Source organism: Mucilaginibacter sp. P25 (genome assembly GCF_050859465.1).
In the GTDB taxonomy this organism is placed as follows: domain Bacteria; phylum Bacteroidota; class Bacteroidia; order Sphingobacteriales; family Sphingobacteriaceae; genus Mucilaginibacter; species Mucilaginibacter gossypii.
Genome location: NZ_CP193937.1, coordinates 1,434,058 through 1,490,622, shown reverse-complemented (window position 1 = coordinate 1,490,622; position 56,565 = coordinate 1,434,058). Strand labels below are relative to the sequence as shown.

The window sequence follows — 56,565 nt, the reverse complement described above, 5'->3', positions numbered from 1 at the left end:
CAGATGCTGAGCATTTGCTTCTGAAGAAAGCAAGTAAGCAGTATCATCCGTTATTTCACTCGTTTTATAATCAACATGCAGGGCATCCAAAAAATCCGGATTGCAGTTTCCTGATCTGCATCTGCAGGATGTATGGTTAATGTTGTCATATATCAAATATACCCGTTTTTATTTCAACCGTCAAATCTGTCTAAAATACAACCCGATACAGCCCCTGCAAATAATGAGGCAAATCCGAAATCAAAATCCCTAATTCCGAAATTCTCTTACAACCCTTTCGTTATCGCTTCGTAAACCACATCCTGGATCCTCGGCCTGATATTAAGGCTGCCCAATTTACTGGCCACCGAGGGGTTCACCCTGTTTGACAGGAATACATATACCAGGTTATATTTAGGATCAACCCAGATACAGGTGCCTGTAAAACCGGTATGTCCAAAAGCCTGATCTGACGCCAGTTTTGAAGGATAGTGTCTTTCGGCTATCGGGTCCCAGCGGTCAAAACCCAGTCCGCGGCGGCTCACCGGCGATTGTTTGGAGGTGAACAGGTCAACAACCTCCGGCTTAAAATATTGGGCACCGCCATAACTCCCCTTGTTTAAAACCATCTGGTATAATATGGCCACATCATTGGCACTGCCAAATAAACCGGCATGCCCGGCAACGCCACCCAAAAGCGCTGCTGTTGGGTCATGTACATATCCATCCAGTAATGACATGCGGTACTCCTTATCATTTTCGGTAGGGATTATCCTGTCGGGCGTAAAGCGGTATAAGGGTAAGAAGCCTGCAGTTTGCATTCCCAGCGGAGTATAAAAATGCTGCTGTACATAAATGTTGAGCGGCACAGCAGTAATGTTTTCAACAACCTCCTGCATAAATAGCATGCTTACATCACTATATACGTACTGCCCCCTTGTTTTCAGCGGCGAATTCAGCATATCGGGCAGCATTACATCTTTATAATAGTCTTTGCGCAGGTAATAATGATCAGATACTTTTGTGGGGTAAGCAGCAGACGAATCGGTACTGTGATCAGTTGGCTTTACCTTTTCAAATGACTGGATATCGGGGATCAGGCCCGCCTGGTGCAACAGCACTTCGCGGATCCGGATGTCGTTTTTATTGCTTTTACGGGCAAGAGGGATATAATCGCCAAGAGTTTTCTCCAGGCTTAGTTTACCCTGGTCGGTAAGCTGCATGGTTTCCATAGTAGTTGCCGATACTTTGGTCATAGAAGCAAGGTCAAAAATATCGGTCAGCTTGTCTGGGATCACATTATCATAGGTGTGATAACCGTAAGCTTTATTAAATATCACCTTACCATCTTTAGCAACCAATACCACACAGCCGGGAGTGGCATGCTCGCGAATGGCTTCCTGCGCTATTTTATCAATACCCTGCAGGTTCGCTGCATTGATGCCGGCCTCTTCCGGTACGGTGTACTGAAGACGGGTTTTATCGGTAATAAAACCCATCCCGGTTTTATACACAGCGCTATAGTTTTTTGTTAATTTTTGCGAAATGCCTATGCCTCCAAATATGGCCTCGGCACTGTACATGGCCGATACTTGAGATACCCGCTCTGTCCAAACTATCGGGGCGGTAACCACATCAAGCTTGCTTAGTACTGAGCCGTTTCCAAAGGCAGCGACAATTACATTCTTATTTTTTTGGTTAGAGCTGATAAAGTCGATCAAATCCGGGTTACCCAGATCGGCATCATTTACCTGTACTATGATAGTGTTGTAAAACTTCAGATCGGAGGTAAGGTTGGCCAGCGTTTTATTACCTGAATAGGCTGCGCCATCAAACAGATCAACCTTGTTATATTTATTTAACAGGCTGTCAAAAACAGTAGCATACTGGTTACTAAAATGCACACTGGCAATTTTCAAATCCTCCAGCTTTTGCAGGGGGACTAAATAAGAGGCATTGTTAAGCAGCACGGTTGAGCTCCCAACCAATCTTTCTTCGGCAATGAAGGCCTGCCCTGTTAATGGCGGGTTTTGCGCGCAAGCGGTATTAAATAATGCAAACCCTAATAGTACTAAAGGAACACGGCCCCATTTATTTTTTATCATATACTTTAACTCCGTTTATATAGGTTTGGGTCACTTTGGTTGCCGGGATCTCGCTGCCTTTTACTTTCATAATATCTTTATCCAGTATCACAAAGTCGGCGTATTTACCGGGTTCAATGCTGCCTTTTTCTTTTTCTTCAAAATTGGCTTTGGCTGCCCAAATGGTCATTCCCTTTAATGCTTCAATCCGGGTCAGGGCGTTTTCAGGTTGAAAACCACCTTCCGGGAAACCTTTCAAATCTTTGCGCTCAACCGCTGCATAGAACGTATAAAGCGGATTAATGTTCTCAACCGGGAAATCGGTACCCAAAGGGATCCAGCCGTTTTGCTTTAACAATTGTTTATAGGCATAAGCCGTTTTAAGCCGTTCGGGGCCCAGTCTTTTACCGGCCCAGTACATATCCGATGTCGCGTGCGTAGGCTGTACCGATGGGACAATACTGTATTGGCCAAACATGTCCAGGTCTTGCGGCGATACTATCTGCGCATGCTCGATACGCCACCTCAGGTCGTTTTTGCCTTTTAAATTAGCCGCATAAATCTTAAGCATTACCCGCACTGCCGAATCGCCAATGGCATGGGTACACATCTGGAAACCGCGGGCCGCTATTTTTGGAGCTATTTCTTCAAAATGCTTTGGGTTACTCAACAAAAAGCCGCTCCATTTGGCCGAGTCGGCATAGGGTTTTAGCAGGCAGGCCCCTCTTGAACCGAGGGCACCATCGGCATAAACTTTAAAAGCCCTTACATTTAAACGGGGCGTTTTAATAATTCCCTTCTTAAACAGGTAGTCATAATTCTCCTGTCGGTCGGCCAGCATCACATACAGGCGCATTTTCAGGTCGCCTTTATTTTGCAGCTCGGCAATGGTGTTTACCATGGTATAAGGTAGCCCGCAATCATCAACTGTAGTTAAGCCAGCGGCAAAACAATTTTTCTGTGCCGATAGCAAGGCTGTATCTATAATAGCAGCCGTAGGTTCAGGGATTTTACGGGTAACTATACCTACCGCGTTGTCAACCAAAATACCGGTAAGTTTCCCGTTACTGGTTTCTATTTCGCCGCCATTAATGGTTTGCCCCGGTTTAACACCGGCAATGTTCAGTGCGGCCTGGTTAGCTATTGCGGCGTGCCCGTCTACACGGCTAAGGATCACCGGCCTCATCGGGAACAGCGAATCCAGCTTTGCCTTATCGGGGAAATGTTTATTTGTCCAGTCGTTTTGGTCCCAGCCATTACCAATGATCCAGCCATCGGTATTACGTTCGGAATAAGCTTTTACCGAGTCAATAATTTCGGGCCAGCTATGGGTGCCTACCAGGTTTACTTCCTGCAGGCCCATACCATATTCATAAAAATGGGCGTGGGCGTCAATAAAGCCGGGATAAACCGCGGCGCCTTGCGCGTCAACTACTTCGCGGGCGTTGTATTTTTGTTCAAGGGAATCGGCATTGCCTACTGCAAGTATCTTTCCTCCGCTTACTACAAATGCGCTTGCTGTTGTAAAATTGCTATCTACGGTGTAAACAACCGCGTTTTTTACCAGCATATCGGCATTGTATTCCTTTTGTTTGCAGGCTGCTGCCAGTAATAGCAGCGCGGGCAATAGTCTCTTCATAAAGTAATTGTATGTTTATTGTAATTGTATTAAACCACAAAAGTATATACAACTATCAAATCATAAAGTTATGCCTTCAAATATTTAATTTAGCATCGAAATAGAAATTGGAGGGAATTTTTTTAGATGTCAGACATTATTCAGCTTTTACCGGATGCCGTTGCCAACCAGATTGCCGCGGGCGAAGTAGTTCAGCGACCGGCTTCTGCGGTAAAGGAATTGGTTGAAAACGCTATTGACGCAGGTGCGGATAAGATACAGCTTATTATTAAAGATGCCGGTAAATCACTGATCCAGGTTATTGATAATGGCTGCGGCATGAGCCTTACCGACGCCCGCATGTGCTTTGAGCGTCATGCAACTTCAAAAATACGCAAGGCCGAAGATCTGTTCGCTATTCGTACCATGGGTTTCAGGGGCGAGGCCATGGCATCTATAGCGGCTATTGCCCAGGTAGAGCTGAAAACCCGCCGCCATGAAGACGAACTGGGCAGTTGTATAACTATTGAAGGCTCCGAAGTAATAAGCCAGGAACCATGTGCTGCCAACGCGGGCACATCGATATCCATAAAAAACCTGTTTTATAATACCCCTGCCCGCCGTAATTTTTTAAAGAGCAACCCGGTAGAGATGCGCCATATTATTGACGAGTTTCAACGGGTGGCCTTGGCACATCCCGAAATTTTTTCACCCTTCACCATGATAGCCAGGAAGTTTATCATTTGCCGGGCACCACACTTAAACAAAGAATAGTACACCTGTTTGGCAATAATTATAACCAGCGGCTGGTACCTGTTGAAGAAGATACAACCATTATTAAGCTGCGTGGATTTGTAGGGAAGCCCGAGTTTGCGCGCAAAACCCGTGGCGAACAGTTCTTTTTTGTAAACAATCGCTTCATCCGCGATTCGTACCTTAATCATGCTGTAACTACGGCGTTTGAAGAGCTATTGCCCGATGATTGTTTTCCGTTTTATGTGTTGTTCATCGATATCGACCCTTCAAAAATTGATATCAACGTACACCCAACCAAAACCGAGATCAAATACCAGGATGAAAAGGCTATTTATGCCATAATCCGGTCGGCAGTGAAGCGGTCATTGGGCAGATATAATATTACGCCCAGCCTGGATTTTGACCAGGAAAACAGTATCGAGCACCTGATAACCCCCAAGCCGTTTGAGGAGATCATCGCCCCTACTATTTCCTTTAATCCAAACTTTAACCCCTTTGCCGATAAAGCAGAAAAACCCAGGCAGGAGCATCCATTTTTAAGAGAGAGCGGGGGTTATAAAAAAGACCCTATTCCACAAAACTGGGATACTTTGTATGAGATCAGCAAAAAGGAAACCCTTTTTCAGCACGAGATCCACGAGGAAAAAACCATAGCGGTTGATGAGCAGGATGTAAGTAAACCAAGCGAGCGGCAACTGTTCCAGATCCATAACCGGTTTATTCTGTCGCAAATAAAATCGGGCTTTATGCTCATTAACCAGCAGGCCGCGCATGAGCGTATTTTGTACGAACGCTTTTTACAGCAGCTGCAAAATCATTCGGGGATGAGCCAGCAAAGCTTATTTCCGCAGTCGGTAACACTAAACGGTGCCGATTTTGAGTTATTGAAAGAGCTTTTGCCTGATATCCGGTCGCTGGGTTTTGATATCCGCGAATTTGGAAAAAACACCGTGGTCGTGGAGGGGATCCCGGCCGAACTGAACAACGTTGGCGAGCATGAGCTTTTAGAACATTTACTGGAAGGTTTTAAAAACAATATGGCCATCCTTAAATTAGATAAACGGGATAACCTGGCCCGGTCACTGGCCCGTAACGGCGCTATTAAATCAGGAACCAAGCTATCCCTGGAGGAAATGAACCAGCTTATCGACCAGCTTTTTGCCTGTGAATCACCTAACCAGGCATTGAATGGTAAGCCCGTAATCAGTACCTTTACGATGAACGAATTAATGGAACGATTTGAAAAATAGCCCCAGGCTAAATTATATATGAACGGATACAATCAATCGCCTTTTGCTAACCTTACACCTGTTGTTAAAAACCTGTTGATTATAAATATAATATGCTTTTTGCCATTTGTATTGTTTGGGCAATTTTATGAGGCCAAAATAGTACCATTGTTAGGCGGCTTTTATTTTAATTCGCCTTATTTCAAGCTATGGCAAATCATTACTTACATGTTCCTGCACGGGGGTGGGGCCATATTTTCTTCAACATGTTTGCCTTGTTTTCTTTTGGCCCTATTGTAGAATATGCTATCGGCTCAAAAAAGTTTTTTAACCTCTATTTTTTATGCGGAATAGGGGCAATACTGTTTCAAATTGCGGTACAGGCCATAGAGGTGCATGGTATAACCGGCAGCTTTACCATTGCCCATCCCTCACTTCAGTCATCATATGCAGAATATGGCGAAAATGCTGAAAAACTTATTGATATTTATGCGACACCGATTGTGGGGGCATCGGGAGCAATATTTGGTTTGCTGATTGCTTTTGGCATGCTGTTCCCAAATCTTGAACTGATGATATTGTTTATACCTGTGCCTATCAAGGCAAAATATATCATTCCTGTATATGTAGTGATAGAATTATTTTTAGGGGTAAAGCAATTTTCCGGAGATTCGGTGGCGCATTTTGCACACCTTGGCGGTGCGCTTATCGGGTTTTTATTAGTTAAAATTTGGCGATTACAACGGCCAAACAATTTTTATTAATAACAGTAGTTATCTTTGTAATACAGCTTTATTATGAGCACCCTTTGGCAAAATATCCACTACAAAATGCTGCGCTCCGGCAATAGGCTGAACCTGCTTATCGGCATTAATGTGATTGTTTTTTTAGCTATCAGGATACCGGCAGTAGTTGAACAATTGCTGACTCATTTTGATAACAGCTCCATTTTATTTTACGCCAATAAGTATCTGAATATGCCGGCGTACCTGCCCGATTTGCTGAAGCGTTTTTGGACGCCTTTAACCTATATGTTCATGCATGCAGGTATACTTCATATCCTGTTCAATATGCTTTGGCTTTATTGGATGGGGCAGATATTTGAAGAGTACCTTGGTAATAAACGTACTATAGGTTTATACTTAATGGGCGGCCTGGCCGGTGCTTTGTTATACCTGCTGGCCTTAAACCTGCTGCCTGCATTTACCAGTGCTAACGCTGCACAGAACAGTACTATTGTTGGTGCATCGGCCAGTGTTATGGCTATTGTTGTGGCAACAGCCACACTGTTGCCCAACTACACCATATCATTAATTTTATTTGGGCCGGTAAAATTAAAATGGCTGGTATTTGTAATCCTGGTTATTGATTTTTTGGGTATAGTTGGTGCAAACGCGGGCGGCGAAATTGCACACCTGGGTGGTGCTTTAATGGGGTTTGTGTATATTAAGCAATTACAAAAAGGCCATGATTGGGTGGGCGGAATAGCCGGGCTGTTTAAACGGAAACCCAGGTTAAAAGTGGTTTCAAATAATATGGGCAAAAACGCATCCGACTACCCGCGCCAGGAAGAAGTTGACCGTATTTTAGACAAAATATCGCAATCGGGCTATAATAGCTTAAGCAAACAGGAGCGGGAAATTTTATCGCGTGCAAGCAAACAGGAATAAATGATAAAAAAAGCAAAGTATTTTTAGCAGGGTGTTGTTATGGATAAACCTGTTTTTCTGTTTTGCTTTACTAATAGGATATTTAGCCCCCTCGGTTGATCCGCGCAAGTATTGGTTATTCGCTTTCTTCGGCCTTGCCTATCCTCCTATACTGCTGGTTAATATAATCATGATGCTGTATTGGCTGCTGCGCAAGCGCTGGCAGTTTTTATTTTCGCTGGTCAGTATTTTAATTGGCTGGGGAGTACTTAATAACAATATCGGGTTCAGATTTAAATCAAGTTTTTCGTTGCCCCCGGGCTCAACGTTGTACATGTCATGACGTACAACGTGCATAACTTTAAACATTTTGGCTTCAATAACGATATATCAACCAAGCATGAAATCCTGGAGATCATCAATAATGAGCAGCCGGATGTGATAGGGTTCCAGGAGTTTTATACCCGAAATAAAGGGCAGTATGAAACACGCGATTCGATCAACAAAATATTAGGCAGCAATAACTTTTACTTTGAACCCTTTAGTTTTAACAGCCGCGAAGCCATTGGCATGGCTATCTTTTCGAAATTCCCTATTCTATCAAGAGGGATGATCCGCCTTGCGGCCGACAGAACATCTGGCAACCAGTGCTTATATGCTGATATAAAAAAGGGGGATAAAATTTTCAGGTATTATAATATCCACCTGCAATCCATCAATTTTGACCCCGATGATTATAAATATATCGACAGCGTATCAAAAAAGGAAAAACCGACATTAAATCAACCAAGCGCCTGGGGAGCAAGCTTAAAATAGCTTTTATGAAAAGGGCCGAGCAGGTTTTTAAAGTAAAGGCGCATGCTGCCCAATGTCCATATCCTTATATTATAGCCGGTGATTTTAATGATACCCCATCGTCATTCGCGGTTAACCAAATGGCCAAAGGCTTAAACAATTCATTCCGCGAAAAGGGATCAGGCTTAGGGCGCACATATAACGGCGACTTTCCCAATTACCAGATAGATTACATTATGAGCAGCCCGCAATTCTCAGTTTTCAACTACAAGGTGATCGAGAAAAAACTTTCAGACCATTATCCTTTACGCAGCGATCTCGTACTGAATTAACATAGGTCATTGCTCTTCGTTTGTAAAAATAAACCTGAAAGCCGGCAGGCAGTAACTTAAAATTGAAAAAATCGTAAGTTTGCGCTCATGCAACAAAATTTGTTTGTTTACAACACTTTAACCCGTAAAAAAGAATTATTTAAGCCCATTAACACGCCGCATGTTGGCATGTATGTTTGCGGGCCTACTGTTTATAGTGATGTTCACTTAGGCAACTGCCGTACTTATATATCTTTCGACCTTATGTTCAGGTACCTTACAGCTATTGGCTACAAGGTGCGCTACGTGCGTAATGTGACCGATGCGGGCCACCTTGAAGGTGATGCCGGCGACGAGGGTGAAGACAAAATTGCAAAAAAGGCCAAGCTTGCACAGCTTGAGCCAATGGAGATAGTGCAAAAATACACCGTTGGCTTCAGGGATGTGATGAGGATCCTAAACAACCTGCCGCCAAGCATTGAGCCCACAGCTACCGGCCATATTATTGAGCAGATAGAAATGGTGAAGGAAATACTTGCCAGGGGCTATGCTTACGAGGTAGATGGTACCATTTATTTTGATGTTGAAAAATATAACAAAAGCCAGGATTATGGCATATTAAGCGGCCGTAATCTCGAAGATCTTTTAAATAATACCCGCACACTTGGCGGTCAGCAGGAAAAACATGGTAAGCTTGATTTTGCCCTGTGGATAAAAGCCAAACCCGAACACCTGATGAAATGGCCTTCGCCATGGGGTGTGGGCTTTCCGGGCTGGCACCTGGAATGCTCGGCCATGAGCCAGAAATACCTGGGCAGCCACTTTGACATTCATGGCGGCGGGATTGATCTTGTGCCAACGCACCATACCAATGAAATTGCCCAAAACGTAGCTTGCTGCGGTACCAACCCGGCTAATTACTGGGTGCATACCAATATGCTTACGGTAAACGGCCAAAAAATGTCGAAATCATTAGGTAACAGCTTTCTGCCGCATGAACTGTTCAGCGGTGAAAATTCGATACTAAATAAAGGCTACAGCCCCATGACGGTAAGGTTTTTCATGCTGCAGGCCCATTACCGTAGTACGCTTGATTTTGGCAACGAGGCTATGGAGGCATCCGAAAAAGGGTTTAAACGCCTTATAAACGCCTTCACCCTGCTTACCGATGGATTAAAAGCCTCTGCCACTACCGAAGTTGAAATAGCACCATTAATGGAGCGTTGCTATGCGGCTATGAACGATGATTTTAACAGCCCGGTTTTAATAGCCGAGCTTTTTGAAGCATCGCGCATTATCAATTCGGTATATGATGGTAAATTGAAAATTGATGCCGCTAACCTTGAACAGTTAACCGCGCTTATGAATTTATTTGTGGTTGATGTACTGGGTTTACAAAATGAGCAGGCGGCTAATGACGATCTGCCAAAGGTGTTAAACTTTATTGTCGATCTGCGCAGCGGTGCTAAAGCCAATAAGGATTATGCCACGTCGGATAAGATCCGTGATGGTTTATCACAGATAGGTTTCCAGCTAAAAGATAGTAAAGAAGGTACCACCTGGAGCAAAGCCTGATAACAGGCCATGATTTTAAAGTGAGTTGTAGTAGCTGAATAATTTAGCTAAGGCAGCATCGCTTTTGAAATTAACTTTGTTGGTTTTGATATACTCCTGCATTTTATCGCCCTTGTCGCTCATTGCTGCGAGGATGGTTTTTTGCGACGGCCGGACCCGGGTCATTTGGTTATTGGCAAAAAGGTAATAGCTGTTGGCCGTCATGAAGGTTTTGGTGGTTACCTGCGAAGCAAAACCCGTTGACTCAAGTACTTTTTTCTTGTAATAACGGAGCAGTTTTACCCTTCCGTCTCCCACTACCTGGTAAAAAGTTTTTGGGGTTTGATCATCCACAGCCGGGAAGCCGCTGCTAAAGTTCATATCCGTTTGGTCACTTTCTTCAAGCGCAATGCCTTTTACTGAAAAACCCTTCACCGGGTCAACAAAGGCCTGTACCGATGAATCCCGGGGGCTCTTAAATAAAAGTTCATCCGCGTAAATATTATAGTTCAATATTGCATTAGCTGTTTTGCCGTTAACGAAATAAACAGTGCCATTCAGCCAGTTATCAGTAAGGAGGGCGCTGCCTTGTATGCCATCATTGGTTTTAAGATAATATGGACGGCCGGTATAGTCAGAAAGATATTGCGCTTTTGCCTTTACACACAGCAATAAAAGTACAAATACGCAGTATAGCTTATACTTTTTCATTAAAGCAATTTATATTGATTTAAACAAAAACAGGTTAATTGGGTTATGAAGTTAAGTGTTTTTTTATTCAACTTCATTATTAAGTAAATTTAAATATTTACGCGTATTTTATATGATCAAACCCGCGCTCTGCAATTATTTGCCCATATCTTCGTTTCAGGATAAAACAAAAATAATGCAATTGTTAAATTATGCTATGCTGTATAATGCATTTTGACTATTGCGTTTCCGACTTAAAATTTATTACTAAATTGCTCCCTAAAACCCGAATATAAATATGAAGAAAATAATATTAGCTGCTACATTTATTGGTTATAGTGCTTTTGCCCTGGCGCAGGACGCTGTTAATGTAAACAAGGTAGTTAGTGTTGAACAAGCTTTTGATAAGTTAGTTGAACGTAAAGGAATAAAAGATGGTTTCCTGGCAGTTGCCGATCCAGATGGCATCATATTTAAGCCCGATGTAGTAAAGATTGTTGATTTTTATAGTAAGATTGATAAACAGGCCGGCAAGCTTAGCTGGCAGCCCAAATTTGCCCGGATCTCGGCCAATGGCGACCTGGCTTTCACCGCGGGCCCCTATGTATATCAAAACGGCAAAACTGATGATGATAAGGTGTTTGGCGATTACGTATCTATCTGGCGTACTAACGCCGATGGTAAATTAAAGTTACTCATCGACCTTGGTATCCAGCATCCTGAAGCTGAGGAAGAAGTTGTTACCGATTTTAAAGAGCCCGACCCGGCGCACCGTTCAGGCCCAAGTAAGGATCCATTCGGCGCCAAAAATGTTATTATTGGTACCGATAAAACATTTAATCATGGGTTAACATTGTCGGCTATGGCCAGCTATAAGGAGTTTTTAAGCCCCGAAGGCCGCTATTATTTCCCCGGCTTTCCGCCAATGACGGGAACCGATGTGGTGATGAAATTTATCAATAACGAAGCCATCAGCATCACTGCCGAAACTACCGATGGTGGCCGCGCCGCGAGTAATGACCTTGCTTATACCTATGGTCACGCCCGCATTACCAAAGGCAATGTTGTAGGCAACTACAATTATGTAAGGGTTTGGGAAATTGACAAAACAAAAAAATGGAATATCCTTCTTGAGATTTTCTCACCTATTGAGAATGAATAACCATTGTCTGAATCAGAATTTGCAGAATTTTAAAATTAACAGAATAAAAAAGGCCTTGTAAACTAAATTACAGGGCCTTTCTTTTGACATTCTAAAAATTCTTTAATTCTGCAAATTCTGATTCAGACAATCAAAACAACTGCTCAATAATATCAGCTGCTGATAAGCCTTCGGCTTCTGCATGATAGCTGCGCACTATACGGTGGCTTAAAATAGGTTTGGCCACTGCCTGTACATCTTCAATATCGGGCGAGTATTTACCGTTAAGTACCGCGTGGCATTTAGCACCTAATACTAAAAATTGCGATGCCCTTGGTCCTGCGCCCCAGCTTAGCAAACGGTTAATTTGTGGTGTGGCAAACTCGCTGTTTGGACGGGTTTTGGACACCAGTTTCACCGCGTACTCCATCACATTATCGGTAACCGGAATATTGCGCACCAGTTGCTGAAAATAGATGATCTGCTGGGCATTTAATATTTTATTTACTTCTGCTTTATTAGTACTGGTGGTGTTTTTAACAACCAGCAGTTCCTCTTTAAATGAAGGATAGCTGAGCGCTACGTTAAACATAAACCTGTCCAGCTGTGCTTCGGGCAGTGGATAAGTACCTTCCTGCTCAATAGGGTTTTGGGTAGCCAATACAAAAAAGGGCTGTGCAAGTTTGTGTGTTACGCCTGCTGCGGTAACCGCTTTTTCCTGCATGGCCTCAAGCAGGGCTGCCTGCGTTTTTGGCGGTGTACGGTTTATCTCATCGGCCAGGATAATGTTTGAAAAAACCGGGCCGTGGATAAATTTAAAATTGCGGTCCTCACCTAATATTTCAGAGCCAATGATGTCTGAAGGCATCAGGTCGGGCGTAAACTGGATCCTTTTAAAGTCAAGGTCAAGCACCTGCGATACCGTTTGCACCAGCAGGGTTTTTGCAAGCCCGGGCACACCAACCAATAAACAATGCCCGTTACTGAAAATAGAGATCAGCACAAATTTTATCACTTCATCTTGGCCTACTATTACTTTACCTATTTCGGCACGTATTTGCTGGTAGGCCTGTTTTAAAGCGTTTGCGGCTTCTACATCAGAGCTGTGTTGCATAAAATTATTTAGATGATGATTTGGTTTTGGTCTCCGGGATTACGGGCGATGGATTGGTATTTACCCATTTCTTCAACACATCATACGCCTGATATTCTTTATCAATTTTAATGAAAGTTTCCTTGCGCCGTTTTTCGAACCATTGAGATACCGTTCTGTTAACCTTATCATTATAGGCATACTCCTTAAGTTTAGGGAAATCCTGCTCTAAATTAGCTTTATGGGCATTTGTGGCCGATTTAAGCATCAATATTTTGTAGCTCTTTTTACCATCGGCGCCGGTAAACAGATCGGGTTTTGAAATGCTGCCGATTTTCATCGTATCGGTAATAAGCGCCACTTTAGGATCAAGTTTATCAGTAGGGATAAATGTTGAACGGCTTTGTACGTCTTCGGCATTGAGCATCATACCACCGTTGTATTTAGTGTCTTTATTGTCTGAGTAATAGGCTGCGGCGCTTGAAAAATCGACACCTACATTTTTGTCTTTTATAAGTAAGTTGTAAATACTATCGGCTTTTGCTTTCGCCCTATCCAAACTGGCCTGCGTAACAATGGGTGTAATGAGAATATGCCTTACGTGAACCTGTTCGCCGCGGCGCTCAATCACCTGTAAAAAGTGGAACCCAAAATCCGTTTCAAACACCGGGGAAATTTCACCGGCTTTTAACTTGAAGGCGTTTGCGGTAAATTCCTTCACAAAAGTAGTACGGTCGGCAAAACCAAGGTCGCCTCCTTCGGGCGCAGAACCCGGATCCTGCGAATAAAGCCTGGCCAGTGTACCAAAGTCTTCGCCTTTTTTACACGCTGCCTTAACTCTTCGGCCTTAGCTTTATAAAGGTCTTTTTCTTCTTTTGTTAACTTAGGCTGAAAAACAATCTCACCAACTTCAACTTCTTTATTAAATGAAGGCAAGCTGTCCTTAGGGATTCCATCGTAATATTTTTTAACATCCTGAGGGGTAACATTCAGCTTCTCGGTAATGTGCTGCTGCATTTTTTGAGCAACCATCTGCTCTTTCAGGTCGGGCCTGATCTCATCTTTGTACTGGATAACCGAACGGCCTAAAAATGCTTCCAGTTTTTCCTGCCCGCCCGCGCGCTGCGTCATTTCACGCATACGGCGGTCAACGTTGGCATCAACATCTTCTTCCTTTACTTCAATACTATCAATTGCGGCTTGCTGGGCAAGCAGTTTTTGGGTTAACAAAGTTTGTAAAATACGGGCTTTAACGGATGGATCAGGTTGGTTTCCCTGCACCAGGAAGTTAGCGTACGACAGTTCAATGTCTGATAGCAGTATCGGGCTGTTACCAACTACCGCTGCAATTTTATCAAGCGTTTTGCCGGATGTGGGGGCAATAACCGAATCGGCTTTAACCAGTTTTTTTGCTGCTGTATCTGATGCTACCTGTGCCTTTGCAAATGTTATTGTTAAAATAAAACTTAGTACTAATACTCCTAACTTTCTCATGTAACGCTGTTATACTAAATAAAACGGGATAGTTAACCCGTTAAAAACTACGAATTTCGGTAAAATTTATTAATTATAACCGAACAAATATTTTCTGCAAAACCAACCGGCTATAATTGTGCTAATATGCCTATAAAGCTTGAAACCGTTTAACTACTTTTGGTTAAAATTTGTTAAAGTGAAAGTTGAGAACCCCGCCGCGTTTCGTTTTTTGTTAGAGGATGAACTTTACCTGCTCAATGCAGATAAACTGTTATATGATAAAATTACTGAATCCGAACTTCCTGCGGCAGTACCACTATCTCCTGTAACTGAAAATGCCAAACCGGCGCCGGTAACCATTGTTCCATCTTTAACTCCTGAACCTCAGGTAGTAATAAAAACGCCGGTTGATGAATTTAAGTATTTGGGTAAAAACTTAAAGAACTTTTTGGTGCTAACATGGTATAAAAATGCCGGGTTTATAATGGCCGAACATTTAACCGCCCTTGAAAACATCTTGAAGCGTAAAGAACTTAACCCCGACGACGTGGCGATATTCAATCTGGCAAATTACAGTGAAACCAAATTCAGTCAGTTAAAAACATTTTTTAAACCAACCAAGGTACTTGTTTTGGGCGGGGATGCTCTGCCACAGGACATAAAGGTGCTTAAACCTAATAAACCGGTAACCTCAAACGGGATCACTGTGCTTTACAGTTATTCATTTGATGAAATGATGGATAATGTGGATTACAAAAAAACCTTTTGGGAGTTGGTTAAAACATTATAAATAAAACACGCCAATAAGATATATGCAGCAATTAGTTTTTGCTACCAATAACCGCCATAAGCTTGATGAGGTTTCGGCCAAGCTCAATGGCGCTATCCAATTACTAACCCTGAACGATATTGGTTGTCATGATGATATTGAGGAAACAGGTACAACTTTTAAAGCTAATGCTTCCATCAAAAGTCACCATGTGTATGCCGAATATAAGCTTAACTGCTTTGGCGATGACAGCGGGCTGGAAATTGACGCCCTGAACGGAGAGCCGGGCGTATACTCGGCCAGGTATGCTGGCGCCCATGGCAATCATGCAGCAAACATCAGTAAAGTGCTCGATAATTTGAAAGGCGAAACTAACCGTAAAGCTCGCTTTCGCACGGTAATTTCATTGATATGGAACGGCGAGGAGTATTTTTTGAAGGCACTGTTGAAGGTAGCATCCGGCAGGAGTTAAGCGGGAGCGGCGGTTTTGGTTACGACCCCATTTTTGAGCCCGAAGGATACGACATTACCTTTGCCGAGATGAGCATGGAAGAAAAAAATGCCATCAGTCACCGGGCAAAAGCTATGGAACGCTTGATCGCTTTTTTAAATAAAGCCGGTGAATGACCGCTTTAAAGCATCAGCCTCAATTTTAAGCTTAGCACTTTACCATACGGAAGTTTACCGGTTGTGAGGGTTTTTTCTGTTTGGTAAAACGTTAAACTAAGCTTATTCGATATTCGTGGCATAAACGAAACCTTGCCGGCATATCCCCCGTAAAATAGAGCTATAAGGAATAACCTATGAACATTATTAAGCAAATCGGTAAAATTTTATCGGAAAGGGATACTAACCCTAAGTTTATTAATAGCCTTAAAAAAGTGCGGGAAGCCGACCAGATTGCCGAATCAATCAGTAAAAGGCTAATTGAATTAGAAAAACGCGCCCGCCAGCAAGCGGTGAATTTATAATTACATACTTTGGCAGGATTTATGCTATTTATGCATAAAAATATACTGTCATGAAAAAGTTAATTCAGACCTCAATCGCAATCTTTTCACTTGTTTTGGTCATTTCGGCCTGCTCGTCAACCAAAAGCACAACTACGTCTAATGTATCGCGCGGTAAATTTGTTGGTACCTGGACCTGCAATAATGTAAGTTATGACGGCCTTGTACAAAATGCAGTACAGAGCGTATTTGATCAGGCTCCACCCGAAGCCTTTGTTGGCAGCACATGGAAGCTCACCAACAGCGGTAATGGTATCTACACTTTAACCAACGGAACATCGCAAACCATTTTCTGGTCGGTTTATAACGGTGGTACAACCGGTACCCAATTCCAGTTCAAAAAACTTTATGAAGGGGATAAAGCCAAAAACGTATCAGAAGGATATCGTTTGGATATTGCCAGTAACGATGGCTCAACCATGACCCTGAAATCGCCCGTTACTGTAGGCAACAGTACCGGATATATAGTTTATTCGTTTACTAAAAACCCTTAATTGAGGATAAATGTAAAAGGCGAAAGGTTAAAGGTTTCCTTTCCAGCTGATAAAACGAAAAAGGCGAAGTTCGGAATATCTCAAACTTCGCCTTTTTCATTTTCAGCGCGAGGCCAAACCTTTCACCTTTTACCTTTATCCTTTCACCTTCTTACTCGGCTGGTGCAAATTTTAAGCATACCGGGTTGCCAATATCAACTCTGATACCTGTTTGGGCAAGTTTGCCGGTGTTTTGATCTATTTTGAATACCCACATGTTATCGCTGTTCTGGTTAGCTACTATCAGGAAATTACCTGTTGGGTCGATAGCAAAATCGCGTGGGTTTTTGCCATAGGTGGACTGGCGCGCTACAAAAGTAAGCAAACCTGTTTCCTGGTTAACAGCATAAATATTGATCTCGTTGGTTTCCAAACGGTTTGAAGCATACAGAAAACGGCCATCGGGCGACAGGTGGATAGCTGCACCTGCAGTTTGGCCGGTAAAGCCATCTGGCAGCATGGTAATGGATTGTTTTTGTTTTAGCTTACCATTATTGTAATCAAACGCAATTACGTTCGATCCCATTTCGGTTACCAGGTAAACAGTCTTTTTATCGGCCGAAAATTCCAGGTGCCTTGGGCCTTCTCCTGCGGTAACACTTACAAAGGCTGGTGTAGCGGGTACAATACGGGGCTCTTTTGAAGGACGGTAGCGGTAAACATTTATTTTATCGGTGCCAAGGTCATTATACAATACATATTTTTCATCGGGTGTAAGGACCGCCATATGCGCGTGAGCAGATTCCTGCCTTTCCTTGTTTATGCTATGGCCATCATCATGTACCGTTTGAATTCCGTTAGCTATAGAACCATCTTTATTTAAAGGCATTACCGCAACGTTGCCGCTTGAGTAGTTAGCTATGATCAGGTTCTTTTGTGCTTTATCAACAGAGATGTGACATGGATCGGCGCCCAGTGTTGATTGCTTGTTGATAAAAGTCATTTTGCCTGTTTTGGGCTCAAATGAAAATGCGCTCACCTCGCCTTTAGGCAGTTCGTTAACCGCGTAAATAAATTTATTATTGGCGCTTAACGTTAAATACGACGGATTATTTACGCCATCAATTTCACTGAGATAAGCCAGTTTGCCGGTTTCGGCATAAAAACGGTATACCACAATACCTTTACTTTTGCCGGTGGTATAAGTACCAACCACCAGGTCGAAAGTTTTAGGCCCTGTTTTTTTATTTTGTGCAAATGTTAGCGCCGGTGAAAGCATAGCTATGATCAAAAGAAATTTCTTCATGGGTGATTATATAAGGTCTATTTAATTAATTCACAAATAGCAAAAATACTGACAATCATATAGCTTTAAGCTTTATGTATTCAGCTTAGCCTTACAATTATTGCTGTGCAAGATAACAAAATAGACAAAAAAATGCCCCGCTGTTTAACGGGGCGTTTTATTATTTCATCAGGTGTTTTAACTGGATCACCTCTTTTTCATCAAGGTAACGCCAGCGGCCACGCGGAAGATCCTTTTTGGTAAGGTTTGCATAAACCACCCTGTCCAGTTTTACCACTTCGTAGCCCAGGTGCTCAAACATACGGCGCACAATACGGTTTTTGCCGCTGTGGATCTGGATCCCAACTTCACGTTTTGATCCACCGGCTACATATGATACCGCGTCGGGCTTAATTACGCCATCTTCCAGCTCAAGGCCGAAAGTTAATTTATTCAGGTCGCCCTGGGTTAAGCTTTTGCTCAGTTCAACCTGGTATAATTTAGTAATGCTGTTACGCGGGTGCGATAGCTTATCGGCCAAATCACCATCGTTGGTCATTAATAATAAACCGGTGGTGTTACGGTCAAGACGGCCAACGGGGTAAATACGCTCGCGGCTTGCCTTTTCAACCAGGTGCATTACGGTACGGCGCTCCTGCGGATCATCTGTAGTTGTGATATAATCCTTTGGCTTATTTAACAATACATAAACCATTTTCTCGCGTTTCAGCGTTTCGCCGTTATATTTAATAGTATCCTTAAACGGATCAACTTTGGTACCTAATTCTGTTACCACTTCGCCGTTTACAGAAACTACGCCCGCGGTAATCAGTTCATCGGCCTTACGGCGTGAACAAATACCCGCGTTTGATATGTAACGGTTCAGGCGGATCAGCCCATCGTCTTCTGATTTTTTAGCTGGAGAATTTTTACGCCCGCGCATGGTTTTAGGGGCATCCTGTTGGTTTTCCCTGTCATGCGGTCTATGTGCCGGTCTTTCGCCAAATGGTGATTTCTCTTTAAAACCGCCTTCGCGTTTTTTGAAGCCGCCCTCGGTTCCTCTTGGTGCAAATTTACGTTCGCCCCCTGCATCACCGCCAAAGCTTCTTTTAGGCTTGCCCTCAAAGCTGGCTGATGAACGGGTACGTGGAGATGAGTAAGGTTTCTTTTCGCCTTGTGATTCGCCGCCAAAGCTTCTTTTCGGCCTGTCGTTATCGCCGGTTGTTGGCCTGCCGCTGTAAGGTTTACGCGGGCCGCCACTAAATGACTTCCTTTCGCCTGCGCTGTCGCCGCCAAAATTTCTTTTTGGCCTGTCGTCGCTGTCGGAAGCAGGCCTGCCAGAGTAAGGCCTTGGCTTAGCGCCTGATCTTTTAGCGCCAGATGATTCCCCGCCCCTAAAATTGCTTTTGGGCTTATCGTCACTGAACCTGTTGCTTTGGAATGTTTTTTCCGGTCTGGAAAGTATTTTTTCTCTCCGTTTGGAGTAGCTTTACCTTTTGGGGTTGATGCTGATTTTTTTGGTCGGTCGTCGGATCTTGAACTCCTTGATGACGACTTTCCGGGTTTGTCGTCGCGACTACCTGCTGGTCTCTTAAATACCATAATTTTTTGTTTAGCGCTTTCGCAGCGTGAGGGTCAAAGTTACGCTTTTTTGCCAATTTTTATCTAAAAAGATCAAAAAAATATCCTCTTGCAAAATCGCCGTTTAAACGGTTTTAAACACCGTTTTTGAACCAAAAACCAACTCTAAAAAAGTTAGCAAAACGGTAAGTATTTGATTATGTGATCTGTATAACCTACCTTTGCAGCACATTCTACCAAATGTATAGTTAAATGATAGGAAAAGAAATGATTAAAAAACACTTACTTACGTGCTCCGTAACACTGGTGCTGGTTCTCATTTCAGAGCTTAATATTTTCGGTACAACGATCATCGAAAAGGCTGCAAAAGTGGCAACTTTAAGCACCCGAACCTCAGATTTTATTTTTCTCAAAAGCTCAAAGGCAGTTGCTTACAACTTTGCCAATGAGGCTTTACCAGTTAATGACGCAAGGGTTACGCGTAAACTCAACAAATCGCTCAGGCAGCATGACTTTAAAAGTGTGCAGAGCAATGTATTGCACAGGAAAGCCGAGCTATGGTTTCCGATCATCGAGCCCATTTTAAAGTTTTACGGTATCCCGGAAGATTTTAAGTACATCCCTTTGGTTGAGTCGGGCCTAAAATCGGGCACATCACCAAAAGGAGCGTCGGGTTTTTGGCAATTTATGCCGGGTACTGCACGTACCTACGGACTTAGAGTAGGCCATGGTGTTGATGAGCGGAAAAACCTTCGCAAATCAACTATTGCAGCCTGCAAGTATATCAAAGAACTATACGATGAATTTAACAGCTGGACACTGGCGGCTGCCGCTTACAACAATGGCTCGATCAAATTAGCGCGCGCCATTAACAGGCAAAATGAAGATAACTACTTCCGCATGAAGCTGAACCGCGAAACCGGTTCATATGTTTACAAGCTAATTGCCATGAAAGCTATTATCGAGCAGCCAAAAGAGCACGGGTATGATAATTATTTTTATATCCCGCCTGCATCACAGTTGTTAGCGATTAATTAATGACAGGTAATCATACTGTAAATTAATTAAAAGATTACATTACGGAGCACTTTGAGGCCGGTCATCCACAGTGGATGATCGGCCTTTTTTGCTTATATTTGTAGCAAACTGTTGATGGTTTAAGCCAAAAATTTTAGGAAAGCAGCGTTTTGTAAAAAACTGGTAACTATAATAATTAGCTTCAAACAATGTCAATAAATCCATATTAATAAAGTATGAGTACAAAACCTCTTGTTGACCTGGGCGAGCAAAGTGAAGTTGAAGTTTATGGTGCCCGGGTGCATAACCTGAAAAATATAGATGTTTCTTTTCCTCGCAACCAATTGGTGGTAATTACCGGCTTGAGCGGCAGCGGCAAGTCATCATTAGCATTTGATACTATTTACGCCGAAGGCCAGCGCCGTTATATGGAAACATTTTCGGCCTACTCACGCCAGTTTATGGGTGGGATGGAGCGGCCGGATGTTGATAAGGTGTCGGGCCTGAGCCCTGTTATTGCTATAGAGCAAAAAACCACCAGCAAAAACCCGCGTTCCACCGTAGGTACTATTACCGAAATCTATGATTTTATGCGTTTGCTCTTCGCCCGTGCGGGTGATGCTTACTCGTATTCCACCGGCGAAAAGATGGAACGCATGAGCGAAGACCAGATCCTGAAAACCATCAGCGAAAAATTTGACGGGCAGCCGGTTAATATCCTGGCCCCGGTGGTAAAGGCACGTAAAGGCCACTACCGCGAATTGTTTGAATCCATCCGCAAGCAAGGATTTTTAAAAGTTTGGGTAGATGGCGCCATTGCCGATGTTGAACCCAAAATGCAGGTTGATCGTTATAAGATCCATGATATTGATATTGTGGTTGACCGCCTCGTGGTAAGCGAGAAGGACAGCAAACGTTTATATACTTCTGTACAACAGGCTTTAAAAATTGCCAAGGGCATTATCCGTATTGCAGATAAGGACAATAATGTATCCTATTATAGTAAGTACCTCATGGACCCGGTTTCGGGCATCTCGTATGATGAACCTCAGCCTAATACATTCTCGTTTAACTCACCTTATGGTGCCTGCGAAAAATGTAACGGCTTGGGCTATATTTTTGAGGTGGATGAAGCTTCGGTAATTCCCAACCCGAAACTGAGCATCATGAACGGCGGTTTAGCCCCTATTGGTGAATACCGCGAAACATGGATCTTCCAGGTGTTGAAATCGCTGGCTAAAAAGTATGAGTTCTCGCTCTCAACCCCTATCGAAAAACTGAACCGCGATCAGTTGGATATGATCCTGAACGGCGCACCCGAAACATTGAGCGTTGCTGTTGAATATAACAAATGGAACGTTCAAAGCTACCAGATCACTTTTGAAGGTATTATCCGCATGCTGGAGGAACAGCAGGAACGCCGCAACGATGAAGGAATGGACGATATGGAGAACTATCGTGTACTCCGTACCTGCCCGGTTTGCGAAGGTGCAAGGCTCAAAAAGAGTCGCTGCATTTTAAGGTAGATGGTAAAAATATTTTCGAGCTGGCCTGTATGGATATCAATCACCTGCAGGAATGGTTTGATGGCCTGGAAGACCGCCTTAACGAGCGCCAGAATGTGATTGCTAAAGAGATCCTGAAAGAGATCCGCGCACGTATAGTGTTTTTACTGGATGTGGGTTTGAGTTATTTAACGCTTGATCGTACTGCTAAAACCCTATCGGGCGGTGAAGCACAACGGATCAGGCTGGCTACACAAATTGGTTCACAGTTGATGAATGTGATGTACATTTTGGATGAGCCAAGTATCGGTTTGCACCAACGCGATAACGAACGTTTGATCAACGCCCTTAAAAATCTGCGTGATTTAGGAAACACAGTACTGGTTGTTGAGCACGATAAAGACATGATCCTGGAAGCCGACCACGTAATTGACATGGGCCCGGCAGCCGGTGTACATGGTGGCCAGGTTGTTGCCGAAGGTACTCCGGCGCAGCTAATGGAAAAGCATACGCTTACCACTTCATATATCAATGGCGAGCGGGAGATTGCGGTGCCCAAAAAACGTCGCGAAGGTAATGGAAAAACCCTGAGCCTGAAAAAAGCTACCGGTCACAATCTTAAAAAAGTATCGGTCGATTTCCCTTTGGGTAAACTAATCGGCATAACCGGTGTATCGGGCAGCGGTAAATCAAGCCTGATTACTGAAACTTTATATCCTATTTTAAATCATCATTTTTTTAGGGCGAAGAAACAACCGCTGCCTTATGAAAAAATTGAGGGGTTAGAGCATATTGATAAAGTAATTGAGATAGATCAAACACCAATCGGCCGTACACCGCGCTCAAACCCTGCCACTTATACCGGGGTGTTTTCGGACATCCGCAATCTGTTCGTGGCACTACCGGAATCAAGGATCAGGGGATATAAACCAGGTCGTTTCTCGTTTAACGTAAAGGGCGGCCGTTGCGAAACCTGCCAGGGTGCAGGCATGAAGGTAATTGAAATGAACTTTTTGCCCGATGTGCAGGTACCTTGCGAAGAGTGCGGCGGCAGGCGTTACAACCGCGAAACGCTGGAAGTGCGTTACCGGGGCAAGTCCATCAGCGATGTGCTGGATATGAGCATTGAGGACGCTACGCCATTCTTTGAACACATTCCATCTATCTATCGTAAAGTAAAAACGCTGAACGATGTAGGTTTGGGGTATATCACCTTAGGCCAGGCCTCAACCACGCTATCCGGCGGCGAAGCACAGCGTGTTAAACTGGCTACCGAGCTATCTAAAAAAGACACAGGAAACACCTTTTATATATTGGATGAACCTACTACAGGTTTACACTTTGAAGATATCAACGTATTGTTAGGTGTACTTAACCAATTGGTTGATAAAGGCAATACTGTTTTGGTAATTGAACATAATCTTGATGTTATTAAAGTGGCCGACCACGTAATTGACCTTGGCCCGGAGGGCGGTTCGGGCGGCGGTAATATCCTGTTCTCGGGCACGCCTGAAGGTTTGTGCAAAGTAAAGAACAGTTTTACAGGTAAGTTTTTGAAAAAAGAAATGGGGTTATAAGCATTAATCAAAACTTCATAAGTTTATCTCTTAACGTAAAACCAAAACAACATGTACAGAAACTTGTACATGTTGTTTTGGTTTTATACCTTTATAAAAACTAATTTGAATGGAGATCACAACTTACACTGCCTTCAGGCAGCAACTAAAATCTTTTTTAGATAAGGTGCGGAATGATCATAAGCCTTTGGTAGTGACAAGTGCCAATGCCGAAGATATTGTTGTGATATCGAAAGCTGATTACGAAAGCATGGAGGAAACTTTCTATCTTTTAAAAAGCCCTAAAAATGCAGAAAGATTACTTCATGGTATCCAGGAATATGAAAAAGGTTTAGGCAAGGAAAGAAAGCTACTTGAAGAGTGAAGATAATTTTCCAAAACCCTGCATGGGAAGATTACCTTTATTGGCAAACGACAGATAAATCTATTTTAAAGAAGATCAACTCTCTTATCAAAGAAATAGAACGAACTCCATATGAAGGAAGTGGAAAGCCCGAACCTTTAAAACATAATTTAGCTGGCTGGTGGTCGCGCCGGATAAATCTCGAACACAGGCTAATTTACAGAGTAGAAGCAGACGCGATATTTATTCTGCAATGCAGATATCATTATTGATTATATTTTCCCTTTCCGTAGCTTTATCGTTTAAACAACACCCTCATGAAAAAAATACTACTCATGCTATTCATAGCAGGTTCGTTTGCAGCCTGTAATCAACCTAAATCAACAGACACCGCCAGCGGCATTCCAGCCAATAAGGATCTCGCCAAAGTTTTTGAAGATTATTTTCAGGACGGCTTAAAACTTTACCCGCTTAATGCAACCTACATTGGCGACAGGCGCTATAATGACTTGCTACCTAACGATGGCTCTGCTGAGTTTTTGAAAAAGGCGCATGATTATAACTCGGTTTACTTGTCGAAAGTGAAAAACTTTGACCGCGCAGAACTGAACGAAGACGATAGGCTATCATACGATATATTTACCTACGAGGAGCAACTGGCCCTTGATAATTTCAAGTATCATTTTGAGTACATGCCTTTTAACCAGTTTTATGCCCTGCCAATTACCATGGGGCAGCTGGGCTCGGGCTCTGGCGCGCAGCCCTTTAAAACGGTTGTTGATTATAACGACTGGCTGAAACGTTTATCTGCTTTCCAGATCTGGGCGGATACCGCCATCTCCAATTTTAACAAAGGCATCAAAACAGGCGTAGTACTGCCAAAATCGTTAGTTGTTAAAATGATTCCCGAAATGCAAGACCTGGTATCAAAAGATGTAGAAAAAAGCCTGTTCTACGGACCTGTTAAGAATATGCCGAAGGATTTTTCGGACGCTGATAAAAAACAGCTGACGGAGGCTTATAAAAAAGCGATAACTACCATAGTTAACCCAACCTACCAAAAACTGGCCGATTACCTGAAAAATCAATACCTGCCCCACGCACGTGCAACCTCGGGTTTTTCATCCCTGCCGGATGGTACTGCTAAATACACCTATTTAGTTAAACAACAAACTACTACCGATAAAACTCCGGAAGAAATTTACCAATTGGGTTTGAAAGAAGTTGCCCGGATCCGTGGCTTAATGGATAGCATCAAAACCAGTGTTGGCTTTAAGGGCGATTTGAAGGCGTTTTTTGAATACATGAAAACCGACCCTAAGTTTACTCCTTACAAAACCCCGAAGGATGTACTTGATGCTTTTGAAAACATTCACAAACGCATGGAGCCAAACCTGAAAAAAATGTTTAACCATGTGCCTAAAACCCCTTTCGAGATCAGGCAAACCGAAGCCTTCCGCGCGGCATCGGCCAGTGCCGAATATAACCAGGGTTCGGCAGATGGTACCCGTCCCGGTATTTTTTACGTGCCGATATTAGATGCCACTAAGTTTAACACCACATCGGGCATGGAATCGTTGTTTTTGCATGAAGCAATTCCTGGTCACCATTATCAGATTTCGTTAACCCAGGAAAACGCTTCATTGCCAAAATTCCGTCGCTTTGATGGCGGGGAAACAGCCTATGTAGAAGGCTGGGCGCTGTATTGCGAATCATTAGGTAAAGAGCTTGGCTTATACACCGATCCGTACCAGTATATGGGCGCGTTAGGCGATGAGATTCACCGTGCCATCCGTTTGGTGGTTGACGTAGCCATCCACACCAAAGGAATGACCCGTGAGCAGGCTATTAAATATATGATGGATAACGAAGCTATCAGTGAGCAAGGTGCAACTGCCGAAATTGAACGTTATATGGCTATCCCCGGCCAGGCATTGAGCTACAAAATAGGCGCACTCAAAATCCGCGAACTGCGTACCAAATATGAAAAACAGTTAGGCAGCAAGTTCAATATCGCCGAATTTCATGACCAGGTGTTAAAAGATGGCGCTATGCCAATGGCGGTTTTTGAGGCTAAAATGGATGCCTGGGCTGCGAAGAAGTAAAAAGAAAATTGCTATAATACAATGCGTCATTGCACGAAGGAATCCCCGACCTACAGAGCGAATCTGCATAGTTTGGGATTGCTTCGTGCCTTATAATGACGTGATTGTAAGTTGTTGATTATTAAGTATATTTTTCTTGATGGATTTTATAACATGGGCGTTGCCTGCGGCCCGGGCTTTCCGTTGCAAGTCCTCGCCTTTCCCGCCCGCAACCCCATTGCGCGCTCCGGGCTTTACACTGCAATCCCTCCTATGTTTACATCTAATATTATTGTAATGATTTTATGAGTGAAAAGAGTGAGAGCACAGCAATCCCAAACAGCCTTGAGCATGTTGAGCGTTAGATATAGCCTCACTCCTTTACTTTTTTGAGTTTGAACAGAATGTAAGGAATACGACCAGGCAGTATATCCAGGATAACCAACAGGAGGAAAAACGAAGAAAGGTTTTCACTTATAACAGTTAAAAACTTTGATCAATGGCAAGCAGATTATTAAAACAAGTAGTAGGTATTGATGTGGCTCAAAAAGAGCTGGTGGTTTCTATCGGCAAGATGGATGAGCAGGCAGTTATAACAGTTTATGCGAACAAGATTTTTCCAAACAATGAAAAAGGATTTGCAAACCTGGAAGTATGGATAAACAAGCAAAGCATCCCCCAATATCCATTAAGATATGTAATGGAGGCCACAGGTGTATACCACGAGCGCCTTGCTTATTATCTGGCCGGCAAAGGGTATGCTGTAAGTATTGTCATGCCCAACAAGATCTCAAACTTCTTCAAGACACTGGAGATCAAAACAATTACCGATAAATCAATGTCTTTTGCCATAGCCATGTTCGGACTTGAAAAGAAACTGGATAACTGGGTACAACCCAAAAGGGTGTTCAGGACCCTGCGGCAGATAACCCGTGAAAGAGAACAACTTATTGCAGAAAGAACCATGATCAAGAACCAGCTACATGCTGAACAGTCCGAAGCTTTTCCGGGGAAGATACTATCCGCAGAATGATGGACAGGATAAAGATGATTGGTGAACAACTTAAAGAAATACTTACTGAGATTAGAACAGCTGTAGCACAGGACAAACATTTAAAACAAACACTGGCTACCATTACCACTATTCCTGGAGTCGGCTTATTAACGGCCACTGTGATCATAGCCGAAACAAACGGCTTTGAGCTGATCAGGAGTAAAAAGCAGCTGACCAGTTACGCCGGGCTGGATGTCAGGGAAAAAGAATCCGGCTCATCCGTTAAGGGCAAACCCAAGATATCTAAAAGGGGGAACAAGCATTTACGAAAAGCCATGCACTTACCTGCATTAGCGGCCATAAGACATTCAGAAAGATATAAAGCTATATTTGTCCGGATCGTATCCCGAAATAGCGTGAAAATGAAAGCTACTGTAGCAGTACAAAGAAAATTATTGGAGATGGTATACACTATATACAAAACCAACAAACCATTCGAAAAAGACTACCTTCAACAGAATGCACACATATCCGAAAATAGTTAGAGCAGTCGCTTCAATTGAAGGACTGCCCTAAACAGGCTAACATAAAGCTGCCTAAGACTCAAAAATAAAAAATAACTTTTGCATATCAACACAGAATCTAACGCGGCCCACGCGCAACACCGTTAAAATATATTTTACATGTCATTGCTTTTTTTAGGGTTTCCCTGATGGGTACTCGCAATGACGCGTTTAGTTTTTAGATCTATCTATCAACTAAACACCGCCAGCACTCCGAAATAAACCAGCATACAACCCGAGCTGATGAAATTCATACGCATGGCGTTTTTAAAATTAGCGTTGGCTGTCGATCGCCCTACTTTATAAAACCAATAATTAAAAAAGAAAAATATTGGCGCGGCGCATACTATAAAGAAATAAAAGTTAAGCATCATCCCAGCCAGGTGCCAATACCAGTAAGAAAGGGCTATCCCCGCGGCAAACAATACGCCCGAAAAAATAAAGGAGCCTTTGTAGCCTAAAACGATACTAAGCGTTTTATCGCCCCGCCTGCTGTCTTCTTCATGCTGATAAACCTGGGTTAAGGGGTATGATGCCCCAATGAGGCAGGAGCTGATAGCCCCCGGAATAATCAGGCCTAAATCCCAATGACCAAACAGGCTCGTACCGGTCAAAGCGGTATAGGTGGTGTAATAAATAAAACATCCCTGGAAAATAAACACCGTTAAAAAACTGATAATCGGATATTTTTTTAACCGGGTAGCAGGATGGCTGTATAATTTTGACATAATGCCATAAATGAGCACCGCAAAGGCAAACTCCCAGCTAATGATAAAGCCAAGCAAAAACGCAATAACCTCCAGCAGAATGGAAAAATAATACAGGCTGAGATCCACTTCGGGCGGTTTGGCTAACAGGGCAATGCTATCTTCATCCTTATCAAAATAACTGTTATAGCCATTGCTGGCCGGGAAAGCAAGGAAATGCCATATAAAAAATACAAGTACGGCTGTTGAAGCTTTCACCACATCGGCCTGGCTAAAGGCAAACAGGTACACCGGCAGCAAAAAAACAGAAAACACAAACCTTAAATGCGCAAATGCCGACCGGGTAGGGATAAATTGTTTAAACTTCATGGCGTGTTTTTACATTATAATTACTGCCGGAGGCAACATCAGGTTGCCTGATTATGGTTATAAACATACAACCTTAAGTACAAAATTCCTTCAGTATAAATTATTATGTTTGAAACAGCGTTAATGTAACATGAATAAGAAAATTTATATAGTTGTACTTTTAATTTTCGCGACGACAGCGGGCTTCGCGCAAACGGTATCTAAATCAGATATCAGCTTTAAGATTAAAAACCTTGGCTTTAATGTCGGGGGTACCTTCGGCGGTTTGCAGGCCGATATTAAGTTTAAGCCTAATGACCTGGAGGGCAGCTCTATTGAAGCGTCAGTGTTATCCAGCACTGTTAATACCGATAACGAAAGCCGCGATAGGCATCTTAAAAGCGAAGATTATTTTGACGTAATTAAATATCCAAAGATCACGCTAAAGTCAGTTTCCTTTAAACGTAAAAGCGGGAGCAACTATACCGGTAATTTTAACGTAACTATAAGAGATAAAACAAAGTTGATTGAAGTACCTTTTACGTATACGGAATCAGGTAATACAGCACAACTGAAAGGAAACTTTATGATTTTGAGGACAGATTTTGGCATAGGCGGCAAAAACCTGATCCTTTCAAATGAGGCCAATGTTTCGGTTGAGGCGGAGATCAGCAAATAAAACGCTTAATCATTTTTAATGGAGAGTTGCATTAGTGCTATCGGGATAGCAAATCCCGCCAATCGGATTGCCCAGCAGGATATTTACCATTTCATGGCTAACGCCTTTGGGCTGGATGCAACCAATGCAGCAAGATTAAAGGGGATTTATGACCATTCCGGAATTGATTACCGCTATTCGGTAATTCCTGATTTTGGCTATCGGGATGCGGCAGATTTCACCTTTTTTGAACAGTCGGCAGGGCTCGAACCATTCCCTGACACACAGAAAAGGTTAAAGCTTTACGAAAAGGAAGCTATCGCCATAGCTGTAAATGCCGCAAAAAGCTGTCTTCAAAAATTTGGAGATGACATTACCGGCAGCATTACACACCTGGTAACCATTAGCTGTACGGGTATGCACGCACCTGGGATTGATATCGAACTTGTGGACCGGCTGCAGCTAAACTGCGATACCGAACGTACCTGCATCAACTTTATGGGCTGCTACGGTGCCATAAACGGGCTCAAAGTAGCCGACTATATCTGCCGCGCCGATGCCGGTGCCAAAGTGCTTGTTGTTAGTGTAGAGCTTTGTACGCTTCATTTTCAAAAAGTGAATACGCTGGATAACTGGGTTGCTAATTCGCTATTTTCAGATGGGGCTGCTGCCGTTTTGGTCGAAAATACGGCCAATCGTTTAGGCAGCGGCAATTACTTTTTACTCAAAAACTTCTATTCAGAATTTGTTACTGAAGCACGTAATGAGATGGGTTGGTATGTGGGCAACACAGGTTTTGAAATGAAACTCACCTCCAAGGTATCCAAGCAAATTAAGAAACATATCAAATCACTTACCCAGCGCTTTTTGCAAAAGGCCAAAACTAAGATGGATGATATTACTGCTTATGCTGTTCACCCCGGCGGGCGCACCATTTTAGAAGCAGTGGAAGACGCCCTGGAATTACCTGAAGAAAGCAACGCCTTTGCTTACCAGGTTTTGCAGGAGTACGGTAATATGTCGTCGGCCACAATTTTGTTTGTACTGGATAAAATGCTGAAGGCAGGTAACCTGGTCGATCAAAAGATCCTGAGTTTTGCCTTCGGTCCGGGTTTAACCGTTGAAGGGATGATACTTGAAATGCATTAAGCCATCATGAGCGATGTAATTGTAATTGGCGGGGGCCTGGCCGGGTTGTTTAACGCCATATTGTTGAACGGTGCCGGTCTGAAGGTTACAGTTATTGAAAAAAGACTTACCCCATGCACCGCGTTTGTGGTGAATATATCTCGAACGAGGTGATCCCTTTTTTGTCTTCGTTGGGCATCGACCTTGATGAACTAAACGTTGCCCGGATCAACAGGCTGGAGGTAACAGCAGCATCTGGTACCAAACTTTCGCAAAAGCTTGACCTGGGCGGTTTTGGTTTAAGCAGGTTTACTTTCGATAATTTTCTGTACCAAAAAGCCCTCGCCGAAGGAGTTGATATTTTAACAGGCACACGGGTGGAGGATATTCGTTTTGCTGGCGAAAAATTTGAAGTGGTAACTCCCGGCGAAACATTAACAGCCCCGTTGGCTATCGGCTCGTTTGGTAAACGATCCAACCTCGATCAAAAACTTAAACGACCGTTCTTTTATAAACGCAGCCCATACCTGGCCGTAAAATTCCATTTGCAGATGGATTTCCCACAGGACCTCATCCAGCTTAATAATTATAAAGACGGCTATTGTGGGGTAAGCAAAACCGATGGCGACAGGTATTGCATGTGCTATATGGCCCATCGTGATGACCTGCGCAAGTATGGTACTTTACAGGCTTTAGAAGAGAACGTGATCCGCAAAAACCCTTACCTCGATGAGATCTTTCGTAACGCCAGGTTTTTACTGGATAAACCTGAAGTGATCAACGAAATCTCCTTTGAGAAAAAAGCGCCTGTTGATAATCATATCCTGATGAGCGGAGACACCGCCGGGATGATAGCCCCACTTTGCGGTAACGGCATGACCATGGCCATTCATTCGGCCAAAATCCTTTCCGAAAAGATCATTACACACTATAAACCGGGCAGCTTTAATCCTGAAAAGCGCGCCAGCCTTGAGCAGGATTATGCCCAAAGCTGGAACAAACAGTTTGCGCAAAGGCTTTGGGTTGGCCGGCAGTTACAGCGTTTGTTTGGCAACGATAACATGACGGCCCTTACTTTAAATACGCTCAATCACCTGCCTTCTGTTGCACAATACCTGATAAGTAAAACTCACGGCCAACCATTTGTATAGTTCAGGCGTATATATTATATGCCCGATTTAAGTTACCGTACCGATATGCTGGAGATCATGGATGATTTTGATCTCCCATCAGCCGAAATAAACCCAGTGCTTGAAGGTTTGGGAAAGATGAATGCCTTGTTTGGTGGTCATAAAAGCATCATCGGCTCGTTGAAAAAGCTTCCCATCTACAATGGTTATTCGGTAATTGATTGGGGCTGTGGAGGAGGAGACACCCTGATAGCTATTGCTAAATGGGCCGAAAGCAAGCAAATCGATCTTAACTTAAACGGCGTTGACGCAGCACAGGCTGCTATTAATTATGCCCGAAAACAGGCAATGGATTATAACAATATTAATTTTATCCAAGCCGATGTTATTGACGAAGCATATCTCATTAAACCGGCTGATGTGATCATTTGCAGCCTGTTTACACACCATTTTGATGATGACCGCTGGATTAAGCTCATCAAAAACATGCAAGCCTCGGCACAAAAAGGAATTATCATTACCGACCTGCACCGTCACTGGCTTTTATATCATGCCATAGTGTTTATAACCCATGTTTTTACCCGTAGTGCCATGGCCCAAAATGATGGTCCGCTTTCGGTTAAGCGCGGTTTTAAAAGGTACGAATTGTTAGCTTTATTAAAAAAAGCACAAATTGATAATTTTAAATTAACATGGCGCTGGCCTTTCAGGTGGGAGTTAATCATCTATAAATCGTAGCTTTACGCTATGAATTTGCGTGTACTGGTTTTAACAACCTCGCTTGGCGTGGCAATTACGCTCTCGGCCGTTAATTTTTATTTTCAGCATAAATGGTACGATGTAATGGTTACTTTCTCGGTGGCCCTTGGTGTAAGTTACTTCGTTTTTTACTACCTCATCGAAAAATACATCTACTCCCGTATCAAGCTAATTTACAAACTGATCCATAACCTGAAATTAGGACGCGACCTTAGAGATGCCCTTGGAGAACACGTGAGCGCCAACCCCATTGCCGATGTAGAGCAGGAGGTTAAGGAATGGGCAAAACAGAAAAAGACCGAGATAGACGAACTCCGCAAACAGGAAAAATTTCGCCGTGATTTTTTATCCAATATCTCGCACGAGTTTAAAACCCCGCTATTTGCTATCCAGGGTTACATTGAGGCCCTGCAGGATGATGATTTTGATGATAAGGAAATGGCCCGCCAGTTTTTGGAAAAAGCTTCAAAAAATGTTGACCGGCTAAGCTACCTGATCAAAGACCTTGATGAAATTTCCAAACTTGAATCGGGCGAGATGCCTATTAATTACACTAAATTCAAGATCAACGACCTGATCAAAGAGGTTTTTGAATCATTGGAGATCAAAGGCAAGCAGTACCACATTAAACTTATATTTAAGCAAAAGTACGATGAGCCTATTGTAGTGAATGCCGACAGGGAAAAAATAAGACAGGTGCTCGTGAACCTGATAGATAATTCGTTTAAGTACGGTAAAGAAGAAGGCAGTACTTCGGTAAGCCTTTTTGTACTGCATGACCAGGTTTTGGTTGAAGTTACTGACGATGGTATAGGTATTGAAGAAAAGTTTTTGCCAAGGTTATTTGAGCGTTTTTTTCGTACAGACAGCAGCCGTTCAAGGCAAATTGGCGGCTCCGGGCTGGGGCTTGCTATTGTAAAGCATATTATTGAAGCCCATCAGCAAACCATCAATGTGCGCAGTACAGAAGGGCTTGGCTCAACGTTTGGTTTTACATTAGCAAGAGCTAAACAAACCATTCCTTTTCCGAATTTACCTGTGTTAAAAAGTTAACAATAATTTAACATACTAACTGTACCTTTACACCAATTTCAAATCACTATGTCGCTAAACAGTATATTCCAGTATTTTGTACCCAAGGATAAAAAAATATTCTTCCCGCTGTTTGAACAAGCCGCGGCCAATGTTGTAGCTATGGCTACCATACTGGTTGAAGCAGTTAATTCAAACAACCCTGCAACCCGCGAGGATTTATATAAACAGATTGACAAGCTTGAAAACAAAGGCGACGAATATACTCACCAAATTTACCTGGAGCTTGGCAAAAACTTCATTACGCCTTTTGACCGTGAAGATATCCATGCCCTTGCAACAGCTATTGATGATGTGGCTGACTATATACAGGGTGCGGCCAACCGCATGAGCCTGTACAGGATAGATGATTTAAATGAGCACATCCGTAAGCTATCTGACCTGATACTGCAGGCCAGTGTTGATTTGGAAAAAGCTGTAAGAGAACTGAAAGACCTTAGGAACGTGCGTAATATCGCCGATTCATGCATCAGGATAAATAGTGTTGAAAATCAGGCTGATTATGTTTTTGACCGCGCTGTAGCCGACTTGTTCCTGTATGAAAAGGATGCTATCCGCCTGATTAAATACAAAGAAATATTAGCCGCCCTTGAAACTGCTACCGATATGTGCGAAGACGCAGCTAATGTTATGGAGTCAATCTTGGTTAAAAACGCTTAAGTAAATCTTATCCCCAGCTAAATGGTTACTTCCCTACTTGTAGTTATTGTTGTACTCGCCCTGTTGTTTGATTACACCAATGGCTTTCATGATGCCGCAAACTCTATAGCTACCATTGTATCTACAAAAGTATTAACACCGTTTCAGGCAGTGTTAATGGCCGCGGTATTCAACTTTGCAGCTTACTTTTTATAAAAGATCATAAGGTTGCTAATACCGTATCTAAAATTGTATTGGAGCACTACGTTACCCTGCATGTGATCCTGGCTGGTTTGGTAGCAGCCATCACCTGGAACCTGTTTACATGGTGGTTCGGAATCCCTTCAAGCTCGTCGCATACCCTTATTGGGGGCTTTGCCGGTGCCGGTATGACTAACGCGCTTTATATGGGTGCCAACGCCCTGCATGCTGTTGAAATGCAATATGTGCTTAAAATTGTTGCCTACATCGTACTTGCCCCGTTTATTGGTTTAATTATAGCTTATGTTGTAACCATTTTAATACTACACCTGTGCAAGGCTGCCAGGCCGGCCACCGCGGAACGCTGGTTTAAGCGTATGCAGCTGGTTTCATCCGCGGCATTAAGTTTTGCTCATGGAGGTAATGATGCTCAAAAAGTAATGGGGATTTTGTACGTAAGCCTTATTGCTTCAAAAGTGATAAAGCCAGGCTCAGTAATGCCGGAGTGGATTCCTTTAGCTTGTTACTCAGCTATTGCTGCGGGCACCATGTCGGGCGGTTGGAAGATCGTTAAAACCATGGGCTCAAAAATAACCAAGGTTACCCCGCTTGAAGGTGTAAGTGCCGAAACTGCTGGTGCTATCACCCTGTTTATTACCGAGCGTTTCGGGATTCCGGTTTCAACAACACATACTATCACCGGCTCAATTATAGGCGTGGGTTTAACCAAACGTGTATCGGCCGTGCGCTGGGGCGTAACCATTAACCTGGTTTGGGCGTGGATCATTACCATACCTATTTCGGCCCTGATTGCCGCCGGTGTATTTGCATTATTACATTTCTTTGCCTAAACAAACCGGTAGTAATTTTGTTAGTTTTACTACTATGAAAACAAGACTACTCATTATCCCCGTCTTAATAGCTTTAATTACATTCACCAGCTGTGATACGCTAAACCAGGTAGCTAACGCCACTATTCAAAACCAGGGAACACCAACGTCGCTTGAAATAGGCAACGGTTTAAAACAGGCCCTTGAAATAGGCACAGGTAAAAGCTCGGATCAACTATCGGCAGTTAACGGTTTTTTTGGCAATGCCGCTATCAAGATCCTTTTTCCGCCCGAAGCGCAAAAGGCAGAGAAAACCTTACGCGGACTTGGCCTGAACAGCCTTTGCGATAATGTGATCCTTTCGCTTAACCGCGCAGCCGAAGACGCTGCAAAACAGGCAAAACCTATCTTTGTTGATGCTATTAAGCAAATGACCCTGCAGGATGTTACCAATATTTTATTGGGCAGCCAGGATGCGGCAACACAATATTTTAAACGTACAACTACCGCGAAATTAAGCCTGCAATTCAAACCTGTTATCCAGGGCAGCTTAAACAAAGTGAACGCTACCAAATACTATACTGACGCGGCCCAGGCTTACAATAAAGTTCCGTTTGTATCAAAGCTTAATCCTGACATCAGCGATTATGTGACCCAAAAGGCTATCGACGGCTTATTTGTGGAGATAGCCAAAGAAGAGCTTAACATTCGTCAAAATCTTGGCGCGCGTACAACGCCTTTATTACAAAAAGTATTTGCTTTTGCTGATAGGAAAAAAACTACCGGACAATAAATAGAAAAAAGAAAGAGATACCAAAAAAGGCTGCGTCGATGTTATTCAACGCAGCTTTTTTATTGGGCATATTATTTTTGCTTTTGGAATTTAACCTTTACAGTAACAACTTCGGGTTTGTTGTTAGTACTGCCAACCCATGAGGGGCCATTTTTTATAAGCTCTATGGCTTTTTGATCGGCCGCTTCATTCAGGCCTTTTTAATGCTAAACTCATCTGTGATGCCGCTCGGGAATACCGTAAATGTTACGGTCACGGTGCCGGCAGTACCATCAGGCAGTACAGCATTAGTTTGTAAATATTTTTTCAGGCTGCCCCAGCCCAGTTGCGGATGAGCCGCAGTGACACTTACCTCACCGTTGTCATCGTCTTTTTTAGTTACAACCACCTCGCTAAGGGCCCTGGAATCTGGCTTAAGCGCTACTTTAATACTATCGCCGCGTGTGGCGTTAACCTGCCTCGGCTCATAACCAATATAAACCACATCAAGTGTCGCCTTATCCCCCGGCGAACTGAGTGCGAATTTTCCGTTAAGGTCAGTTACCGTGCTCCGGTTGGTGCCTTTGATCCTGATTGCCGCACCAATTAAAGGCGAGCCGTCATCTCTCGAAATTATAGTACCGGCAATGTATAATGATTGTGCTGCTGATTTACTGCTGCCAAAAATAGTTGCTGGTGAAGATGTAACACCGTCAACCTTTCCGGGTAATTTAAATTGCAGCGGAGCTTTTGCTTTCGCTACGGTCGTATTCGCTCTTAGTGCTATCACATCCGGGCTTACTGTATCTTTTTTTGCAATTGGAGCTGTGTATCCTGCTACTATCCGCTCACTTAAATTGCCTTCTTCTTTCAAAGCAACTTTATCTTTAGCAGCGGGTGGCGGAGTTGCCGGTTCTGCTAAAATATTGCTGCCCACAGGAGGAGCAACATCATTAGAAGCTGTTTTATTGTCACCAGCGGAAATTTCCTGCTGATAAAGTGCATTAGCCGATTGCTTGGCCCGTCTTGATTTTTTGCTTACTGCAATTGATGGGGCCTGTATGAGCGTATTGGTATTCGCTTTTTTAACTGTATCGCCGGTCTTTACGGTATCGGCGGCAGCTACCACGGGCGGAACAGAATTTTTGTTTCCTGTTATGTTATTACTTTGCAGTTCGGATTTAGGAGATCTGTTAAGATAAAGGCCTCCCAAACTTAGTGTTATTAAAACCGAAGCCGCTATGGGCCAAACGGTCCACGGTATTACGCGGCCTTTATTTTCTCCGGTACGCTGCCGCAGTCTTGAGGCAAGGTCAGCAAGGTTTAACTGTTGACTTGTCCCCATGTTTTCATATCCTTCCAATGCATCCATCAAAAAAGGGTCGTTTAGTGCCTCCATTTCCAGTTTATGCATAGCACGGGCATCAAGCTCTCCGTTGAGATACTTCTGTATTTGCAATATATTTGCCTTTTTACTATGCACTGTTCCGTTCGAGGCAAATTTTCAAATTCCTCTTACCGTTTTGGATATAACTCTTTACCTCATTTAAAGTATATCCTGTTATCCCGGCAATTTCTTTATAACACTTCTCTTTTAAATAAAACAGGTGGATACTTTGTTTTTGTCCGCCGGTTAACCCTGCTATGCAGTGCTCCAAAGCTTTCAAAGCCTCTTCCCTGTCATTATCCTCAGGATGCAAAAAGGGGGTAAATTCCACAACTTCATCTAAATTAACCAGCTCCATCTTTTTACCACTCCGTAACTGCATCAAGCAATAATTGCGCCCAAGTACATACACCCAACTCCTGAACTGGTTAATCTCATGCTTTTTAACCTTATCAACCAGCTCCTCAAAAATGCCCATTACCGCGTCTTTGGCCAGTTCTTCATCTTTCAGATATTTAAGGCAAACGCCATAAACAAGGGGCATATATCTTTCATATAAGCTGCCCAAAACTGTTAGGTTACCGCTTGCGCGATAATCACTAAGTAGTTCTTCGTCTGTTGATTTCCCTGGTTTTTGGGGTTTTATAAATAGGCTCATTAAACATACAAAATTAATTTATTAAAATGGTTTATGGAAATTAACTGCCTGCAGACGGCTCTATTTAAGGAAAATAAGCTAATAACGAGGTGCTTTTCATATGTATTGGCCCATTTCTATTATAATCCCTGAATACACTAAGTCAAGGCTGGAATAACAATAGCATAAAGCACAAACAAAAAAAGCGATGCCCGGGAGCATCGCTTTTCTATAAATATCGTAACAGTTTTACCTTGCCGGTTGAGGCTTTGGCAGCTCTTTGCGCGGTATCATTTCGGCGCGTTGTGCCGTATGGTAAACAAATGAAGCAACAATGGTAGCGGCTTGTTTCAGGTCGTCTTCAATAAGGCGATCGTAAGTGTCCTGATTACTATGATGGGTACGTGAACCGTAATCAATAGCATCCTGGATAAACTGGAAGCCCGGAATGCCAACGGCATCAAATGAAAGGTGATCGGTACCGCCGGTATTACGAATGGTAAGCGTGGTGGCGCCAAGATCTTTAAAAGGTTCAAGCCAGGCTTTAAAGATAGGTGCCGCGGCCGAATCTCCCTGCAAATACACTCCACGGATCTTGCCGGTTCCATTATCAAGGTTGTAATAGGCCGAAAGCTTTGCTTGTTCGGGTTTAAGCTCCATCGTTTTAGGATCGCCAAAATGATTGGCCACATATCCGCGCGAACCAAATAAGCCCTGCTCTTCCGAACTCCATAGGGCGATGCGAATGGTGCGTTTGGGTTTAAAGTTAATCGCTTTTAAAATACGCATGGCCTCCAGCATTACCGCGCTGCCCGCTGCATTATCGGTAGCACCGGTAGCGGCATGCCATGAATCAAGGTGGCCGCCAAGCATTACTACCTGGTCTTTCAGCTTTTTATCCGTCCCGGGAATTTCAGCGACTACATCATAGCCCTGCATGTCGTCGGTAATGAATTGGGTTTTAATATCAGCTTCCAGTTGTACCGGCTGACCGCCTTTTATAAGGCGCAAAATGCGCTGGTAATCTTCGCTGCTGGTTTCAAGCTCGGGAGCTACTGCCCTCGCGGTATCGGCGTATGAAGCGCCGTTGGTGGTAAACACTGTACCATCAGTACCGCGGGCCTGGCTTAACACCAAGCCAGCTTTTTCATCAACCAAAAATTGGCTTAATGCAGTCCTGAAAGCACGTAATTTACGGAAAGCAGCCATTTGGGCTGCGTTGGGGTCTACAGCGTTCCTGCGCGGGCCGGCCGGCGTAGCTTTCGCGTTGGCCATTTCGGTAAGTTCCTCATCGGTATAACGGGCGGCATCCACTTTCCAGGTACGTTCTGTTGGTGCTTTAGTATCAAATATCACGATCTTGCCGGCCAGCTTACCTTTATATTGCTCAAGCTCTGCTGCCGAATCGGCTTTGATTATCATCACTTCGCCTTTGATTAAGCCATTTGTACCCGGTGTCCATGCTTTAGGTATGGCGATGATAGCGTGATAGTAAGGAATCGTGATAGCTGCATAGTTTTTTTGAACCTCCCAGCCTTTGCCAAATTTACCCCAGGCTTCCAATTTAGAGTTGGCCATGCCCCAGGTTTTAAGCTGATTAACAGCCCAGTTTTGGGCGCGCTTTAAGCCCGGAGAATTAGCAAGCCTTGGGCCCGAAACATCTGTAAGATAAAAAGCCGTTTCCATTGCCTTTGAATGGTTAAGGCCTTCTTCCCTTATTTTTTGAACCATTGCAGCATCAACAGGCTCCTGTGCAAACGACGGTACTGCAATACCGGCCGTAATTAAACAGGAAAAGAGTAGTTTTAATTTCATATATAATAATTATAAGATCAGTTAATAACAAACCTATTTATTATAAATTAGAATCGGGAATATTATATGTTAACAAAGTTGTTACATGGTAGGGGATTATACAAGGTTTCTGGCGGATACAGTAACTTGTTAAAGTCACGCCATTGCTCACAAGTTCAACCAGTTGAAAGATTCTGTGTGTAACTGGCTAAAGACTAATTGACATTCATAATTATCGGGTATTTTTTTGTTCCAACTTGCTTTCTGTCGTCTATGATCATTACAAGCTTGCCCCGTAAATCAATCGGCCCTGTTCTTGGCTCGTAAGTATGCCTAATGGTAACAGCCTGTCCGGTGTATTCAAGTATTCCTGCCTGCGGCTGTTCTACTTCTCTTTTTAACATGGCCTGGTCTGTAAGTGCTGTGGTATCCGGGTTTTCAGTATAGTTGATCAGTTTCCCGGTAAAGTAAACCATTTGACGGCCTAAGATGATATCCTTGTCAATTTTCAGGCGCTTGCCATTAACCTGTTTTTTTACAATGATAGTTAGCAAGTGATTGGGGAACCGGTTACCGATGTACAGATACAGTAAATTGGTACGGGAATCAAAATCAATAACCCGGCACTTTACAACCACTTCTTTACCTAAGTGAGTGCTGATATCTTTAACAGCTATGGTATCTGCTTTTTGGCCAATTGCTGTAAAGCATGAGAAAAGAAGAATTGTAAGGATTGTCCATTTCATAGTGATTGTTTGTTTAGGAGAAAATTTCTAACAAACTAAATTGAAAAATGTTATTATAAGATTTCAACGGCTGTTAAATGTAAAAGCCCCATTACTGACGCTTAGGATTGCTACATATACAGAACGGGTATACAAGTACAGTTAAGCTGAAAGCTTAACTCATTTTAGGAGGAAGTTACGTTATCGCTAAACCTTCGGCCAGTCCCGGAGGCCTCCTCTGAGAATACAGACTTACGAAGTTTCAAAAACTTCGTAAGTCTCCGCTTTGTAAGAAAGCCCCAACAAAAAAGGGCCTATCTGAAAAGATAAGCCCTTAAATATTATAAAGCTGATTATTCAATTACAGCTTGCGTTTTACTTCTACATTTTCGTACGCTTCAACAATATCGCCTACTTCAATGTTGTTAAAGTTGTTGATGTTCAAACCGCACTCGTAGCCCGCGCTTACTTCTTTCACGTCATCTTTAAAGCGCTTCAGTGAAGCCAGTTCGCCGGTGTAGATCACCACACCATCGCGGATGATGCGGATCTTGCTGTTACGGTTAATTTTACCATCCAATACCATACAACCTGCAATAGTACCAACTTTGCTGATCTTAAAGGTTTCGCGGATTTCGACGTTAGCCACAATCTTCTCTTCAAAGGTTGGTGCAAGCATGCCTTCCATCGCCGCTTTGATCTCGTTGATCGCGTCGTAGATGATTGAATATAGCCTGATATCAATCTGTTCAGCTTCGGCCAGTTTACGGGCACTACCTGAAGGGCGTACCTGGAAACCAATGATGATCGCGTCGGATGCCGATGCCAGCAATACGTCTGATTCGGAGATCTGACCTACCGCTTTCGAGATGATGTTCACCTGGATTTGCTCGGTAGACAGTTTCAACAATGAATCTGACAAGGCCTCGATAGAACCATCCACGTCACCTTTAACAATGATGTTAAGCTCCTTGAAGTTACCAACTGCCAAACGACGGCCGATTTCATCAAGGGTGATGTGTTTTTGTGTACGTAAGCCCTGCTCACGTTGTAACTGCAGGCGTTTGTTAGCAATTTCACGTGCCTCAACTTCACTTTCAAGCGCGTTGAACTTATCGCCCGCGGTTGGTGCGCCCTGCATACCCAACACCTGTACCGGTGTTGAAGGCCCTGCCGAGTCCACACGCTGGCCACGCTCGTTGGTTAACGCTTTAACACGACCGCTGTAGCAGCCTGCCAATATCGGGTCGCCTACTTTTAAGCGGCCTGCCTGTACAAGGATGGTGGTAACAATACCACGGCCTTTATCTAAAGCTGCCTCAATAACAGTACCTACGGCACGTTTGTTAGGGTTAGCTTTCAGTTCGAGCAATTCGGCTTCAAGCAATACCTTTTCCAATAGCAAGTCAACATTTAAGCCGGTTTTGGCCGAAATTTCCTGCGACTGGTATTTACCGCCCCACTCTTCAACCAAAATATTCATGGCCGATAACTGTTCCCTTACCTTATCGGCATTGGCGCCCGGCTTATCAATTTTGTTAAAGGCGAAGATGATTGGTGCACCTGCAGCCTGCGCGTGGTTTATGGCCTCGCGGGTTTGCGGCATCACGCTGTCATCGGCAGCTATCACTATAATTACAATATCTGTAACCTGCGCACCCCTTGCACGCATAGCGGTAAACGCTTCGTGACCCGGTGTATCCAGGAAGGTGATCTTTCCTTTGTTATCAGGCAATGTTACTTCGTAAGCACCAATGTGCTGGGTTATACCACCCGCTTCGCCGCCTATTACGTTGGTTTTACGTATAAAGTCGAGCAATGAGGTTTTACCATGGTCAACGTGGCCCATGATGGTTACGATTGGTGCACGTGTCACCAGGTCGGCCGGATCATCAGGCTGGTCAAGGTTGGCTTCTTCATCCTGCGGCTTCACAAATTCAACCTGGTAGCCAAACTCATCGGCCACAATTGAAAGTGTTTCGGCATCAAGCCTTTGGTTAATGGAAACAAACATACCCAGGCTCATACAAGTAGATATGATCTGCGTTACAGATACATCCATCATGCTTGCCAGCTCATTTGCCGTTACGAACTCGGTAACCTTCAATACTTTTGATTGCAGTTCCTGTTCCATTGCCAGTTCTTCGGCACTTGCAGCAACGTCATCACGTTTTTGACGACGGAATTTAGCACGCTGTGCAAACTTGCCCGACTTACCTGCGCCACTTAAGCGCGCAAGTGTAGCCTTGATCTGGTCTTGTATGTCTTTTTCTGACGGTTCTTCCTTCGGTCCTGTATGTTGAGGCGGATTATTGCGGTTGTTCCTGAAATCCGGGCGGTTACCACCGCCATGACCTCCCTGGCCCTGACCTGGCCCGCTGTTTCCGGGTGCTCCATGTGTACGGTTCCTGAAATCCGGGCGGTTAGGATTAATGGTACCACCACCGCTGGGCTGTTGACCTTGTTGCGGGTGATTGCCACCACCGCCCTGCTGGCCATGCGGATGGTTACCGCCGCCTTGCTGCGGGTTGCCCTGGTTATCTTTACGCTTACGTTTGCGTTTGTGATCGGCCGAGTTATTATTTGAATTTGATGATGAAGCTACCGGGTTGCGTTTTGGCGCGTTAACCGGCAACTGGATCTTACCAATAATATTTGGCCCGGTTAGACGCTCGGCTTTAGCACGGATCACATCCGGTTCCTGGCTTTCATCAGCTACTGGTGTAACCGGAGTTTCGGGAGCAGCCGGAGGTGTTGCAACCGGTGCTTTTTCAGCAACAGGCGCTTTAGGCTCTTCAGCTTTAGGTGCTTCGGCTACCGGCGGTGCAACCGGGGCTGCCGGTTTTGGCGTTTCAACCTTTGGTGGTTCGGGTACAACCGGGGCTACCGGCTGTGGCGCTTCAACTTTTGGCTCGACAGGTGCCGGAGCCGGTGTTGGCGCAGGTGCCTGTGCAACTGGCTCGGGTTGTTTAACAACTACTTCCGCTGGTTTTTCCGCAGGCTTCTCCGCCTGTGGCTTAGCATTCAGGTTGTTAAGGTCAATTTTTCCAACCACCTTAACACCAGGTAATACGTCATTGCGCTCATCAGAACGTGCAGGAGCTTGCGCTGCCGGAGCAGGCTCGGCCGGTTTTGGTTTTTCAACCTGCGGCTGTGCAAAGTGCCCTGTATTCTTGATCAGTATCTCTTCGTTCTCAAAATCGCGCGAACGGCGGTTCTCAACCGGCTTTTCAGGAAACTGTGCAGCAGGCTCTTCTTTCCTTATCTTTCCGATACTGATCTGCTTAGCTTCCTCCTTAATACTTTTGTCAACAGCAAATTCCTTTAACAGGGCATTGTACATGTCATTATCCAGCTTGGCCATAGGATGCTTGTCAACCTTGTATCCTTTGGTAGCTAAATAATCGACAAGGGTACCCATGCCAATGTTCAGTTCTTTTACTGCTTTAATTAATTTTATGGATTTGTCTTCTGACATTTAATATTACTTTCTCTGCTTATTTAGTGCAAAAATACGATTTTAATTTGCTTATTCCGCTTATTCAAACTCCGCATTCAATATTGATAGCACTTCTTTTACTGTTTCTTCCTCTAAATCGGTACGTTTTACCAATTCACCAACGGTTAAGGCCAGTACTGATTTTGCTGTATCTAAACCAATACGTTTAAATTCATCAATGATCCAGCCTTCAATCTCGTCAGAAAATTCTTCAATGTCCACATCCTCGTCATGCTCATCAGCCTCACGGTAAACATCAATTTCGTAGCCTGTCAATTTTCCTGCCAGCTTAATGTTGTGCCCGCCACGACCGATAGCTAACGATACCTGGTCGGGTTTTAAATACACAGCCGCTGTTTTTTCTCATCATCTAATTTAATAGAAGTGATTTTGGCAGGTGACAATGCACGCTGAATATATAGCTGAACGTTGTTGGTAAAGTTAATAACGTCGATATTTTCATTTTTTAACTCACGTACTATACCGTGGATCCGTGAACCTTTCATACCCACGCAGGCACCAACCGGATCGATACGGTCGTCATATGATTCAACGGCAACTTTAGCACGTTCGCCCGGTTCGCGTACAATCTTCTTGATGGTAATTAAGCCATCAAAAATTTCCGGCACTTCAAGCTCAAACAAGCGCTGTAAAAACTCAGGCGCTGTACGCGAAATGATGATCTTAGGGTTGCTGTTCAGCATATCTACCTTTGATACAACAGCTTTAACACTATCGCCTTTCTTAAAGTAGTCGGCCGGGATCTGCTCTGTTTTTGGCAGTAACAGCTCGTTGCCTTCATCATCAAGAACTAAAGTTTCTTTTTTCCAAACCTGGTAAACCTCGCCTGTAACAATTTCACCTACGCGGTCTTTATATTTTTTGAAGATCTCGTCTTTCTCTAATTCCAGGATTTTTGATACCAGCGTTTGGCGGGCGGCTAAAATAGCACGGCGGCCAAAGCTTTCTAAAGTGATCTGTTCAATATAATCATCACCAACTTCAAGGTCGGCATCATACAGGTGTGCTTCGGCAAGTTCTATCTCCAGGTCATCATCTTCGCTAAAGCCATCTTCCATAACTTTACGTGTGCGCCAGATCTCTAAGTCACCGTTATCGGTGTTCACAATTACGTCGCAATTTTCGTCCGTACCGTACTTTTTCCTGATCATGCTCCTGAAAACGTCTTCCAGAACGCTCATCATGGTAGGGCGGTCAATGTTCTTGAAATCTTTAAATTCCTGAAAAGAATCAATTAAATTAATATTGCTCATTTTTTACTTAAATGATATTAAAACCTTTGTTTCTGTTATTTGGTCCATTGGGATAACGCTTTCTATAACCTGCGCTTTTTTCCCTTTTTCTTTTACTTTTTCTTCAATGGTGATGGCATCCTCTGTAAGGCCGGTTAATGTGCCTTCGCGTTTAGCCCCATCTTTCATTTTAATGCCCAGGTTACGGCCAACATTCTTGGCGTATTGCCTTGGCGACGACAGCGGATAATCAATGCCCGGCGATGAAACCTCCAGGTTATAAGCGGTTTCAATCACGTTTTCCTCTTCCAGATGGAAACCTACGTGCCTGCTTACCTGTGCACATTCATCAATACCGATACCGTTATCGCCATCAAGCAGAATGATCAGCTTCCCGTTCGAGTGCATTTTAATATCCACTATAAACAGGTTTGGTTTATCTGCTATCTTCTCTTCTACCAGTTCTTTTACCCTTTTTTCAATATTCATTACCCACCGGTGTTTTTGACAGAATAATTTTGATTGATAAAATAAAAGAGGGGACTAATTGCCCCCTCTTTTATTAACGGTTGCAAATATAATCAAAAATATTAAATTTTCAAGCATATAGGTAGTTTATTGCTTAAAAATCAAATCTGTATAGTGCAAGGTTCCGGGTTTGCTGCGGCTTTTTATCAAATCGGTCAGCGTACTACCGGCACTGAAATCATAGTAACGAAAAAAATACGTTTGCTGTGTGCTAAAGACCGTATCGGGTGTAAAAACAACTACATTGTTATGAACGGTATAACGACCCGGCTGTGCGGGCTGCAGGTTTTGCATGCTGGTATCGGCGGGCATGCGGTAAACGGCCATGAGCGTTTCCCAGGCTTTGGCAGATGAATCACGGCTGATCTCGTTAATGATGGCCGGATCGAAACCTGTAATTTGTAATGCTTTTCCGTTATTAACTGTCTTAATGGTTACCGGTGCTTTGGTTGATGTTCCTGTACAACCAAATAAAAACATTAGCGGAAGTAATAAAGGAAAAAGTTTTTTCATTTGGCAAGATAGGTTTATTGTAATAAAAAGCGGATATTTCTGTTTACAACACAAAACCTGACACAATTGAAACCTTTATTCCTGCTTTTCTTAATATCCTTTTGCTGTGTTAAAGTTAATGCCGACGTGCCCCGTATCGACCTTAACCGTGTTAAAGAAAAAGCCAAACAAAGCCTGGCGTTTTGCCGGCAGCGTGGTTACAACACCCGCTATTGTATTTTAATTGATATGGCCCTGCCATCGGGTGTTAAACGTTTTATGGTATGGGATTTCAGGAAAAACTATGTGCTGGTTTCCGGACTGGTGAGCCATGGCTGCGGCCGTAACCCCTGGAGTGGTGAATGGTCGAAAGACAAACCGGCGTTCAGTAACCTGGATGGCAGCCACTGTACTGCCCCCGGTAAGTACCAAATAGATGGACGGGCCTACAGCGCCTGGGGAATCCACGTAAAGTATTACCTCACCGGATTGGAAGCAACCAATAATAACGCTTTAACAAGGCAGATCGTTTTTCATTCGTGGGAACAGGTAGCCGAAACTGAAGTTTACCCTACAGGGACACCCGAAGGCTGGGGCTGTCCGGCTATATCAAATAATACCATGAAAATTGTGGATGCTTTGTTGAAGAAACAAAAGAAGCATGTGTTGATGTGGATATACAATTAATGTACGCTCATTCCCAATCTGTTTTTCTACTTTACAATAGTTTTTACAAATCCGTACACGGATATTGTATCGGTATATTTGCTTTCCCACAAATGCGACGCAGCGATCTGAAAAGAAAACTTACCCCTTAAAAGCTCACCCTTTACGTAGGTGTCTTTATCAAGAACAACGTTTTTATCTATCACTTTAAAAACAGGTTTTTTGTATGAGCTATCAGTAATTGAAAAAGTTTGATTGTATTTGGCTTCAAATACACCTGGGGATTTAACAAATTTCAATTCATCGCGGCCATCAGAAAAAGGAGTGTCCGTCAATTTAAAAACAAGAGCATTTTTATCGAGCGTCACTTCGCAATTTCTGAAATATTGCCTGACTTTACCTTCAATAACTGTCGTTTCTGAAGTGTAATTACGTTTTGATGTATCTTTCGTTTGCCTGTTAATTACATAGCTGAAATGTTCTTCTTTAAAAAAAGGCTCATCATAAAGTTTGCTTGAATAGTTTTTCGCTGGATACAAAGTTGGTGTTTTTACCAATTTTGATTGTTTTTGTATTGGCTGTGAACAGGAAAAAAGAAACAGTGTGAGTAAAATGGATACCTTTTTCATAAATGATTGAGTTTTAGCTTAGCACGCAGCTTAACCTGCGAGAATTTTAATATATAGCCGCCGGTACAGCATGCGATTGCCGCATCGCGTCTCCCGCTTGTCCCCTTTTGCTGCTCCTCTTAGTTACTCTACTTCTTCAACGTCCCCTCAAATAACTTATAGATGCGTTTATATTCATCGGCCCAACTGCTGGGTTGTTCAAAGCCGTGGTCTTCTACAGGGTACGAGGCCAGCTCCCAGTTTTCTTTGTGCAACTCTATCAGTTTTTGAGTAAGGCGAATGATATCCTGGTAATTCACATTCTGATCTATCATACCATGGAGCATCAGCAGGTTGCCTTTTAAGCCGTTGGCAAAATAAATAGGCGAACTTTTACGGTAAGCCTGTTCATCCGTAAAAGGTTCATTGAGGATGTTGGATGTATACTCGTGGTTGTAGTGCGCCCAATCGGTAACGGAACGGATGGCCCCACCTGCCGCGAAAACATCGGGCTCGGTAAACATGCCCATCAACGTAATGAAACCGCCGTATGAGCCACCGTACAAGCCGACATGTTTAGGATTAACGCCATATTTATCTACTAACAGCTTTACGCCATCAACCTGGTCGGTGAGGTCTTTGCCTCCCATGTGGCGATAGATCCCTGTCCGGAAATCCCGGCCATAACCTGCGCTCGCTGTGTAGTCAATGTCCAGCACAGTGTAACCATTATCGGCCAGCATGTTGTTGAACATAAACTCACGGAAATAATAACTCCACGAATAGGTGACATTTTGCAGGTATCCCGCGCCATGTACAAAAACCACAGCAGGTTTTGCAGGATCTTGCTTTTTAGGCTGATACAGGCGAGCATAAACATCTGTACCGTATCGGTTTTTAAAGGAAATAATCTCGGGGTCGCGCCATGGGTATGACAAGTATTCGGCCGAAACCGAGTTGGTTATTTTTACCGCCTTTGCGCCCGGTTTATTGGCCTGGATATATAATTCCCAGGGCCTGTTTGAATAGGAATAGCGGATAGCCAGCCATTTTTCGTCGGGCGAAAGTATTACCTCGTTGCCGCCTTTCATACCGGTAATTTTAACAGGGGTACCGCCGCTAACCGGGATGCTGTAAAAATGGGTAATGCCCGGATGATCGATATTGGCAGTAAAATAAAACGTCTTTTTATCCTGGCTTAACTGCAAAGTTTGTACTTCCCATTTGCCGCTGGTGAGCTGCTTTTTAGCACCGCTGGTTACATCAACCACATAAATATGCGAGTAACCGCTGGCCTCGCTTTGGTAATAAAAATGGTTATCATCAATAAAACCTGCATTCCCGGGATCATCAATGCCGGGGCCGCCAATCCAGGCCTCATCCCGCTGGCGGTCAAGCAGGCTTAGTTTACCGCTTACCGGGTCTAAGCGCATGATCCAGCAGTCTTTATTATCCTGGGCTGAGATAATGACCACGGCATTGCTGCCGCTTTGGTTCCATAAAACACCATCGATATTTACCTGCCTATCTGCGTTTTCCTTTTGACGGGCTTTTAATTCATCGGGATAATCTTTTAAATAGTCGGGCAGGTCTTTAATTCCGGGGATCTCTGATGTAATAACCGGGTAAACTGCTTCACGGCGCTTATCGTAAATAAACGTCTCTGAGGTTGACGATGGCCGGCCGACCTTTGAACGGTTAGGTATGTCCTCGGTGAAACCCGATGCGGTAACATAATTAGGTACAATCGCGTTTTGAACGCCATCGGCGCGTTTGGTAAGGCGATAGGTGATAAACCTGCCATCCGGACTGATCTGTACAGCGCTCAGTCTTTTATCGCCATAGGCAATCTCTTTCAGCTTGTCGGGTTTAAGCAATGCTGTTTCTGTTGAATCTTTTTTATCGTCCTTTGCTTCCTTTTTGATGATATCAAACAACTCAAGCTGTTGTTTTTTGAGCCATTGTTCCTGTTCGCCGGGTTTATCCTTACTTTTTTATCGCTTGCTGTCCGTACAAAATTGGTGAGCTGTACCAGGGTGCCGCCATTCAGGTTCAGGGCAAAGAGATTATTATCTTCTTTGTAAATGATCTTTGTTTCATCACCGCTGAAAACAGGGCTGTCTTCCTGCGCTACGGTATTTGTTAGCCGGGTGGTTTTGTTGGCTTTTACATCGTATAAAAATAAATCGCCGTTTTTACTGAATATCTTTTGGCTGTGCTTTTTGTTCCATTCGCCGTAACCGGCTGCCAGATCACGCTGTTCGGCAATGCTGACTTTTTGTACCTTGTTGTCGCCGGGGCTAACTGAATATAACCGGGTATCGCCCGAAGCATCATCATCCCATTTAAAATAGATCTTTTTACTATCGTTAGCCCAGTTGATATTGGAGGGTGAAACCCCGATCCATTTAGGGTCGCGCATAATTTTTTCGATGCTAAGGGTATCCAGCTTTTGGGCAAAGGCGCCCGTTGCCGGGATCAGGAACAATAAGCCTAACAGTTTTTTCATATCTCAATAAAGCATGCAATTTAACAGTTTGGCTAATGATTGTTATTTTTAAGCATTTTATTGTTACAATAATGGAACTACAGGGCAACGAATTTTTATTGAGGGCGTGGCAACCGGGCGATGAAGCATCACTTCAAAAGCATGCGGATAACCCGAAGGTATCGGCTTTTTTGCGCGACAGGTTCCCGTGCCCTTATACTATGGAGGACGCCCTGTTTTGGGTAAACCTGGCCCAAAATCAGCAACCTTTAACCAACTTTGCCATAGTAGTTAACGGTGAAGCCTGCGGCGGCATTGGTGTTGAACTTTTTACCGACGAAAGCCGCATAACCGCCGAAATAGGCTATTGGCTTGGTGAAGAACATTGGGGAAAGGGCTTAGCAACCGAGGCTGTAAAACTGGTAACCACTTATGCTTTTGAACATTTTTCGCTATTGCGTTTAGAAGCCGGTGTGTATAATAGAAACACGGCATCCATGCGGGTGCTCGAAAAAGCAGGCTATATTCAGGAGGCCGTACTACGAAGGTCAGTTATTAAAAATGGCGAGGTGATGGATAAATATATGTATGCTATTTTTAAGGATGAACAACTAAATTCACAGGATGCCTAATTTGTATATCATAGCAGGTTGTAACGGTTCCGGTAAAACCACGGCAAGCTATACAGTTTTGCCCGAATTGCTTAACTGTAATGAGTTTGTAAATGCAGATAACATCGCGGCGGGACTATCTCCCTTCAATCCGGAAAGTGTTGCATTCGAAGCCGGCCGGATCATGCTGCAGCGGATTGAAGATTTGCTGAACCGGGGAGTTGACTTTGCCTTTGAAACAACGCTTTCAACCCGGAGTTATGTATCCTTGGTTAAAAGAGCTCAGCAAAAAGGATATGAAGTTACTTTATTGTTTTTTTGGTTGAGCTCTCCTGAAATGGCAATGGAACGAGTAGCTAAACGAGTGAGTAAAGGAGGCCATAATATCCCTGCCGATGTAATAGAACGGAGATATTACCGGGGAATAAGAAATTTGGTATCTTTGTATATACCTCTTTGTGATAAATGGGTTGTAATAAATAATATAAATACGGGCTCCCTGGTGGTGGCAAGAGGTTTCGGGTCGTTAGAAGAAACAATAATAAAATCCGACGTTTGGAAAGTAATTTTAGATCAGGCAAATGACAACTAAAGCACAAAAAATGGGCATGGATGAGTTAGAGGCGAAGGTGCTTGAAGGCATGAAGCGGGCGAACCGTAAGCTGGTTGAAACTGCCGCTGCCAACAACGAAAGCCTTATCATTGGAGATAAAGACGGCAGTTTCAAAGCGGTGCCAGCAAAAGAGCTTTTAAAAACCCTTCCCGCCAAATAGCAATCACTTATAATTCCTTTCTCATTACATAATCGTTCATCCAGTATTTACCAATGGCTATATCCTCTTCATAGGCTATGGTAAACCCCATTTTTTCATAGAATGATTTGGCGTTATTGTATCTGTTGACGTTAAGTTCCAGCGTTTTCTTACCGGCATCTTTAGTTTTTTGGGCTACCTCGTTAATCAATACTTTTCCGTAGCCTTTGCCCTGGGTCTGCGGCAGGCAGTATAGCTTGTGCAGCTTATAAACCTCCGGGTTTTCCTCGCGGGCCGAATAGGCTGCAAATGCCACCGGATTGCCTTCTTCCTCCAGTAACAGGTAAGTTTGCTGATTTTCTTTAACCTGTTTGGTTATTTTCTCTGTCGAGTAAATCTCGCCAAGCATAAAGGATATCTGTTCGCGCTCAAGAATGGGGCTGTAGGTTACCCACCATGTTTTATCGGCAATATCACGGATAGTTTCCACATCGTTTAAGGTGGCAGTACGTATTGTATACATCTTCAAATTTAGTTTTGTGTTATTAAGAAAAGTCGTATGTCTTAACTTCTTTCTTCCCAGATCATGCACAGGTGCAAAATGGTTTCAACTGCTTTCTGCATATCCTGAATTGACACCCACTCGTGCCTGCTGTGAAAAGCATGTTCGCCGGCAAAAATGTTAGGACAAGGCAAGCCCATGAATGAAAGTCGTGAGCCATCGGTACCACCCCGGATACTGCACAATTTGGCGTTTAAGCCGGTACGGTTAATGGCCTCCATTGCATAATCAACAATTTGTGGGTGCTGGTCAAGCACACCTTTCATATTACGGTATTGCTGGCTCACGGTAATATCAAACGTAGAACCGGGAAATTTCTTTAATACTTTAGTAGCAGTTTGGCGGATAACCTCTACGTGTTCTGCGAGTTTATTTTCATCAAAATCCCGGATAATAAAATCGATAGATGCGGTTTCCACATGGCCTTCTATACCTACGGGATGCACAAATCCCTGCATGCCTTCGGTATGTTCAGGCGAAAGTTCATCAGGCAGGGCGGCAATAATTTGCCCGGCAATTTTTATAGCGCTTTCCATTTTGCCTTTTGCAAATCCCGGATGGGAGCTTACACCATTAATAGTAAGCCTGGCCCCATCTGCCGAAAAGGTTTCATTCTCCATATTACCCGCGCTTTCGCCATCCATAGTATAAGCGGCAAAGGCACCCAATTTGGCAATATCCACATGATCTACACCATGGCCAACTTCTTCGTCGGGCGTAAACAGGATCCGGATATCGCCATGCTTTATTTCGGGATGGTTGATGAGCTGGTAGCAGGCATCCATTATTTCGGCCACGCCGGCTTTATTATCGGCGCCGAGCAGCGTGGTGCCGCTGGCTGTAATAACATCGTTACCCAACTGGTTCTTCAGATCGGTATGCTCGGCCATGCGGATCACCTGGATGTTATCATCAGGCAATATTAAATCCTGGCCCTGGTAATTTTTATGTACAATTGGTTTTACATCCTTTCCGCTGCAATCGGGCGCGGTATCCATATGCGAGCAAAAGCAAATTACGGGTACCGTTTTATCAGTATTTGACGGAATTGTAGCATAAACATAACCGTACTCATCCAAATGCGCATCGGTTATACCCATAACCAGCAGTTCATCAACCAGCAGCCGACCAAGATCTTTTTGCTTTTCTGTTGATGGAAATGAAACCGAAGAGGGGTCTGATTGCGTGTCAACGGTAACATAACGCAAGAAGCGTTCGGCTACTGTGAACTTAATGAATGAGCTGAAATTCATATAAAGCTTTTATATTAGTGAAAATTTAGGCGGCGGTTAATACCATCTCCAATTGTAAATATTGATTAAAATTATACATTGAAAAAATATTTTCTGCTTTTTGTTTTGGCTTGCGCCTCATTTATGGCTAAAGCCCAAAGCGGGTTTAACTATTATGAATGGGGTGTTGGTTTTGGCGCAAGCTATGGCCGTGGCTTTGACGATCTTAACCGTCAGGTTTGGCACCCGGGGGGGCTTAACCTGACTTATAATTACAGCCCCTATGTACCAATGAGCCTCGAATTTCAGTTTGGTACGCTTGAAGGCGGTGGCCGTACACCAGATAAGGATCAGTTTGGCCGCTATTCAAAAAATAATTATAAGGCCCTGGTACTTCACGCCGATTTACAGTTAGGTGAAATAATTGACTACGATAACAGCGGTTTTTTAAATGTTATAAAAAATTTTTACGGAGGTGCCGGAATTGGCGCTATATCCAACAGCATGAAGGATATTCAGCGCACCAACCTATATCTTTTTAATGGTCCGGATACCTATGTGTTTCCCGGAAAAAGTAAAAGCGTTAATTTGATGGTTCCCTTGCGCTTTGGTTATGAATTTAAAATTTACGATGATTATGACCAGGTAGGTTATACCATAACGCTCGGTTATCAGCATAGTTATACTTTTGGCGAGGGATTAGATGGATATAATGATAATACACAAAAATTTAAAAATAACGCACCAGACCAATTTGCCATGTTTACAATAGGTTTTAAATATAACTTTGGCAATACAGTATCCTACACCAAATTGGTCAGAAATTTCAGGTAATGAACATAGAAGAACTGCGCGACTATTGTTTGCAAAAACCGGGTGCGACCGAAGGTTTCCCTTTTGGTGCGGATACACTGGTTTTTAAAATTGCCGAAAAGATATTTCTGTTAACCGGTTTACAAACCGGCGACAGGTTCAATGTTAAATGCGACCCTGAATGGGCTGTTGAACTCCGCGAACGCTACCCCGAAGTGCAGCCTGGCTACCACATGAACAAAAAAATGTGGAACACTGTGCAAATGAACGGCGCTCTTACCCGTAAACAAATCTGCGAAATGATTGACCACTCATATAATGAAGTGGTTAAAAGTTTACCCAAAAAGGTGCAGGCTGAGATAGCAGAATTACAAGCAAAAGCATAACATCATTTTTATCACCGTGGGATTATTCAGTTTTTTCGGTAAAAAGGATAACGGACAATTTGTATCGGCAGAGGCATTCAGTGAAAAATCGACAATACAGCTTAACATGTTGCCGGTACTTATGGAAAAACTAAGGGCGTTAAATGTTGACGAAGACAGGGAACTGATGCTTGAGTTTTTCTTTTACACCAATACCTATCAAAAGTCTGGGGCATTTGCGCAGGAATTATCCAATTTGAACTACCAGGTAAAATATGGCGTTTCTGAAGGGGATAAAAATCTATTCATTATTACCGGCTGGTCTGCTAAGGTAAAAATGCAAGATGCAGTTGTAGCTTCATGGATTAGCCAGATGTGTAGCCTTGGTTATAAATTTGATTGTGAGTTCGACGGCTGGGGTACCACACCCGATCAGTAATATTATTGTGTGCCGCACATCTAATTGGCATTCTTAAACTATATTTGAGCAACGTATTTGCTTATGAAGATAGTTTTCGCTGCCCTTATTGCCTGTTCCATTGCCTTATCTGCCCAAGCCCAGCTTACACCGTTTGAGTTAAGTAAGGATAAAAATTATACCGCCACCTACGCCCAGGTAATTGATTACTATCAAAAGTTAAATAAGCTGTATCCGCAGCAAATGAAACTTATCAACTATGGCACAACCGATGTGGGTAAACCCTTAACACTTGTAGTGCTTTCAAAAGATAAAATATTTGATCCCGCGGTTATTAAAAAGCAAAATAAAAGGGTATTGCTCATCAATAACGGCATCCACCCTGGCGAGCCGGAAGGTATCGATGCCAGTATGATGCTGGTGCGTGATCTGCTTAAAAATAATACCCTGCCAAAAGATGTGGTGATATGCCTGATTGCACTTTATAATATTGACGGCAATCTTAACCGTGGCCTGAGCCGTGTAAGTCAGAACGGTCCATCGGCTTACGGCTTTAGGGGTAATTATCGCAATCTTGATTTAAACCGCGATTTTATTAAGGCCGATAGCCGCAATGCTTTAGCCTTTACACAGATCCTCACTACCTGGAAGCCCGAAATCTTTTTAGATAATCACACCAGCGATGGCGCCGACTATCAATATGTGATGACGCTCATTGAAACTCAAAAGGAAAAGCAAAATCCCATCCTGGCCGATTATACCACCGAAACACTTACGCCGTACCTGTACAGCAAAATGAAAAAGAGCGGCTATGAAATGATACCTTATGGCGCTGGAGAAGAGGGCTTACCCGATTCTGGCATTGTTAGTTTTTTGGAAACCCCTCGCTTTGCTACCGGTTTTACTGCCCAGCATAACATCATCAGCTATATTACCGAAACGCACATGCTGAAGCCTTTTGACAAGCGTGTATACGCAACTTATGATTTTATGCAGCACCTTATTGAAATTAACCAGCGCGATGCGAAACTGATAGGAGAACTGAAGCGTAAAGCCGATGAACAGGTAACCAGCCAAAAAACTTTTGCATTGAGCTGGGCGGTTGATAAAAGTAAGGTTGATACCATCACCTTTAAAGGTTATGAGGCAGGCTATAAAACCAGCGGAGTGAGCGGATTGCCAAGACTATATTATGATCGTGATAAGCCATACACTAAAACCATCAAATATTTTAACACCTATAAAGTTACCGCCACTGCCGATAAACCGGTAGCTTACGTAATTCCGCAGGCATGGGGTAAGGTGGTTGATCTGTTTAAGCTGAATGGGGTGCAAATGAAACAACTGGCACATGACACCACGCTTAACCTGCAAATGTATTATATAGCCGATCTGAAAACACCGGCCCGGCCATTTGAGGGCCATTATCTGCATACCGGCGTAAAACTTAACCCGGTGGATATGCCTGTTAAATTTTATACCGGCGATTATGTAGTATATACTAATCAACCAATAAACCGTTATATCGTGGAAACGCTGGAACCGCAGGGTGTCGACTCGTTTTTTGCGTGGAACTTTTTGATTCGGTGCTGGGCGAAAAAGAATATTTTTCGGACTATGTTTTTGAAGATATAGCCGCCGATCTGCTAAAAAAGGATCCATCTATTAGACAAAAACTGGACGATGCCAAAGCGAAAGACCCACAGCTGGCCAATAATGCTGGTGCGCAATTGTTCTTTGTTTACCGCAATTCGCCTTACTTTGAAAAAACTTTTATGCGCTACCCGGTAGGCAGACTATTAACTAATACCAAACTCGACCTTAAATAAATGGAATATTTACAAACGGCCCCAGTGGCCTGTGCTATTTTCGTAATAACAATTATTACTTCGCTT

The 56,565-nt window shown here is 43.4% G+C and carries 57 protein-coding genes and 5 pseudogenes (2 of these 62 cut by a window edge); 37 read left to right on the top strand and 25 right to left on the bottom strand.

Annotated features, from left to right (window positions below; genetic code table 11):
* From ACRQ5D_RS07815 to ACRQ5D_RS07805, 3 genes are all read right to left on the bottom strand, one after another.
* Window positions 1-90: the 5' portion of a hypothetical protein gene (locus tag ACRQ5D_RS07815; protein WP_432328627.1), read on the bottom strand. 72 nt of this gene lie to the left of the window's left edge; 90 of the gene's 162 nt are visible here — the first part of the coding sequence; it begins with the start codon at window positions 88-90; the stop codon falls past the left edge of the window.
* 176 nt (window positions 91-266) lie between these two features.
* Window positions 267-2,084 (bottom strand): serine hydrolase domain-containing protein, encoded by a 1,818-nt coding sequence (locus tag ACRQ5D_RS07810; protein ID WP_091169167.1) that lies wholly within the window; start codon window positions 2,082-2,084, stop codon window positions 267-269.
* Window positions 2,071-3,702 carry an amidohydrolase gene (locus tag ACRQ5D_RS07805; RefSeq protein WP_091169169.1) on the bottom strand — a complete coding sequence of 544 codons (1,632 nt, stop codon included), beginning with the start codon at window positions 3,700-3,702 and terminating at the stop codon, window positions 2,071-2,073. Before ACRQ5D_RS07805 ends, ACRQ5D_RS07810 begins: the two co-directional genes overlap by 14 nt.
* A 126-nt stretch (window positions 3,703-3,828) precedes the next feature.
* Between ACRQ5D_RS07805 and mutL the strand changes: the two are divergent.
* The 3 genes and pseudogenes from mutL to ACRQ5D_RS07790 all read left to right on the top strand — a co-directional run bounded on the left by mutL (window position 3,829) and on the right by ACRQ5D_RS07790 (window position 7,336).
* Window positions 3,829-5,687: pseudogene (gene mutL, locus ACRQ5D_RS07800) on the top strand (DNA mismatch repair endonuclease MutL).
* A gap of 188 nt (window positions 5,688-5,875) precedes the next feature.
* On the top strand, window positions 5,876-6,430 hold the full coding sequence (locus ACRQ5D_RS07795; protein ID WP_432328626.1) for a rhomboid family intramembrane serine protease: 555 nt from the start codon (window positions 5,876-5,878) through the stop codon (window positions 6,428-6,430).
* Window positions 6,431-6,463: 33 nt separating this feature from the next.
* Window positions 6,464-7,336 carry a rhomboid family protein gene (locus ACRQ5D_RS07790; RefSeq protein ID WP_091169178.1) on the top strand — a complete coding sequence of 291 codons (873 nt, stop codon included), beginning with the start codon at window positions 6,464-6,466 and terminating at the stop codon, window positions 7,334-7,336.
* A 138-nt stretch (window positions 7,337-7,474) separates the two neighbouring features.
* On the opposite strand, the gene ACRQ5D_RS07785 is transcribed toward ACRQ5D_RS07790, so the two are convergent.
* The gene (locus ACRQ5D_RS07785) at window positions 7,475-7,672 is read right to left on the bottom strand and encodes a hypothetical protein (protein ID WP_432328625.1); all 198 of its coding nucleotides are present in this window, start codon (window positions 7,670-7,672) and stop codon (window positions 7,475-7,477) included.
* Between ACRQ5D_RS07785 and ACRQ5D_RS07780 the strand changes: the two genes are divergently transcribed.
* The 3 genes from ACRQ5D_RS07780 to cysS all read left to right on the top strand — a co-directional run bounded on the left by ACRQ5D_RS07780 (window position 7,667) and on the right by cysS (window position 9,996).
* On the top strand, window positions 7,667-8,131 hold the full coding sequence (locus ACRQ5D_RS07780; RefSeq protein ID WP_432328624.1) for an endonuclease/exonuclease/phosphatase family protein: 465 nt from the start codon (window positions 7,667-7,669) through the stop codon (window positions 8,129-8,131). The two genes, ACRQ5D_RS07785 and ACRQ5D_RS07780, sit on opposite strands and share 6 nt — an antisense overlap.
* A 5-nt stretch (window positions 8,132-8,136) precedes the next feature.
* On the top strand, window positions 8,137-8,442 hold the full coding sequence (locus ACRQ5D_RS07775; RefSeq protein WP_432328623.1) for an endonuclease/exonuclease/phosphatase family protein: 306 nt from the start codon (window positions 8,137-8,139) through the stop codon (window positions 8,440-8,442).
* An 87-nt stretch (window positions 8,443-8,529) separates the two neighbouring features.
* The gene (gene cysS, locus ACRQ5D_RS07770) at window positions 8,530-9,996 is read left to right on the top strand and encodes a cysteine--tRNA ligase (RefSeq protein WP_091169185.1); all 1,467 of its coding nucleotides are present in this window, start codon (window positions 8,530-8,532) and stop codon (window positions 9,994-9,996) included.
* Window positions 9,997-10,011: 15 nt separating this feature from the next.
* On the opposite strand, the gene ACRQ5D_RS07765 is transcribed toward cysS, so the two are convergent.
* Window positions 10,012-10,686 (bottom strand): hypothetical protein, encoded by a 675-nt coding sequence (locus ACRQ5D_RS07765; RefSeq protein ID WP_091169189.1) that lies wholly within the window; start codon window positions 10,684-10,686, stop codon window positions 10,012-10,014.
* 277 nt (window positions 10,687-10,963) lie between these two features.
* Here ACRQ5D_RS07765 and ACRQ5D_RS07760 point away from each other — a divergent pair, with 277 nt between their 5' ends.
* The gene (locus ACRQ5D_RS07760) at window positions 10,964-11,827 is read left to right on the top strand and encodes a hypothetical protein (RefSeq protein ID WP_091169192.1); all 864 of its coding nucleotides are present in this window, start codon (window positions 10,964-10,966) and stop codon (window positions 11,825-11,827) included.
* A 130-nt stretch (window positions 11,828-11,957) separates the two neighbouring features.
* On the opposite strand, the gene ACRQ5D_RS07755 is transcribed toward ACRQ5D_RS07760, so the two are convergent.
* From ACRQ5D_RS07755 to ACRQ5D_RS07745, 3 genes are read right to left on the bottom strand one after another with little or no spacing between them, the layout of a single operon-like run.
* Window positions 11,958-12,920: an AAA family ATPase gene (locus tag ACRQ5D_RS07755; RefSeq protein WP_091169195.1), complete on the bottom strand. Its 963-nt coding sequence runs from the start codon at window positions 12,918-12,920 to the stop codon at window positions 11,958-11,960.
* A gap of 4 nt (window positions 12,921-12,924) precedes the next feature.
* Window positions 12,925-13,698, bottom strand: a complete 774-nt coding sequence (locus ACRQ5D_RS07750) for a peptidylprolyl isomerase (RefSeq protein WP_431200967.1) — start codon at window positions 13,696-13,698, stop codon at window positions 12,925-12,927.
* Window positions 13,617-14,393 carry a hypothetical protein gene (locus tag ACRQ5D_RS07745; RefSeq protein ID WP_431199353.1) on the bottom strand — a complete coding sequence of 259 codons (777 nt, stop codon included), beginning with the start codon at window positions 14,391-14,393 and terminating at the stop codon, window positions 13,617-13,619. The genes ACRQ5D_RS07750 and ACRQ5D_RS07745 overlap by 82 nt, the downstream gene beginning before the upstream one ends.
* A gap of 178 nt (window positions 14,394-14,571) precedes the next feature.
* Between ACRQ5D_RS07745 and ACRQ5D_RS07740 the strand changes: the two genes are divergently transcribed.
* From ACRQ5D_RS07740 to ACRQ5D_RS07725, 4 genes and pseudogenes are all read left to right on the top strand, one after another.
* A complete protein-coding gene (locus tag ACRQ5D_RS07740; protein WP_143020784.1) occupies window positions 14,572-15,165 on the top strand; it encodes a hypothetical protein in 594 nt (197 codons plus the stop codon).
* A 22-nt stretch (window positions 15,166-15,187) separates the two neighbouring features.
* Window positions 15,188-15,771: pseudogene (locus ACRQ5D_RS07735) on the top strand (non-canonical purine NTP diphosphatase).
* A gap of 176 nt (window positions 15,772-15,947) precedes the next feature.
* Window positions 15,948-16,115: a hypothetical protein gene (locus ACRQ5D_RS07730; protein WP_167516291.1), complete on the top strand. Its 168-nt coding sequence runs from the start codon at window positions 15,948-15,950 to the stop codon at window positions 16,113-16,115.
* A gap of 50 nt (window positions 16,116-16,165) precedes the next feature.
* Window positions 16,166-16,648: a hypothetical protein gene (locus ACRQ5D_RS07725; RefSeq protein ID WP_091169207.1), complete on the top strand. Its 483-nt coding sequence runs from the start codon at window positions 16,166-16,168 to the stop codon at window positions 16,646-16,648.
* Between the two features lie 151 nt (window positions 16,649-16,799).
* Here the strand turns inward: ACRQ5D_RS07725 and ACRQ5D_RS07720 are convergent, their stop codons facing one another.
* The 3 genes from ACRQ5D_RS07720 to ACRQ5D_RS07710 all read right to left on the bottom strand — a co-directional run bounded on the left by ACRQ5D_RS07720 (window position 16,800) and on the right by ACRQ5D_RS07710 (window position 19,514).
* Window positions 16,800-17,933 (bottom strand): lactonase family protein, encoded by a 1,134-nt coding sequence (locus tag ACRQ5D_RS07720; RefSeq protein WP_091169211.1) that lies wholly within the window; start codon window positions 17,931-17,933, stop codon window positions 16,800-16,802.
* Between the two features lie 160 nt (window positions 17,934-18,093).
* Complete coding sequence (locus tag ACRQ5D_RS07715) at window positions 18,094-18,855, bottom strand: pseudouridine synthase (protein WP_431199352.1); 762 nt, start codon at window positions 18,853-18,855, stop codon at window positions 18,094-18,096.
* Window positions 18,804-19,514, bottom strand: coding sequence for a hypothetical protein (locus ACRQ5D_RS07710; RefSeq protein WP_431199351.1), 711 nt, complete (start codon window positions 19,512-19,514; stop codon window positions 18,804-18,806). Before ACRQ5D_RS07710 ends, ACRQ5D_RS07715 begins: the two co-directional genes overlap by 52 nt.
* Before the next feature lie 285 nt (window positions 19,515-19,799).
* Between ACRQ5D_RS07710 and ACRQ5D_RS07705 the strand changes: the two genes are divergently transcribed.
* The 7 genes and pseudogenes from ACRQ5D_RS07705 (at window position 19,800) to ACRQ5D_RS07675 (ending at window position 27,558) form a co-directional block, all read left to right on the top strand.
* Window positions 19,800-20,531, top strand: coding sequence for a lytic transglycosylase domain-containing protein (locus tag ACRQ5D_RS07705; protein WP_432328622.1), 732 nt, complete (start codon window positions 19,800-19,802; stop codon window positions 20,529-20,531).
* A gap of 215 nt (window positions 20,532-20,746) precedes the next feature.
* A pseudogene (gene uvrA, locus ACRQ5D_RS07700) lies at window positions 20,747-23,592 on the top strand (excinuclease ABC subunit UvrA).
* A gap of 109 nt (window positions 23,593-23,701) precedes the next feature.
* Window positions 23,702-23,956, top strand: coding sequence for a type II toxin-antitoxin system Phd/YefM family antitoxin (locus tag ACRQ5D_RS07695; RefSeq protein ID WP_090532548.1), 255 nt, complete (start codon window positions 23,702-23,704; stop codon window positions 23,954-23,956).
* Window positions 23,953-24,207 (top strand): Txe/YoeB family addiction module toxin, encoded by a 255-nt coding sequence (locus ACRQ5D_RS07690; protein WP_090532546.1) that lies wholly within the window; start codon window positions 23,953-23,955, stop codon window positions 24,205-24,207. The genes ACRQ5D_RS07695 and ACRQ5D_RS07690 overlap by 4 nt, the downstream gene beginning before the upstream one ends.
* Before the next feature lie 45 nt (window positions 24,208-24,252).
* Complete coding sequence (locus ACRQ5D_RS07685) at window positions 24,253-26,040, top strand: DUF885 domain-containing protein (RefSeq protein ID WP_091169222.1); 1,788 nt, start codon at window positions 24,253-24,255, stop codon at window positions 26,038-26,040.
* Between the two features lie 478 nt (window positions 26,041-26,518).
* Window positions 26,519-27,052, top strand: a complete 534-nt coding sequence (locus ACRQ5D_RS07680; RefSeq protein ID WP_432328621.1) for an IS110 family transposase — start codon at window positions 26,519-26,521, stop codon at window positions 27,050-27,052.
* On the top strand, window positions 27,049-27,558 hold the full coding sequence (locus ACRQ5D_RS07675; RefSeq protein WP_432328620.1) for a transposase: 510 nt from the start codon (window positions 27,049-27,051) through the stop codon (window positions 27,556-27,558). The genes ACRQ5D_RS07680 and ACRQ5D_RS07675 overlap by 4 nt, the downstream gene beginning before the upstream one ends.
* 209 nt (window positions 27,559-27,767) lie before the next feature.
* Here ACRQ5D_RS07675 and ACRQ5D_RS07670 read toward each other — a convergent pair whose 3' ends face one another.
* The gene (locus tag ACRQ5D_RS07670; protein WP_090532542.1) at window positions 27,768-28,652 is read right to left on the bottom strand and encodes a UbiA family prenyltransferase; all 885 of its coding nucleotides are present in this window, start codon (window positions 28,650-28,652) and stop codon (window positions 27,768-27,770) included.
* Between the two features lie 130 nt (window positions 28,653-28,782).
* Here ACRQ5D_RS07670 and ACRQ5D_RS07665 point away from each other — a divergent pair, with 130 nt between their 5' ends.
* The 9 genes and pseudogenes from ACRQ5D_RS07665 (at window position 28,783) to ACRQ5D_RS07625 (ending at window position 35,861) form a co-directional block, all read left to right on the top strand.
* Window positions 28,783-29,310: a YceI family protein gene (locus tag ACRQ5D_RS07665; protein ID WP_090532541.1), complete on the top strand. Its 528-nt coding sequence runs from the start codon at window positions 28,783-28,785 to the stop codon at window positions 29,308-29,310.
* An 18-nt stretch (window positions 29,311-29,328) separates the two neighbouring features.
* Window positions 29,329-30,438, top strand: a complete 1,110-nt coding sequence (locus ACRQ5D_RS07660; RefSeq protein WP_090532538.1) for a type III polyketide synthase — start codon at window positions 29,329-29,331, stop codon at window positions 30,436-30,438.
* 6 nt (window positions 30,439-30,444) lie between these two features.
* Window positions 30,445-30,591 carry an FAD-dependent oxidoreductase gene (locus tag ACRQ5D_RS07655; protein WP_431199350.1) on the top strand — a complete coding sequence of 49 codons (147 nt, stop codon included), beginning with the start codon at window positions 30,445-30,447 and terminating at the stop codon, window positions 30,589-30,591.
* A complete protein-coding gene (locus ACRQ5D_RS07650) occupies window positions 30,552-31,568 on the top strand; it encodes an NAD(P)/FAD-dependent oxidoreductase (RefSeq protein WP_431199349.1) in 1,017 nt (338 codons plus the stop codon). Before ACRQ5D_RS07655 ends, ACRQ5D_RS07650 begins: the two co-directional genes overlap by 40 nt.
* An 18-nt stretch (window positions 31,569-31,586) precedes the next feature.
* Window positions 31,587-32,285, top strand: coding sequence for a methyltransferase domain-containing protein (locus ACRQ5D_RS07645; protein WP_091169233.1), 699 nt, complete (start codon window positions 31,587-31,589; stop codon window positions 32,283-32,285).
* A gap of 9 nt (window positions 32,286-32,294) precedes the next feature.
* Entirely contained in the window at window positions 32,295-33,359 is a 1,065-nt protein-coding gene (locus ACRQ5D_RS07640) for a sensor histidine kinase (RefSeq protein WP_091169237.1), read from the top strand.
* 48 nt (window positions 33,360-33,407) lie between these two features.
* Window positions 33,408-34,058, top strand: coding sequence for a DUF47 domain-containing protein (locus tag ACRQ5D_RS07635; RefSeq protein WP_091169240.1), 651 nt, complete (start codon window positions 33,408-33,410; stop codon window positions 34,056-34,058).
* Between the two features lie 21 nt (window positions 34,059-34,079).
* Window positions 34,080-35,089, top strand: a pseudogene (locus ACRQ5D_RS07630) (inorganic phosphate transporter).
* Window positions 35,090-35,123: 34 nt separating this feature from the next.
* Window positions 35,124-35,861: a DUF4197 domain-containing protein gene (locus tag ACRQ5D_RS07625; protein ID WP_091169712.1), complete on the top strand. Its 738-nt coding sequence runs from the start codon at window positions 35,124-35,126 to the stop codon at window positions 35,859-35,861.
* Window positions 35,862-36,051: 190 nt separating this feature from the next.
* Here the strand turns inward: ACRQ5D_RS07625 and ACRQ5D_RS07620 are convergent, their stop codons facing one another.
* From ACRQ5D_RS07620 to ACRQ5D_RS07585, 8 genes and pseudogenes are all read right to left on the bottom strand, one after another.
* Window positions 36,052-37,299 (bottom strand): carboxypeptidase-like regulatory domain-containing protein, encoded by a 1,248-nt coding sequence (locus tag ACRQ5D_RS07620; protein ID WP_432328619.1) that lies wholly within the window; start codon window positions 37,297-37,299, stop codon window positions 36,052-36,054.
* Window positions 37,300-37,315: 16 nt separating this feature from the next.
* On the bottom strand, window positions 37,316-37,885 hold the full coding sequence (locus ACRQ5D_RS07615) for an RNA polymerase sigma factor (protein WP_091169249.1): 570 nt from the start codon (window positions 37,883-37,885) through the stop codon (window positions 37,316-37,318).
* A gap of 228 nt (window positions 37,886-38,113) precedes the next feature.
* Window positions 38,114-39,679, bottom strand: a complete 1,566-nt coding sequence (locus ACRQ5D_RS07610; protein ID WP_091169251.1) for a M28 family metallopeptidase — start codon at window positions 39,677-39,679, stop codon at window positions 38,114-38,116.
* Between the two features lie 194 nt (window positions 39,680-39,873).
* Window positions 39,874-40,404, bottom strand: a complete 531-nt coding sequence (locus ACRQ5D_RS07605) for a hypothetical protein (RefSeq protein ID WP_091169252.1) — start codon at window positions 40,402-40,404, stop codon at window positions 39,874-39,876.
* A gap of 340 nt (window positions 40,405-40,744) precedes the next feature.
* On the bottom strand, window positions 40,745-43,861 hold the full coding sequence (gene infB, locus ACRQ5D_RS07600; RefSeq protein ID WP_091169256.1) for a translation initiation factor IF-2: 3,117 nt from the start codon (window positions 43,859-43,861) through the stop codon (window positions 40,745-40,747).
* A gap of 60 nt (window positions 43,862-43,921) precedes the next feature.
* Window positions 43,922-45,156 (bottom strand): annotated as a pseudogene (gene nusA / locus ACRQ5D_RS07595) (transcription termination factor NusA).
* Window positions 45,157-45,159: 3 nt separating this feature from the next.
* On the bottom strand, window positions 45,160-45,624 hold the full coding sequence (gene rimP / locus ACRQ5D_RS07590; protein WP_091169262.1) for a ribosome assembly cofactor RimP: 465 nt from the start codon (window positions 45,622-45,624) through the stop codon (window positions 45,160-45,162).
* Between the two features lie 126 nt (window positions 45,625-45,750).
* Window positions 45,751-46,176, bottom strand: a complete 426-nt coding sequence (locus ACRQ5D_RS07585; protein ID WP_091169264.1) for a hypothetical protein — start codon at window positions 46,174-46,176, stop codon at window positions 45,751-45,753.
* Between the two features lie 66 nt (window positions 46,177-46,242).
* On the opposite strand from ACRQ5D_RS07585, the gene ACRQ5D_RS07580 reads away from it, so the two are divergent.
* A complete protein-coding gene (locus ACRQ5D_RS07580; protein ID WP_432328618.1) occupies window positions 46,243-46,842 on the top strand; it encodes a murein L,D-transpeptidase catalytic domain-containing protein in 600 nt (199 codons plus the stop codon).
* Between the two features lie 26 nt (window positions 46,843-46,868).
* On the opposite strand, the gene ACRQ5D_RS07575 is transcribed toward ACRQ5D_RS07580, so the two are convergent.
* The 3 genes from ACRQ5D_RS07575 to ACRQ5D_RS07565 form a co-directional block, all read right to left on the bottom strand.
* Window positions 46,869-47,378: a hypothetical protein gene (locus tag ACRQ5D_RS07575; RefSeq protein WP_431199347.1), complete on the bottom strand. Its 510-nt coding sequence runs from the start codon at window positions 47,376-47,378 to the stop codon at window positions 46,869-46,871.
* Between the two features lie 200 nt (window positions 47,379-47,578).
* On the bottom strand, window positions 47,579-49,366 hold the full coding sequence (locus ACRQ5D_RS07570) for a prolyl oligopeptidase family serine peptidase (RefSeq protein WP_432328617.1): 1,788 nt from the start codon (window positions 49,364-49,366) through the stop codon (window positions 47,579-47,581).
* Window positions 49,285-49,938 carry a DPP IV N-terminal domain-containing protein gene (locus ACRQ5D_RS07565; protein ID WP_432328616.1) on the bottom strand — a complete coding sequence of 218 codons (654 nt, stop codon included), beginning with the start codon at window positions 49,936-49,938 and terminating at the stop codon, window positions 49,285-49,287. Before ACRQ5D_RS07565 ends, ACRQ5D_RS07570 begins: the two co-directional genes overlap by 82 nt.
* A gap of 71 nt (window positions 49,939-50,009) precedes the next feature.
* Between ACRQ5D_RS07565 and ACRQ5D_RS07560 the strand changes: the two genes are divergently transcribed.
* The 3 genes from ACRQ5D_RS07560 to ACRQ5D_RS07550 are packed head-to-tail and all read left to right on the top strand — an operon-like array spanning window position 50,010 to window position 51,301.
* A complete protein-coding gene (locus ACRQ5D_RS07560; RefSeq protein ID WP_091169716.1) occupies window positions 50,010-50,549 on the top strand; it encodes a GNAT family N-acetyltransferase in 540 nt (179 codons plus the stop codon).
* Complete coding sequence (locus ACRQ5D_RS07555) at window positions 50,542-51,120, top strand: zeta toxin family protein (RefSeq protein ID WP_091169278.1); 579 nt, start codon at window positions 50,542-50,544, stop codon at window positions 51,118-51,120. The genes ACRQ5D_RS07560 and ACRQ5D_RS07555 overlap by 8 nt, the downstream gene beginning before the upstream one ends.
* Window positions 51,110-51,301 carry a hypothetical protein gene (locus ACRQ5D_RS07550; RefSeq protein ID WP_091169281.1) on the top strand — a complete coding sequence of 64 codons (192 nt, stop codon included), beginning with the start codon at window positions 51,110-51,112 and terminating at the stop codon, window positions 51,299-51,301. The genes ACRQ5D_RS07555 and ACRQ5D_RS07550 overlap by 11 nt, the downstream gene beginning before the upstream one ends.
* Window positions 51,302-51,308: 7 nt before the next feature.
* Here ACRQ5D_RS07550 and ACRQ5D_RS07545 read toward each other — a convergent pair whose 3' ends face one another.
* Together ACRQ5D_RS07545 and pepT are read right to left on the bottom strand one after the other, a co-directional pair.
* Window positions 51,309-51,803: a GNAT family N-acetyltransferase gene (locus ACRQ5D_RS07545; protein WP_091169285.1), complete on the bottom strand. Its 495-nt coding sequence runs from the start codon at window positions 51,801-51,803 to the stop codon at window positions 51,309-51,311.
* 41 nt (window positions 51,804-51,844) lie between these two features.
* The gene (pepT, locus tag ACRQ5D_RS07540; RefSeq protein ID WP_091169289.1) at window positions 51,845-53,095 is read right to left on the bottom strand and encodes a peptidase T; all 1,251 of its coding nucleotides are present in this window, start codon (window positions 53,093-53,095) and stop codon (window positions 51,845-51,847) included.
* A 78-nt stretch (window positions 53,096-53,173) separates the two neighbouring features.
* On the opposite strand from pepT, the gene ACRQ5D_RS07535 reads away from it, so the two are divergent.
* The 6 genes from ACRQ5D_RS07535 to ACRQ5D_RS07510 form a co-directional block, all read left to right on the top strand.
* Window positions 53,174-53,908, top strand: coding sequence for a hypothetical protein (locus ACRQ5D_RS07535; RefSeq protein ID WP_431199345.1), 735 nt, complete (start codon window positions 53,174-53,176; stop codon window positions 53,906-53,908).
* Window positions 53,908-54,273, top strand: coding sequence for an MmcQ/YjbR family DNA-binding protein (locus ACRQ5D_RS07530; protein WP_091169296.1), 366 nt, complete (start codon window positions 53,908-53,910; stop codon window positions 54,271-54,273). The genes ACRQ5D_RS07535 and ACRQ5D_RS07530 overlap by 1 nt, the downstream gene beginning before the upstream one ends.
* Before the next feature lie 16 nt (window positions 54,274-54,289).
* Window positions 54,290-54,691 carry a ribonuclease E inhibitor RraB gene (locus ACRQ5D_RS07525; RefSeq protein WP_091169299.1) on the top strand — a complete coding sequence of 134 codons (402 nt, stop codon included), beginning with the start codon at window positions 54,290-54,292 and terminating at the stop codon, window positions 54,689-54,691.
* A gap of 63 nt (window positions 54,692-54,754) precedes the next feature.
* On the top strand, window positions 54,755-56,305 hold the full coding sequence (locus tag ACRQ5D_RS07520) for a M14 family zinc carboxypeptidase (protein WP_432328615.1): 1,551 nt from the start codon (window positions 54,755-54,757) through the stop codon (window positions 56,303-56,305).
* On the top strand, window positions 56,257-56,499 hold the full coding sequence (locus ACRQ5D_RS07515; RefSeq protein WP_432328614.1) for a hypothetical protein: 243 nt from the start codon (window positions 56,257-56,259) through the stop codon (window positions 56,497-56,499). Before ACRQ5D_RS07520 ends, ACRQ5D_RS07515 begins: the two co-directional genes overlap by 49 nt.
* Window positions 56,500-56,565, top strand: partial view of a rhomboid family intramembrane serine protease gene (locus ACRQ5D_RS07510; protein ID WP_091169304.1) — the beginning only. Its footprint extends 564 nt past the window's final position; only the first 66 of its 630 coding nucleotides appear in the window; its start codon is at window positions 56,500-56,502; the stop codon falls past the right edge of the window. It begins immediately after the preceding gene.

Excerpts from the sequence above, each read along its gene's own strand:
- ACRQ5D_RS07810 (WP_091169167.1), bottom strand. The coding sequence starts at position 2,084 with ATGATAAAAAATAAATGGGGCCGTGTTCCTTTAGTACTATTAGGGTTT.
- ACRQ5D_RS07805 (WP_091169169.1), bottom strand. The coding sequence starts at position 3,702 with ATGAAGAGACTATTGCCCGCGCTGCTATTACTGGCAGCAGCCTGCAAA.
- ACRQ5D_RS07795 (WP_432328626.1), top strand. The coding sequence starts at position 5,876 with ATGGCAAATCATTACTTACATGTTCCTGCACGGGGGTGGGGCCATATT.
- ACRQ5D_RS07790 (WP_091169178.1), top strand. The coding sequence starts at position 6,464 with ATGAGCACCCTTTGGCAAAATATCCACTACAAAATGCTGCGCTCCGGC.
- ACRQ5D_RS07785 (WP_432328625.1), bottom strand. The coding sequence starts at position 7,672 with ATGCACGTTGTACGTCATGACATGTACAACGTTGAGCCCGGGGGCAAC.
- ACRQ5D_RS07775 (WP_432328623.1), top strand. The coding sequence starts at position 8,137 with ATGAAAAGGGCCGAGCAGGTTTTTAAAGTAAAGGCGCATGCTGCCCAA.
- cysS (WP_091169185.1), top strand. The coding sequence starts at position 8,530 with ATGCAACAAAATTTGTTTGTTTACAACACTTTAACCCGTAAAAAAGAA.
- ACRQ5D_RS07765 (WP_091169189.1), bottom strand. The coding sequence starts at position 10,686 with ATGAAAAAGTATAAGCTATACTGCGTATTTGTACTTTTATTGCTGTGT.
- ACRQ5D_RS07760 (WP_091169192.1), top strand. The coding sequence starts at position 10,964 with ATGAAGAAAATAATATTAGCTGCTACATTTATTGGTTATAGTGCTTTT.
- ACRQ5D_RS07755 (WP_091169195.1), bottom strand. The coding sequence starts at position 12,920 with ATGCAACACAGCTCTGATGTAGAAGCCGCAAACGCTTTAAAACAGGCC.
- ACRQ5D_RS07745 (WP_431199353.1), bottom strand. The coding sequence starts at position 14,393 with ATGAGAAAGTTAGGAGTATTAGTACTAAGTTTTATTTTAACAATAACA.
- ACRQ5D_RS07730 (WP_167516291.1), top strand. The coding sequence starts at position 15,948 with ATGAACATTATTAAGCAAATCGGTAAAATTTTATCGGAAAGGGATACT.
- ACRQ5D_RS07725 (WP_091169207.1), top strand. The coding sequence starts at position 16,166 with ATGAAAAAGTTAATTCAGACCTCAATCGCAATCTTTTCACTTGTTTTG.
- ACRQ5D_RS07720 (WP_091169211.1), bottom strand. The coding sequence starts at position 17,933 with ATGAAGAAATTTCTTTTGATCATAGCTATGCTTTCACCGGCGCTAACA.
- ACRQ5D_RS07715 (WP_431199352.1), bottom strand. The coding sequence starts at position 18,855 with ATGCGCGGGCGTAAAAATTCTCCAGCTAAAAAATCAGAAGACGATGGG.
- ACRQ5D_RS07710 (WP_431199351.1), bottom strand. The coding sequence starts at position 19,514 with ATGGTATTTAAGAGACCAGCAGGTAGTCGCGACGACAAACCCGGAAAG.
- ACRQ5D_RS07695 (WP_090532548.1), top strand. The coding sequence starts at position 23,702 with ATGGAGATCACAACTTACACTGCCTTCAGGCAGCAACTAAAATCTTTT.
- ACRQ5D_RS07685 (WP_091169222.1), top strand. The coding sequence starts at position 24,253 with ATGAAAAAAATACTACTCATGCTATTCATAGCAGGTTCGTTTGCAGCC.
- ACRQ5D_RS07680 (WP_432328621.1), top strand. The coding sequence starts at position 26,519 with ATGGCAAGCAGATTATTAAAACAAGTAGTAGGTATTGATGTGGCTCAA.
- ACRQ5D_RS07675 (WP_432328620.1), top strand. The coding sequence starts at position 27,049 with ATGATGGACAGGATAAAGATGATTGGTGAACAACTTAAAGAAATACTT.
- ACRQ5D_RS07670 (WP_090532542.1), bottom strand. The coding sequence starts at position 28,652 with ATGAAGTTTAAACAATTTATCCCTACCCGGTCGGCATTTGCGCATTTA.
- ACRQ5D_RS07665 (WP_090532541.1), top strand. The coding sequence starts at position 28,783 with ATGAATAAGAAAATTTATATAGTTGTACTTTTAATTTTCGCGACGACA.
- ACRQ5D_RS07660 (WP_090532538.1), top strand. The coding sequence starts at position 29,329 with ATGGAGAGTTGCATTAGTGCTATCGGGATAGCAAATCCCGCCAATCGG.
- ACRQ5D_RS07655 (WP_431199350.1), top strand. The coding sequence starts at position 30,445 with ATGAGCGATGTAATTGTAATTGGCGGGGGCCTGGCCGGGTTGTTTAAC.
- ACRQ5D_RS07650 (WP_431199349.1), top strand. The coding sequence starts at position 30,552 with ATGCACCGCGTTTGTGGTGAATATATCTCGAACGAGGTGATCCCTTTT.
- ACRQ5D_RS07645 (WP_091169233.1), top strand. The coding sequence starts at position 31,587 with ATGCCCGATTTAAGTTACCGTACCGATATGCTGGAGATCATGGATGAT.
- ACRQ5D_RS07640 (WP_091169237.1), top strand. The coding sequence starts at position 32,295 with ATGAATTTGCGTGTACTGGTTTTAACAACCTCGCTTGGCGTGGCAATT.
- ACRQ5D_RS07635 (WP_091169240.1), top strand. The coding sequence starts at position 33,408 with ATGTCGCTAAACAGTATATTCCAGTATTTTGTACCCAAGGATAAAAAA.
- ACRQ5D_RS07625 (WP_091169712.1), top strand. The coding sequence starts at position 35,124 with ATGAAAACAAGACTACTCATTATCCCCGTCTTAATAGCTTTAATTACA.
- ACRQ5D_RS07615 (WP_091169249.1), bottom strand. The coding sequence starts at position 37,885 with ATGAGCCTATTTATAAAACCCCAAAAACCAGGGAAATCAACAGACGAA.
- ACRQ5D_RS07610 (WP_091169251.1), bottom strand. The coding sequence starts at position 39,679 with ATGAAATTAAAACTACTCTTTTCCTGTTTAATTACGGCCGGTATTGCA.
- ACRQ5D_RS07605 (WP_091169252.1), bottom strand. The coding sequence starts at position 40,404 with ATGAAATGGACAATCCTTACAATTCTTCTTTTCTCATGCTTTACAGCA.
- infB (WP_091169256.1), bottom strand. The coding sequence starts at position 43,861 with ATGTCAGAAGACAAATCCATAAAATTAATTAAAGCAGTAAAAGAACTG.
- rimP (WP_091169262.1), bottom strand. The coding sequence starts at position 45,624 with ATGAATATTGAAAAAAGGGTAAAAGAACTGGTAGAAGAGAAGATAGCA.
- ACRQ5D_RS07585 (WP_091169264.1), bottom strand. The coding sequence starts at position 46,176 with ATGAAAAAACTTTTTCCTTTATTACTTCCGCTAATGTTTTTATTTGGT.
- ACRQ5D_RS07565 (WP_432328616.1), bottom strand. The coding sequence starts at position 49,938 with ATGAAAAAACTGTTAGGCTTATTGTTCCTGATCCCGGCAACGGGCGCC.
- ACRQ5D_RS07560 (WP_091169716.1), top strand. The coding sequence starts at position 50,010 with ATGGAACTACAGGGCAACGAATTTTTATTGAGGGCGTGGCAACCGGGC.
- ACRQ5D_RS07555 (WP_091169278.1), top strand. The coding sequence starts at position 50,542 with ATGCCTAATTTGTATATCATAGCAGGTTGTAACGGTTCCGGTAAAACC.
- ACRQ5D_RS07550 (WP_091169281.1), top strand. The coding sequence starts at position 51,110 with ATGACAACTAAAGCACAAAAAATGGGCATGGATGAGTTAGAGGCGAAG.
- ACRQ5D_RS07545 (WP_091169285.1), bottom strand. The coding sequence starts at position 51,803 with ATGTATACAATACGTACTGCCACCTTAAACGATGTGGAAACTATCCGT.
- pepT (WP_091169289.1), bottom strand. The coding sequence starts at position 53,095 with ATGAATTTCAGCTCATTCATTAAGTTCACAGTAGCCGAACGCTTCTTG.
- ACRQ5D_RS07530 (WP_091169296.1), top strand. The coding sequence starts at position 53,908 with ATGAACATAGAAGAACTGCGCGACTATTGTTTGCAAAAACCGGGTGCG.
- ACRQ5D_RS07520 (WP_432328615.1), top strand. The coding sequence starts at position 54,755 with ATGAAGATAGTTTTCGCTGCCCTTATTGCCTGTTCCATTGCCTTATCT.